Annotated in this window: 44 protein-coding genes and 1 pseudogene; 24 read left to right on the top strand and 21 right to left on the bottom strand. The window is 52.7% G+C overall.

Annotated features, from left to right (window positions below; all coding sequences use genetic code 11):
* From MV421_RS01660 to MV421_RS01640, 5 genes are all read left to right on the top strand, one after another.
* On the top strand, positions 1 to 185 hold a 185-nt coding region (locus tag MV421_RS01660; protein ID WP_297517735.1), incomplete at its 5' end, for an HAD hydrolase-like protein.
* Between the two features lie 101 nt (positions 186 to 286).
* Positions 287 to 1,276 carry a hypothetical protein gene (locus MV421_RS01655; protein ID WP_297503542.1) on the top strand — a complete coding sequence of 330 codons (990 nt, stop codon included), beginning with the start codon at positions 287 to 289 and terminating at the stop codon, positions 1,274 to 1,276.
* A gap of 5 nt (positions 1,277 to 1,281) precedes the next feature.
* Complete coding sequence (locus tag MV421_RS01650) at positions 1,282 to 2,178, top strand: hypothetical protein (RefSeq protein ID WP_297503527.1); 897 nt, start codon at positions 1,282 to 1,284, stop codon at positions 2,176 to 2,178.
* A gap of 16 nt (positions 2,179 to 2,194) precedes the next feature.
* Positions 2,195 to 2,689 (top strand): hypothetical protein, encoded by a 495-nt coding sequence (locus MV421_RS01645; RefSeq protein ID WP_297517732.1) that lies wholly within the window; start codon positions 2,195 to 2,197, stop codon positions 2,687 to 2,689.
* Between the two features lies 1 nt (position 2,690).
* A complete protein-coding gene (locus tag MV421_RS01640; RefSeq protein ID WP_297421868.1) occupies positions 2,691 to 3,698 on the top strand; it encodes an SPFH domain-containing protein in 1,008 nt (335 codons plus the stop codon).
* 198 nt (positions 3,699 to 3,896) lie between these two features.
* Here the strand turns inward: MV421_RS01640 and MV421_RS01635 are convergent, their stop codons facing one another.
* The 4 genes from MV421_RS01635 to MV421_RS01620 form a co-directional block, all read right to left on the bottom strand.
* Complete coding sequence (locus tag MV421_RS01635) at positions 3,897 to 4,430, bottom strand: hypothetical protein (protein WP_297421870.1); 534 nt, start codon at positions 4,428 to 4,430, stop codon at positions 3,897 to 3,899.
* 132 nt (positions 4,431 to 4,562) lie between these two features.
* The gene (locus MV421_RS01630) at positions 4,563 to 5,582 is read right to left on the bottom strand and encodes a M42 family metallopeptidase (protein ID WP_297421872.1); all 1,020 of its coding nucleotides are present in this window, start codon (positions 5,580 to 5,582) and stop codon (positions 4,563 to 4,565) included.
* Positions 5,583 to 5,621: 39 nt separating this feature from the next.
* Entirely contained in the window at positions 5,622 to 6,509 is an 888-nt protein-coding gene (locus MV421_RS01625; RefSeq protein WP_297421874.1) for a transporter, read from the bottom strand.
* A gap of 72 nt (positions 6,510 to 6,581) precedes the next feature.
* Positions 6,582 to 10,622 (bottom strand): MMPL family transporter, encoded by a 4,041-nt coding sequence (locus tag MV421_RS01620; RefSeq protein WP_297503529.1) that lies wholly within the window; start codon positions 10,620 to 10,622, stop codon positions 6,582 to 6,584.
* A 111-nt stretch (positions 10,623 to 10,733) separates the two neighbouring features.
* On the opposite strand from MV421_RS01620, the gene MV421_RS01615 reads away from it, so the two are divergent.
* From MV421_RS01615 to MV421_RS01590, 6 genes are all read left to right on the top strand, one after another.
* Positions 10,734 to 11,228, top strand: a complete 495-nt coding sequence (locus tag MV421_RS01615; protein ID WP_367184485.1) for a helix-turn-helix transcriptional regulator — start codon at positions 10,734 to 10,736, stop codon at positions 11,226 to 11,228.
* Positions 11,229 to 11,609: 381 nt separating this feature from the next.
* Positions 11,610 to 12,023: a helix-turn-helix transcriptional regulator gene (locus tag MV421_RS01610; RefSeq protein WP_297420893.1), complete on the top strand. Its 414-nt coding sequence runs from the start codon at positions 11,610 to 11,612 to the stop codon at positions 12,021 to 12,023.
* Positions 12,020 to 13,327, top strand: coding sequence for a hypothetical protein (locus MV421_RS01605; protein ID WP_297420895.1), 1,308 nt, complete (start codon positions 12,020 to 12,022; stop codon positions 13,325 to 13,327). The genes MV421_RS01610 and MV421_RS01605 overlap by 4 nt, the downstream gene beginning before the upstream one ends.
* Before the next feature lie 4 nt (positions 13,328 to 13,331).
* Entirely contained in the window at positions 13,332 to 13,988 is a 657-nt protein-coding gene (locus MV421_RS01600) for a DUF4097 family beta strand repeat-containing protein (protein ID WP_297420897.1), read from the top strand.
* Positions 13,989 to 14,054: 66 nt separating this feature from the next.
* A complete protein-coding gene (locus MV421_RS01595) occupies positions 14,055 to 15,302 on the top strand; it encodes an MFS transporter (protein ID WP_297420899.1) in 1,248 nt (415 codons plus the stop codon).
* The gene (locus MV421_RS01590; protein ID WP_297420901.1) at positions 15,299 to 16,540 is read left to right on the top strand and encodes an MFS transporter; all 1,242 of its coding nucleotides are present in this window, start codon (positions 15,299 to 15,301) and stop codon (positions 16,538 to 16,540) included. Before MV421_RS01595 ends, MV421_RS01590 begins: the two co-directional genes overlap by 4 nt.
* Before the next feature lie 13 nt (positions 16,541 to 16,553).
* Here MV421_RS01590 and MV421_RS01585 read toward each other — a convergent pair whose 3' ends face one another.
* From MV421_RS01585 to MV421_RS01570, 4 genes are all read right to left on the bottom strand, one after another.
* Entirely contained in the window at positions 16,554 to 17,069 is a 516-nt protein-coding gene (locus tag MV421_RS01585) for a cob(I)yrinic acid a,c-diamide adenosyltransferase (RefSeq protein ID WP_297420919.1), read from the bottom strand.
* 328 nt (positions 17,070 to 17,397) lie between these two features.
* Positions 17,398 to 18,225 carry a translation initiation factor IF-2B subunit alpha gene (locus MV421_RS01580; RefSeq protein ID WP_297420903.1) on the bottom strand — a complete coding sequence of 276 codons (828 nt, stop codon included), beginning with the start codon at positions 18,223 to 18,225 and terminating at the stop codon, positions 17,398 to 17,400.
* A 31-nt stretch (positions 18,226 to 18,256) separates the two neighbouring features.
* Positions 18,257 to 19,015, bottom strand: coding sequence for a molybdopterin-binding protein (locus MV421_RS01575; protein WP_297420921.1), 759 nt, complete (start codon positions 19,013 to 19,015; stop codon positions 18,257 to 18,259).
* 46 nt (positions 19,016 to 19,061) lie between these two features.
* Positions 19,062 to 19,214 carry a hypothetical protein gene (locus MV421_RS01570; protein ID WP_297420905.1) on the bottom strand — a complete coding sequence of 51 codons (153 nt, stop codon included), beginning with the start codon at positions 19,212 to 19,214 and terminating at the stop codon, positions 19,062 to 19,064.
* Positions 19,215 to 19,322: 108 nt separating this feature from the next.
* Between MV421_RS01570 and MV421_RS01565 the strand changes: the two genes are divergently transcribed.
* The gene (locus MV421_RS01565; protein ID WP_297420906.1) at positions 19,323 to 20,327 is read left to right on the top strand and encodes a phosphorylating glyceraldehyde-3-phosphate dehydrogenase; all 1,005 of its coding nucleotides are present in this window, start codon (positions 19,323 to 19,325) and stop codon (positions 20,325 to 20,327) included.
* A 39-nt stretch (positions 20,328 to 20,366) separates the two neighbouring features.
* Positions 20,367 to 21,197, top strand: a complete 831-nt coding sequence (locus MV421_RS01560) for a PhzF family phenazine biosynthesis protein (RefSeq protein ID WP_297420907.1) — start codon at positions 20,367 to 20,369, stop codon at positions 21,195 to 21,197.
* A gap of 157 nt (positions 21,198 to 21,354) precedes the next feature.
* On the opposite strand, the gene MV421_RS01555 is transcribed toward MV421_RS01560, so the two are convergent.
* The 4 genes from MV421_RS01555 to glyS all read right to left on the bottom strand — a co-directional run bounded on the left by MV421_RS01555 (position 21,355) and on the right by glyS (position 24,598).
* Positions 21,355 to 21,642, bottom strand: a complete 288-nt coding sequence (locus MV421_RS01555; RefSeq protein WP_297420910.1) for a DUF167 domain-containing protein — start codon at positions 21,640 to 21,642, stop codon at positions 21,355 to 21,357.
* Positions 21,643 to 21,652: 10 nt separating this feature from the next.
* Entirely contained in the window at positions 21,653 to 22,150 is a 498-nt protein-coding gene (locus MV421_RS01550; RefSeq protein ID WP_297420912.1) for a DUF402 domain-containing protein, read from the bottom strand.
* A 104-nt stretch (positions 22,151 to 22,254) separates the two neighbouring features.
* A complete protein-coding gene (locus tag MV421_RS01545) occupies positions 22,255 to 22,833 on the bottom strand; it encodes a hypothetical protein (protein ID WP_297420914.1) in 579 nt (192 codons plus the stop codon).
* A 52-nt stretch (positions 22,834 to 22,885) separates the two neighbouring features.
* Positions 22,886 to 24,598, bottom strand: coding sequence for a glycine--tRNA ligase (gene glyS / locus MV421_RS01540; RefSeq protein ID WP_297420916.1), 1,713 nt, complete (start codon positions 24,596 to 24,598; stop codon positions 22,886 to 22,888).
* A gap of 138 nt (positions 24,599 to 24,736) precedes the next feature.
* Between glyS and MV421_RS01535 the strand changes: the two genes are divergently transcribed.
* The 3 genes from MV421_RS01535 (at position 24,737) to MV421_RS01525 (ending at position 26,651) form a co-directional block, all read left to right on the top strand.
* The gene (locus MV421_RS01535) at positions 24,737 to 24,967 is read left to right on the top strand and encodes an LSm family protein (RefSeq protein ID WP_297503532.1); all 231 of its coding nucleotides are present in this window, start codon (positions 24,737 to 24,739) and stop codon (positions 24,965 to 24,967) included.
* 18 nt (positions 24,968 to 24,985) lie between these two features.
* A complete protein-coding gene (locus MV421_RS01530) occupies positions 24,986 to 25,177 on the top strand; it encodes a 50S ribosomal protein L37e (RefSeq protein WP_297503534.1) in 192 nt (63 codons plus the stop codon).
* 103 nt (positions 25,178 to 25,280) lie between these two features.
* Positions 25,281 to 26,651 (top strand): MATE family efflux transporter, encoded by a 1,371-nt coding sequence (locus MV421_RS01525; RefSeq protein WP_297503536.1) that lies wholly within the window; start codon positions 25,281 to 25,283, stop codon positions 26,649 to 26,651.
* Between the two features lie 118 nt (positions 26,652 to 26,769).
* Here MV421_RS01525 and MV421_RS01520 read toward each other — a convergent pair whose 3' ends face one another.
* Genes MV421_RS01520 through MV421_RS01510 form a run of 3 tightly spaced genes read right to left on the bottom strand, consistent with a single transcriptional unit; the run spans position 26,770 to position 28,879 of the window.
* Positions 26,770 to 27,906 carry a tRNA (guanine(10)-N(2))-dimethyltransferase gene (locus MV421_RS01520; protein WP_297421236.1) on the bottom strand — a complete coding sequence of 379 codons (1,137 nt, stop codon included), beginning with the start codon at positions 27,904 to 27,906 and terminating at the stop codon, positions 26,770 to 26,772.
* A 46-nt stretch (positions 27,907 to 27,952) separates the two neighbouring features.
* Entirely contained in the window at positions 27,953 to 28,213 is a 261-nt protein-coding gene (locus MV421_RS01515) for a 50S ribosomal protein L35ae (RefSeq protein ID WP_297421238.1), read from the bottom strand.
* Positions 28,214 to 28,216: 3 nt separating this feature from the next.
* A complete protein-coding gene (locus tag MV421_RS01510) occupies positions 28,217 to 28,879 on the bottom strand; it encodes a haloacid dehalogenase (protein WP_297421240.1) in 663 nt (220 codons plus the stop codon).
* Between the two features lie 79 nt (positions 28,880 to 28,958).
* Between MV421_RS01510 and pepQ the strand changes: the two genes are divergently transcribed.
* The 4 genes from pepQ to MV421_RS01490 all read left to right on the top strand — a co-directional run bounded on the left by pepQ (position 28,959) and on the right by MV421_RS01490 (position 31,852).
* Positions 28,959 to 30,011, top strand: a complete 1,053-nt coding sequence (gene pepQ, locus MV421_RS01505; RefSeq protein ID WP_297421299.1) for a Xaa-Pro dipeptidase PepQ — start codon at positions 28,959 to 28,961, stop codon at positions 30,009 to 30,011.
* 115 nt (positions 30,012 to 30,126) lie between these two features.
* Complete coding sequence (locus tag MV421_RS01500; protein ID WP_297421242.1) at positions 30,127 to 30,309, top strand: hypothetical protein; 183 nt, start codon at positions 30,127 to 30,129, stop codon at positions 30,307 to 30,309.
* Positions 30,310 to 30,321: 12 nt separating this feature from the next.
* Positions 30,322 to 30,729: a hypothetical protein gene (locus tag MV421_RS01495; protein ID WP_297421244.1), complete on the top strand. Its 408-nt coding sequence runs from the start codon at positions 30,322 to 30,324 to the stop codon at positions 30,727 to 30,729.
* A 49-nt stretch (positions 30,730 to 30,778) separates the two neighbouring features.
* Positions 30,779 to 31,852: an mRNA surveillance protein pelota gene (locus tag MV421_RS01490; RefSeq protein WP_297421246.1), complete on the top strand. Its 1,074-nt coding sequence runs from the start codon at positions 30,779 to 30,781 to the stop codon at positions 31,850 to 31,852.
* A gap of 38 nt (positions 31,853 to 31,890) precedes the next feature.
* On the opposite strand, the gene MV421_RS01485 is transcribed toward MV421_RS01490, so the two are convergent.
* The 4 genes from MV421_RS01485 to MV421_RS01470 are packed head-to-tail and all read right to left on the bottom strand — an operon-like array spanning position 31,891 to position 34,820.
* Positions 31,891 to 32,886 (bottom strand): AIR synthase family protein, encoded by a 996-nt coding sequence (locus MV421_RS01485; protein ID WP_297421248.1) that lies wholly within the window; start codon positions 32,884 to 32,886, stop codon positions 31,891 to 31,893.
* Position 32,887: 1 nt separating this feature from the next.
* Complete coding sequence (locus MV421_RS01480; RefSeq protein ID WP_297421250.1) at positions 32,888 to 33,619, bottom strand: protein phosphatase 2C domain-containing protein; 732 nt, start codon at positions 33,617 to 33,619, stop codon at positions 32,888 to 32,890.
* Positions 33,620 to 33,647: 28 nt separating this feature from the next.
* Positions 33,648 to 34,436 carry a 7-cyano-7-deazaguanine synthase gene (locus MV421_RS01475; RefSeq protein ID WP_297421252.1) on the bottom strand — a complete coding sequence of 263 codons (789 nt, stop codon included), beginning with the start codon at positions 34,434 to 34,436 and terminating at the stop codon, positions 33,648 to 33,650.
* Between the two features lie 36 nt (positions 34,437 to 34,472).
* Positions 34,473 to 34,820, bottom strand: a complete 348-nt coding sequence (locus MV421_RS01470) for a DUF4870 domain-containing protein (RefSeq protein ID WP_297421254.1) — start codon at positions 34,818 to 34,820, stop codon at positions 34,473 to 34,475.
* A 199-nt stretch (positions 34,821 to 35,019) separates the two neighbouring features.
* Between MV421_RS01470 and MV421_RS01465 the strand changes: the two genes are divergently transcribed.
* The 4 genes from MV421_RS01465 (at position 35,020) to MV421_RS01450 (ending at position 38,844) form a co-directional block, all read left to right on the top strand.
* Positions 35,020 to 35,253 (top strand): FeoA family protein, encoded by a 234-nt coding sequence (locus tag MV421_RS01465; RefSeq protein WP_366938890.1) that lies wholly within the window; start codon positions 35,020 to 35,022, stop codon positions 35,251 to 35,253.
* Between the two features lie 12 nt (positions 35,254 to 35,265).
* Entirely contained in the window at positions 35,266 to 37,242 is a 1,977-nt protein-coding gene (gene feoB, locus MV421_RS01460) for a ferrous iron transport protein B (protein ID WP_297421256.1), read from the top strand.
* Positions 37,239 to 37,508 carry a DNA-binding protein gene (locus MV421_RS01455; RefSeq protein WP_366938891.1) on the top strand — a complete coding sequence of 90 codons (270 nt, stop codon included), beginning with the start codon at positions 37,239 to 37,241 and terminating at the stop codon, positions 37,506 to 37,508. Before feoB ends, MV421_RS01455 begins: the two co-directional genes overlap by 4 nt.
* Positions 37,509 to 37,602: 94 nt before the next feature.
* Positions 37,603 to 38,844, top strand: coding sequence for an NDP-sugar synthase (locus tag MV421_RS01450; protein WP_297421258.1), 1,242 nt, complete (start codon positions 37,603 to 37,605; stop codon positions 38,842 to 38,844).
* A gap of 55 nt (positions 38,845 to 38,899) precedes the next feature.
* On the opposite strand, the gene MV421_RS01445 is transcribed toward MV421_RS01450, so the two are convergent.
* Positions 38,900 to 40,507 carry a carbamoyltransferase gene (locus tag MV421_RS01445; RefSeq protein ID WP_297421260.1) on the bottom strand — a complete coding sequence of 536 codons (1,608 nt, stop codon included), beginning with the start codon at positions 40,505 to 40,507 and terminating at the stop codon, positions 38,900 to 38,902.
* 88 nt (positions 40,508 to 40,595) lie between these two features.
* A pseudogene (locus tag MV421_RS01440) lies at positions 40,596 to 40,827 on the bottom strand (RNA-guided endonuclease TnpB family protein); the annotation flags it as partial.

Raw genomic sequence — 40,827 nt, 5'->3', positions numbered from 1 at the left:
TGAATCTGAAGCCAGATGAAGCCTGGATGGTTGGGGACAGCATTCACGACGTTCTCGCCGGAGAAAGAGCCGGCTTAAAGACCGTTAACGTGGTTCGCTTTGGGAAGGTAGAGGGGGCGGACTACTATGTAAGCGACCTCTGGGAGCTTCTGAGGCTCGTGAAGAACCTGCGGGAAGAGATTTAAAATGGCGGTGAAGTGATTAGATGCAGTTCTCTTCCCGCAAATTCCCCTCTAACAATACACCTTAAATAGATAAACACCGTTTATATCATAGAGTGGTCTCCATGGAGGAAGGTGGCTTTAAGTGTGAGCGGTGTGGTGCACCGCTTGAGGTTTCGCCGGAAACGATAGTCGCGGTATGTCCCTACTGCGGTTTTCCGAACCACATCAGCGGGAACCTGAAGACAGAGGGCATTCTCATCGTCCCATCCCTAGATAAAAACGCCATAGCCAAAGCCTTTTGGGACAGGGTCGAGCACGACTTCGATCTAAAGAGGATAAAGGAAGACCTCCAGGTCGTCGACATCGAGGGGCACTACGCTCCATACTGGAACGGAAAGGTCCACGTTTACGGTACGGTTCGCTACATGAAGCGGGAGGAGGAGTGTCATACTGATTCAAAGGGGAACACCCACTGTCACACCGTTGAAAGGCACTACACGGAGAAGGTGGACGAGGATATGCGGCTCCTCGGTTCGGCGAGGAGGCAGGTGAAGAGCTTCGGGGTTGATGACCTGGTAACCCACTTCTCCAAGACCCTGCCGGGGGGGAAGAGACTCCTCGATCTGGAGGAGGGTGAGTGGGGCAGGATAAAGCTCGAAATCCTGAACACGGAGATGGATGAAAAGCACGCCGTCCTCACGATGCGCGAGGATGCAATCGACATAATAAGGAACCGCTTCCTAGCAAAGTCGGACAGGATAGAGCGCTTCGATGTCCACGCCGACGAGCCGCAGGACGTTAAGCTGCTCCTCCTGCCGATGTGGACGGTCTACTACCGCTACGGCGATTCGATATTCCACGTCGTCTTCGCGGGCTGGGACGGAAAGGGCGTTGCGGCAACGGAGCCGATGAACATTTTCAGGAGGGCCCAGTACCTCACGGGTGCCGGGATCGGCATACTGGTCGCAGCCTTTGGAGCGGCGACCTTTGCCAGCTCCTCCATCTTCGCGGTTCTGGCCATGGGCGGTGGTGCGGCCCTCAGCTGGTTCACTGGAAGCAAGGCCCTCGAAGGCCAGCGCGTTGAGCGTGAGCGGAAGGGCGTTCTGGGGTGAGGGAGATGGAGGTAACGTGTCCCACATGCTCGGCAACGTTTAAGGTTCCCGACACGGTGAGCGTGGCGACCTGCCCTTACTGCGGAACCACTTTCCACATCCACACGGGCTCGGAAGTTCAGGAGGAGCACTTCTTCTTCCCACCCATAAAGAAGGATCCCGCCGGGCTGCTGCTCAAGTTCCTCTCGAGGCAGTACGGCGCCCCCGCGGACATAACCGGCGCGAAGGTTCTGAAGAAGGAGCTCTACTGGGTTCCGGTTTACTTCTTCTACCTTCACGGGAAGAGCAGGGTTAAGGAGAGCGTTGAGGAAGTGGAATTCCTCGGAATTCCGGTAGGATCGCCGTTCAAAACCCTGCTGATGAACTACCCGTTCCCGGTTAGGGGGAAGCACTTCTTCGACGAGGCCACCGTCAAAAAGGGGAAGTATCACGAGCCGGAGATGAAGAGGGAAGAGGCGGAGGGGATAGCGCACTCACGGCTTGAAAGCGCCCTCAGGAAAGAGGCCAGCGAGGAGGGCAGCAGCGCGGGGGAGCTTGACCTCACCGTCAAGTTCCAGGGTCTCGTCCACTACCCCCTCTGGGAAGTCCACTATGAGTACGGAGGGGAGACCTTCGTGAACTTCGTTGACGGCACCGACGGGAGGGTGATACGGGGCGAGTACCCGCTGATGTCTGGGGCAAGGAAGAAGGCCACGCTCCTTGGCGGCGGTGTCATCGGAGTCGGGGTTCTGCTGGGGCTCATCGCCTCCGCCGCCCTGAGCACCGCATGGGGAGTCATCGGCGGTCTCGTCGCAGGCGCGGCTGGAGGGGCCGGGATATTCGTGAGGGGCTCCGTGGGCAGGAGGACGGTGAGTCAGGTAATGAAGACGGACAGGGGCAACGTCTACTTCAGGGTCCTGTGATGGGGGAGGTGGTATCATGGGAAAGGAAACCTCGATAGTTGAAAAGCTTGAGCTCGTTATTCCGGGCTTTCACGGCTACAAGAAGAAGGAGCTTTTGAGGGAGGACGACAGGCTCGTCCGCGGCAAGGTTGCCGAGGTACTCGCACAGGCCCGGCGTGAGATGGAGCGCTCTCTGCAGAGGTGTGCGATGGTCAGCTGCCCCCAGCTGGTGGCGATAGACACCATGAGAAAGAAGCTTATGCCCCTTGAGAGCAGGGTCAGGCACGCTGAGGCCGGCTACGCGGGCTACTTCGACAGGATAAAGTTCAGGGAAGACGAGATAAAGAAGCTCATCGAGTACGACGCGAAGATGATAGAGCTGGCCGAGGGAATACGGGACGGTGTCGGGGCCATCAACGGGGGGATTGCCAACCCGCAGGCCCTTGGCATGGCCGTCCTCGACCTCGACGACAAGCTGAACTCCTTCGAGGAGGTCCTGGACAAGAGGATGAGTTTCGCGGCGGGTGAGTGAGATGGTGCAGGTAGTCGAATGGGTGAACCCCGGAGAAGACGAGATAATCTGGAGGTACCCAAACGAGGTCATAAAATGGGGCGCACAGCTTATAGTCCACGAGTACGAAGTGGCAGTCTTCATGCGCGACGGGAAAATCTACGACGTCCTTGGGCCGGGAAGACATACCCTGACGACCCAGAACCTCCCGCTCCTCTACAAGCTCGTCGGTGGGAGCAACAGCCCCTTCAAGGCGACGGTCATCTTTGTCAGCATGAAGCAGTTCCAGGGGAGATACGGTGGGGGGACGCAGACAAAGGAGCTTGCCCCGGTCAAGTACTACGGCGTCTACTGGTTCAAAGTGGCAGACCCTGTTCTCTTCATAACGGAAGTGGTTGGCGGCCAGGGTCTCTACGACACCGCCGACGTCACCAAGTTCATCAGGGCGTACTTCAACGAGGGCATGATGAAGCACCTCTCAAGCTATTCAATCGTTGACCTCTTCCAGAACCTCGACATGGTGAGCACGCAGGTCAAGGTCAAGCTCATCGAGGACTTCCGCAGGCTCGGCCTTGAACTCATCGATGTCAAAATCGAGGGAGTAAATACGACCGACGAGTGGCGCCAGAGGCTCTTCTGGATAATGCAGACGGGCAACGCCCAGAGCGTAATGCAGATGGACACTGCAAAGCAGGTCGCGGCAGAGCTCGGGAAGAGCGGGAGCGCGGCCGTCGGGACAGGCATGGTCCTGATACCCCAGCTCATGCAGCCCGCTCAACCGGCCCAGCCTGCACAGCAATATGCCGGCGGCGGAGTTCCTCCAGCGGCCCCGGCGCAATCAGCCCAGCCCGCCGCCCCGGCAGGGCCTGCGGCGCAGGGGCAGGAAATATGCCCCTACTGTGGGAAGCCGATTCCGAAGGGCGCCCGCTTCTGCCCCTACTGCGGTCACGAGATAAAGCGCTGCCCCAACGGTCACATAGTCCCGGAAGGAGCGAAGTTCTGCCCGGTGTGTGGAGCCAAGATAGAGTGAGGCCTAAGCTTTTTTCTTTACTTTCAGCTCCCCCTTGAGCCTGAGGTACTCCCCCTTTGTGAGTGGGAAGTTCCTCGCGGCTTTCAGAAAAGAGTCAACGAGCCTGACCTGCTGTTTGAGTACCTCGTCCGGGTTTCTCCTTCAGCCTCTTGACGTAGAGCCTTATGAAGGCCAGCCAGCCTCTCCTCCATGTTCCGGTTAGAATGGAACCTCAACTTTGAGCCTTTTTGCGTACCCATTGAGGAGCCTCCGATCGAGATTTTCCTTGAAAAGCTCGTAGAGGAAAAATGCATCCTCCACGTCTTTATCACTCCCCAGGTAGAGCTTGTACGCTATCTGGAGCTCGAGTGGTGAGACGTAGATTTCATCATTGTTGAGCACAGTGAGGATGTGTTTCTTTAAAGCCTCTTCATGGAAGGTATCCTTGGGAAACTTTATTTTTGCGTTGGGGATTATCTCACCCTTCCTAGCCATTCTAATGCCCATTTTTTCTTGGAGCATCTCATAGAGTCCACCGCAGTCTTCCGGGTTCAGGAATTCAAATCCGCTTCTCAGTGCTTCACTGCACAGCTGTTCAAACTCCTTCCTATGAAGGGGTTCAATCACAAAGTCAACGTCCTCGGTGCCCCTTGAGCGCCCAAGGAGTATGGTGACGTACCCACTGACTATGACGTATTTAGTGTACTTTTCAATCAGTTTAACAGCATCCAAAACGAAATGATCAAAGCCCAAATCCCCTGAGGCCTCCGTGGGCTTTGGGGGTCCCCCGCAGTGAGGGCTTCAAATTTTCTAGCCTTTTATTTTTGTGGAAATAATCCGCACGGGAATGTATTAAAGGCCTCGATAGGAAAGATAAACAGAGACTCAAAGCCCAAACTTTTCCTCGATGTAGGCTTTTATCAGCTCTTTGGTCGCTAAGAGGCCTTTAACGTGAGTCCTCTCCATGCCGTGGCTCGCGTGGACTCCCTGGCCGATGAGGGCAACGCGGAAGTCCCAGCCGGCCCTGAGGGCGGCGGAACCATCGGAGCCGTAGTAGGGGAAGACGTCGACGACGTGCGGGATGTCCCTCTTCTCGGCCAGCTCGATGAGCCTGCTCGTCATCTCGTAGTCGTAGGGGCCGCTGGAGTCCTTTGCGCCTATTGAAACAGCAGTCTCCTTACCGTAAACTCCGTCGCCGACAACGCCCATGTCAACCACGAGGAGCTCCTTCGTGCTCGGGGGATAGCCGGCAGAACCTCCGTGCCCCACCTCTTCGTAGGGCGAGAAGAAGAAAGCCACCGGGAGCCTCTCCAGTCTCTCCGCTCCAAGCTCAAGCATCAGGTCGATCATAACCGCTACGCTCGCCTTGTCGTCGAGGAAGTGGGCCTTAACGAAGCCGTTGGCGTACTCAAACTTCGGGTCAAAGGCTATGAAGTCACCTGGCCTTATCCCGATCTTCTCGGTGTCCTCCTTCTTTTCAACCTCGGCGTCAAGGCGGATGTACATGTTCTCCTCAGTGCGCTCCTTCTTCCCCGCATCTTTGTTCACGTGGACGCTCGGGTTCTTAAGGAGGAGCGTTCCTCTATAGCGCTTCCCGGAGCGGGTTATTATTGTGCAATACTCGCCCTCAAACGTTGGGAGGAGAAGCCCTCCGACGCGCGTGAAGCTCAGGTTTCCGTCCGGGAGAACCCCCTTGACCATAGCTCCAAGCGTGTCAACGTGACCCGCCACCACAAGCTCCGGCTCCGGGTGGTTTCCCGCTATCAGGGCACCCTTGTTTGTATAGTAGGTCTTTATCCCCGCTTCGTTGAGCTTCTTCTCAATGTGCTCCAGAACCTCCTTCGTGTAGCCCGTTGGCGAAGGTATCTCAAGTATTTCGCGCAGAATTTCGACGACCCTCTCCATGTTATCACCAAGGTTAAAACGATGGATGGAGTTAAAAGATTAACCTAAGCCAGTCATGAACCTTAGGGCAACGAAGAGTCCAATGACCAAGAGGGTTAGTACGAAGGTAACGCTTATCGCTTCATTGGCCTTGAGCCTGTACTGCGCCAGAATCGCGTTGGCCGCTATGGCCGGTGGCATGCTCGCCTCCACCAAAACGGAGTAGAGGACGCTTCTACTCGCCCAGTGAAGAGTAAGGAAAACAAAAATGAAAGGAACCACTATTCGAAAAGCCCCCACCTCGAGGAGCTTTCTCATCTCAAAGGCCCTCAACGTTATCCTCGAGCCGAAGTAGATGAGAAGGAGCGGGATACTGAGCCAGCCGATTGTCGTTAAAGGCCCAATGAACCAGTTGGGGAGACTGATCCCAGCGATGACGAGGCCAAGGGCTAGAAGATTCGCCAATGTTGGAGGGAACTTGAGGGCTTTCATGAGACTGTCCCCAACGTTCGCTCCCCCGCTCGAGTAATGGGCTGCTATAAATGTAACAATTGGAATCACTATCATCGAATTGGTAGTTGAGTATAGGATAGCCGGCGTTATATCCTTCAGAAAGAGGCTCGCTATTGGAAAGCCTAAAGCCGCGGTGTTAGGATAAACCGAGAGCACCATAAGAGCACCGGCCCAGGGGTTGTTTTTGAGTACAAATCTACCGTAGAGATAAGAGGTGGAGAAGCTTATGGCGATTATCAGGAAGACGTAAAGGAAAACGGTCTTTATGCTGAGGAGATAGGCCAAATCTTTGCTCGCAACGTTTCCGAAGACAAAGAAGGCCAGCAGGATATCATTGGTGATGAAGCGGAGCCAGTCGAAGGGTCTTTCCTTCCTAACCATGAGTTTCAGGAGGTATCCAAACCCGATTAGTGCGAGCATCTCGATGATGTTCATGGTTTAACCGAGGGTCTCAGCGTTTAAAAGGATGTCGAGTATTAATACAAAGAGAGAAAGGAAGTCGGGACATCATTCCTTCTTCTTGGTCCTGTGCAATGGCCACCAGGCCTTCTCGCCGAAGAGACCCATCATCGCCGGGCCGAGGAAATAAACGGCGAGGGTTGCCGTTATCAGCACTCCTGCGGCAAGTGCAAAGCCTATTTCCCTCGTCCCCCACGTCGAACTGGTCATCAATGCACCGTACGTGGTTCCTAACACCGTTGCTAGGCCGATGACAACGAGATCTATCGTTCCTGCCGCAACTACGAGGGCGTCTTTGGGGGAGCGGCGCTCAAACTCGTCCCTCGCTTTGACGAGGTAGAAGCTGTTGTAATCTATGCCCACTCCCATGAGCACGATGAACACCATCAGCGGCAGGAACCACATGATCTCCTGTCCAAAGAGCTTCTGGAAGAGCCATGTTGATATTGCTATGCTGAGGAGCACCCCAGTGCCGACTGTTGCCATCGTCGAAATAACAGCGGGAATGCCCTTGAGCGCTGGTATAAGCAGTAGGAACATCAGCACTAGCGCTACTGGCAGGATTCTGTGCCAGAATATATTGTTGATCAAGTTGCTGAGGTCGAGGTCTAAAGCTGCACCGCCGCCCACCATGCCCTTTGCTATCTTTCCGCTGGCTTCGTAGTTCTTCAATAGGGTCCTAATGCTCCTAACTATCCTGTGGGCTTGGGGGGTCGTTGACTGGTACCTGCTGACTACCTCGATGAGGATCATATTGCCCGTGCTCGAGAGGTATCTACCACCACCTATGGCCTTGAGCTGGCTCAGGTTAGTGTTTACGGGCTTTCCATAAGGCTGGGTCACGGTGTAGACGTGCTTAACGCCGTCTATCTTCTCGATGTTCCTCACTACTCCGTTGATTGTTGAAAGGTCGCTATTGGTGACGTTATGGTTAAACTTAATCAGGACGTAGGTGGCACCCATCACGTCGGCCCCGAGCTTGCTCTGACTTATTTCAAGGAAGTGGTAGGTTTCACTGTCCTTTGGCAGGAACAGCTTGATGTCGTGTGTCCCGTTGAAGTTGGTAAAAGTGTAAACTGCCGGAGCAAGCAGGAGGAGGAATATGAGTAACACTGCCTTGGCGTGTTTGACCGACCATCTAGCGATTCTGCTTTCCTTGTGGACGTCGCTCTCTTTAACGTGCCCTATGTGTCTCGGCCACCAGAAGGCTGATTTGTCTCCGATGAGGGCGGTTATAGCCGGTATGAGGGTCAGACTGGCGGCGAAGACGACCAACACCGCTATGGGTGCTATCATACCCATCTCTTTGAATATTGGGAACTCCCAGGCGAGCATGAAGCTTGCAAAGGCCACCGCATCAACGGAGGCACTTGCGAGTATGGCGTCCTTTGTTCTTTTCAATGCCTCACTCGCGGCCCTGTTGTGATCGTAGCCCTCTGCAAGATACTCCTTGAAGCGGTGAAGGTAATAAGTTGAGTAGTCTATACCGAGACCGAGTGCGGTCGTCACGGTGATCGTCTGCGCCCAGCTTCCAACGTTTATCACGTCGCCCTTCGCGAGCATGTAGAGGATCCCCAGAGCGGTGAGCGTTGCGGTAGCAACACCTGTGAAGGGTAGGAGCGTCGCTAGAAGCGCTGCCCCAAGGATTATAAAGAGCACTATCAAGGCCCCTATGAAGCTGAACTTTGTGGTCCTGCTGTCGTCTTCCTTGCCGTAGTGTATCATTTCATAGGTCTGAACCGGCGTTCCACTGATGTATGCTTCGGCCTTCGGGAAGTGCTTCCTCATCTCCTTCAATAGAACCTCTTTAGCCTTGAGTGTGTTTTCGTAGGGAATCCTGCTCTGCTCCTTGGCGTTTGTTACGCTGGTGTCCTTTGGAACCATCGATACCAGCATTGTGGTGTTGTTGGGACTCTTGAGCATGCTTATATAGTCCTTCGCAAGGCCATAAACGGACGGGTAAACCTGCTCCTCTACAGGTTTAACATCTTCCCTCGTTATTTTCCCCGGGTCATCCCTAAACCTGAAGGCTACCTCAACGAGCTGGGTTGTGTTCACGTGGAGCGGGACGCCGAGGTTGATCTTCCCAACGAGTTTTCCAACCAGTCCCGCGGTTCTCTCCTTAACTAGAGCCTGAATCTGAGAGTCGCTCATAGGATAGTTCCCGGCGACGGCCAGCATTATTCCCTTCAGGGTCTTCTTGACGTCTTCTGGGGCGGTAACGTTGGCAAGTTTCTCGTTGACACCTTTCTCGAACAGGCCGTATGCTATTTCCTTGGTGCTTTCACCGGCATAAAGCTCGTCCACAACCTTCCCAATGTCTACCGGTGCGTTTCCGGCGAGGCTTGTTATTATCTCTTTGACGGCTTCCTTTACTCCGGTTCCCTTGACCAGCTCCCATGGGTTCTTGAGGACCTCGTTGACTATGATCTCGGCCGCCTTCTCGCTTCCCACTCTCTCGGAAGTCTTCTGAATCAGGAGTTCCTTCGCTATCGCTGTGACGTTTCCGTTGGAGTCGTAGACCTCACCTATAACACTCCCCGGAAGCTCAACACCCTTCTCTTTGAGTATCTTGGTGAGAAGTGAAACCGTGGCCGCTTTCAGAGTCTCTGGCTTTCTCGTTAGAACGCCCGTGGCGTTTGGATCAAAACCAACGACGGTTTTGGCTATCTGGTCAGGTAGCTCCCCTGAGAGCTTCTTCCTGAGTGCACTGGCGAGCAGGTTGGTTTCAAGCCCCCGTGTAGGGCCATAAACGAGAAGTGTTCTGAGTATCCTCCCGGCGTTCGGCATCTCCAAGAGGGGACTGCCCTTCATCAGGACTTTGGCCACTCCAATAGTCGCGTTCTCCACATTAGGAGGCGATGGGTTTCTTCCCAGACCTACGGAAACGTTGGTAATGTATGCTAGAGTTTGTGCTGGAACCTCCCCGAATCCTGGAACCTCAAAGCTTCCTCCAGCTTCTTCAATGACGAACGGGAGGTTCTCAAGGGACTTATTCGCTATCTCGCTGACGGGTTTAGCTGCGTCCTTCCCGAGATGGGTAAGGGTGTAGTTGCCCCCCATCTCTTTATCAAAGGTTGTGACACCATGATAAAAGGCAACTGAGTACGCTTCGGCCAGGTTCTTCTGCATTGGTTCGTTTATGCGACTGAGGATTATCCCCTTCGTGACGTTGGCCAGGAAGCCGTCGGTTATGGCAGTTGCCCCATAGATCGAGTAGGCAGGATACGTCGCATTGTAAACCACATAGACAAACTCGACCGGAACGCCCAGCTGGATGGCAATTCCCTGAGCCGTTGCGTTGTTGAGTCCCATCTCATAGGCTCCGGATTGAACGAGTGCGTCGTAGGTTCCAATCGTGCCAAGGTACGTTTTGGCATAGCTGTCGCTCAGGTTGTAGAGACCGACGTTCAGTCCCGCTATCGTGGAGTTCAAACTCCTCAACTGCTCGCTTGCCTTGGTCAGGTTCTGATGGAGTTCCACGTATGCTGTATCGGTCTGATTGAGGGCCATTTTAAGGGCAAGACTTTGGTTGTAGAGCACAGTTAGGTTATTCTCGAGCGAAAGGTATACCCTGGCAAGTTCGGGGACGGTCTCGTTCAGGATTTTAACCTGGTTGCTGAGGTTCTCGATCTGAGTGAGCGTTATCCCATAGGCATCGCTCGCGTTTATCGCAGAGTTGTAAAGCACCCCTGTCAGGTTGGCCGTGGTTTTCGTGAGGTTGAGGGCAATCTCGTAAGACTCATTGTGGAGCATATCAATGGCATCATAGTAAGAGGTGAAGTTGCTCCCGTAGGGGCTCGCTTCGACCTTAAACCGTTCGTATGCTTCCTTTGCCTCAGGACTGCTTACATTGATGTTGGTAATGATTATGTAAGTCATATTATTGTTCTGAGCAAAGCTGGGAAAGTACTTCGTCATATTATCCTGAACTTCGACCGACTCAACGTGCTTTGGAAGGAACTGGCTCATACTGTAATTGGTGACGTTGCTAAGCTTCATCGCCAGCGGTGTGGCGAGAATTATGGTAACAACCCAGAGGGCGATGATGAGCTTCGAGTGCTTTACAATCCAGTCATTCCACGCCATCGTCATCACCTATGTTAATCTTCAATACTGCAATCTCAAACATGTCTAAGTTCGACATGTCGTTAACAGATGCATTTATAAGGGTTTTGGTGTAACTATTAGACATGAGTGATGATCATGGAGGAAGATGTTGAAAGGAGAATCATCAAAGGGCTCTTCACAGTTCCACTAAAGGATATAATACTCGTTATAGTTGGCCTGAAGGGTGAGACACACGGCTACGAGATACTGAAGGAGCTTGAGAAGCTCGCAGTTGGCCTCTGGAAGCCAAGCCACAGCAACCTTTATACTATACTAAACAAGATGGTTGAGGATGGTCTCCTAGAGCCAAGGGAAGAGTACCGTGGCAGGGTTCGAAGGGTAAAGTACAGCCTGACACCAAAGGGCATAGAATACCTCAAGACCTCGAATGATTTGGCCCTCCGCGTTCTCTACATGGCGGCAAACTACCACGAAGCCCTCAAGAAGAAGCTGGAAACCATGGGGGAAGAAAGGAAGATGAACAGGGAAACCATTGGGGAGTACCTTGAGCTTCTGAAGAAGATACGCGATATACTCGATGGGGAGATAAGGGCAATCGAGACGGAGCTTTTGAAGAAAGAATGATAACCTGCTCCCTTTTGGATTTCTCAATTTTTAAGTCTGTGGTTATTGGATTCTCTCCTTCTGTTATCCGCTACGATTATTTCAAAAGTAGCGGATAATCTTCCAGCCTCGTCTTCACTGGCTAGCTTTCTGAGAGAAAGGGAACTCCCCACATCTTTGAGTCTCTCAAACGAACATTCCAAGAGCCGATAACGTCCTATCGGTTTCAGCACCACAATTCTCATACTTCACGATCCTATAATCGTTCGGGCTTAACGTACCCTACATGCTGAGCATAGGGAGGAATGGGCACCCTTAGTCTAAACCGATAAACTTTTATATACCAATCATCCCAATTAAATACAGAAAAATGTACTACAGAAATATGTACCCGGTGGTAGCATGGAGAACAACCTGAAGGCCCAGCTCGAGGAGCTGAAGAAGAGGCTGGAGGTGCTAGAGGAGAATATCAATCCCGTGGACGAGGTCATGCTCTCCATAAAGGCCCGTCTGAGGAGAAAGCTTGAGGGCGGAAAGCTTCCGGAACTCGACGAGGAGAAAGCGGCTAAGACCCTCAAGGCCCTCGCAAACCCGGACAGGATAAGGATACTCAAGATGCTCTCGGAGAGGCCGATGGGCTTCAAGGAGATAAAGGAGGCCCTTAGGGTTGAGAGCCCTACCGTCTCGCACCATTTGAAGCTCCTCACGAAGACGGGGATGGTGAGAAAAGGGGACGGATACAAGATTTCACCCAACGGACGTTTGTTTCTGCGCTTGCTTGAGATAATCACTGCCCTTGAGGAGGTGGAAGAATGAGTTTTCGATGGGAATGGAAATATGGGGCCATACGGAACGATGGGCCGCGCTTTAAGCTCGCGGAGTATCTGGAGGCGCTCACCGCACTCCTGCTCCTGCTGTGGCTATTCAAAGGCCCGTTGAGGATCGAGGCCTACAACGATCAGATGGTCTACGCGATAATAGCGCTCATCTTCGCCTTTGAACTGCTGAGCGTCGGCAAATGGCTCGGGGTGACGGTCAGCGGGGTTGTCTTCGCCCTCGCCAAGGCCTTCCTGTGGACGAGCGTTTTCCTATTCTTCGGCCAGTGGCTGGGGATGAGTGATAGGTTAAGCTCCTACGATGGGACGGCCTTCGCCTACGCCGTCGTCCTTGCCCTAGCGGGTCTACTCCTGTCGAAATTCGACGAGAGGAGGCTCGAGTGGAAGGTTGAAAGGAAAGCCTATGAGTTCGCCGGAGCCGACTTTGGAGACGTGAAGCTGAAGGGAAGCGGGAAGGCCTACCCCGTTAGGTTCGGGAGGAAGCACGTTGGCTGGGTTCTCGATGGGGAGCTTGAGGTCGATGCCGGGACACCCCTCGGGAGGGTGCGGAAGAGACTCCTCGCACCGGTCGCGGTCTGGATCGGGGAAAACATAGCGGGCGGAAAAACCACCCCAGACCCGGCGTTTGTCTCGACGGTGGAGCCGCTGCTGAACCCGGACAGACTCTACCGGGATGAGAACAAGGCCAGCGTCGTCGACCTCGGCCTCGTAAAGGTCTACGAAGGAGAAGATTTTGAGTACGTGAAGGTGCCCTTCGTGGAAGTCATAAGCACCCCGACAGGGGAGGAGGTAAAGATAGGACCGATACACATCCACGAGGGGAACCCCGAGAAACCGCCCGGTGAGATGCTCACCATCAGAGAACTCACCAACGGCTTCCAGCTTACGAAGGTCGGGAACAGGCTGAGAATACAGACCGACGAGTACACCATCGAGGTCGAGGGCGAGAGGGTTACCTACAGGAGCGGGAACGAGGTTCTGAGCCTTGGGGAAGCTGTGTCCCTTCGTTCTAGGGATGTCTCGGTGACCGTTGGTAGAGGACGCGCAAGGGTAAAGATAGAGGACGTCGTCATCTCTGCCAGGGACGGCACCGTCAGGATACGAGTCGGGGGTAAGAGTCACACAATCGAGAGCAGTGAGGCGTACAAACTGGTCGTCAGAAAAGCGAAGGAGATAGTCGAGGAGCAGAGCGCCGAGCTGATAGAAGGCCTCGGAATAGACAGAACCCTGCTAAACAAGAGGGTGAAGGAGCTTCTTGACGAGCTGATGGAATACGTGAGGTGAGAGAATGAAGTTTGAAAACGTGAAGGAAGTCAAGATAAAGGCCGTGGCAGGTAAGGTCGAGATTGAAGGGTGGGATAAGGAGTACGTCGAGCTGGAGTACAGGCTCCACGGGGACGATGTTAGGGTGGAAACGGATCTGAAGAACGGAACCCTTACAGTGGTGGAAAAACCGAGGAGGAAGTTCTTCAACCACCTTGGAAAGGACAGCTGGGCCGAGATATTGCTGAAGATACCAAGGAACGCAGTAGTTGACCTCAACAACGTTACTGGAACCGTCAGGGGAAAGGACGTGCGCTTCAAAGAGGTTGTCACGGTAAATGGAGGAATAACACTGGAAAGTTGTGAGACAGAATTCCTAAAATCAGTGAACGGAGGAATAACGGCCCACTTGTCGATCGCGGGCCCCCTAAAGGCATCCACAGTGAACGGGAGTCTTACGGTTATCATCGATGAGCTTGAGGACGACGTTGAGCTGAGCTGCGTTAACGGTGGCATTACTCTCCGCCTCACGGACTTCTGCGATGCAAGGATACTTGCGAAGAGGGTTAACGGGGATGTTAGGTTCATTAACATCGACCCCGAGAACCCCGTTATAGGAACCGGTGACTATGAGGTGAGGGTGAGTACGGTCAACGGAGACGTGAGGGTGGAACTGCTCTAAGTTTTTATTTAATCCATTAATCACATAAATACTTAATTATGGTAAAACTGAGGGGGGTTAGTATGGATGCTCAACGGTCTAAAGGCCCTCGGACGGAACTTCTGGCTCTACACTGTGGGAAGGTGGATATCACAGGCTGGATGGGTGATTCAGGATGTGGCCGTTCCTCTTTATGTCCTCGACAAAACAGGCAGCGGAGCGGTGATGAGCGCATTCGTGATGGCCGAGCTAATCCCGAGGCTGCTAATCAATCCGATAGCCGGTGTCATAGGCGACCGCTACAACAGGAAGAGGCTCATGTACGGCCTCGATATAGCTCGAGGGATTCTGCTCTTCGGCGTTCTGGCCTTCAGCCTGCTCGGAATCCGGGAACTCCTCGCCGTTCAGGTTCTTATGAGCATCCTTGGAGCCTTCTTCTCGGCCGGGATAAGCGGCATGTTCCCCGACCTCGTGAGGAAAGAACAGCTCGCACAGGCAAACTCCATCCTGAGATCTGGAGGGCAGGTTCTCAGGATAGTCGGCCCGGTTCTCGGCGGGCTGATATATGCACTTGGAGGGATAAAGCTCGCCATCCTCATAAACGCGATGAGCTTCTTCGGTTCTGGCCTCTTTGAGATGCTGATAGAGTACCGCTGGGAAACGAGGAAAATTTCAAGCCCCAGAGAGGTCTGGGAGGACATGATTGAGGGCTTCAGGTTCATAAGAAATTCCGAGGGGCTGCTAATCCTCGTCAGCCTCGCGGTAATTCTTAACACCTTACTGAATCCAATCTTTGCCGTCATCCTGCCCTATCTGACAAGGAGCATTCTAGGTCTCTCAGCCGTCCAGTTCGGGAGTATAGAGACCGCTGCAACCCTTGGAGCCCTGGCCGGGAACCTTCTCATAGCAGGAAAGTTGAAGAAACGCTCCGAAGGGGTTTTCTTCAAGGCGGCTTTTCTCCAGTTCTCAGTGATGTTCCTCCTCGTCCTGGCGGCGTATCCAGCTTTCAGGAGCATAGCATACCCAATTCTTATAGTCACGTTCGTTCTCTTCGGTCTCTTCAACACTCTCGTGAACGTCCCGCTCTTCACGAAGCTCCAGAAGGCGGTTCCGAACGAGGTGCGTTCAAGGTTCTTCTCAGCATTTGAGACTGCCGTTATGGCGACGACTCCGGTTGGAATGGCCCTTATTGGCCCACTCCTCAACGTGATCCCTGTTTACGAGCTGGTTGGGATTCTCTCGACCGTTAGCTTTGTCATAGCGGTCTTCTATTACCTGGGCTTCGGCGAAACCATTATGAGGGTGGGTGAGAAGATAGGGAAGGTGATGACTTGAGCCTCAGCAGGGACTTCTGGCTCTTTGCCGTAGGGAGGTTCGTTTCGCAAGTGGGATGGGCGGTTCAGGACGTCGCGTTGCCACTCTACGTTCTTGACCGGACACATAGTGGCGGAATGATGACCGCCTTCATCCTTGCCGAGATGATACCGGCTATGCTCGTCATGCCTTTCGCGGGCGTAATCGGCGATCGCTATAACCGGAAACATCTCATGGTGAGCTTCGACCTTGCGCGCGGGGTTTTACTCTTCGGCGTTTTAGCCTTCAACTTCATCGGTATTTACCAGCTTCTTATTGTCCAGGTTATAATGGCCACGATGGGCGCCTTCTTCGGTGCGTCAACGGGTGCGATGTTTCCGGATCTGGTCGAGCCAAATGAGCTTGAGCGGGCCAATTCCATAACAAGTTCCTTTAACATCTTCGCTCGTCTTGTGGGGCCAGCTTTGGGGGGCTTTATCTATGCGATAGGCGGTATTCCCATTGCTCTCCTCGTGAACGCGGTGAGTTTCTTCGGTTCCGGCCTCTTTGAGATCCTCATAAGGTACGAGTGGAAGGCGAGAGAGCTTGAGAGCCTCGGTCAAGTCGTTTCCGACATAAAGGAGGGCATAGCATTCCTCCGCTCGAACCGCTACCTCTGGACGCTCATGGGCTTTGCAATATTCATGATAACCTTTGCCGAGCCATTTGGGGCCGTTCTAATGCCCTACGCGATGAGGGAGATACTGAGGTTCTCAAGTTACCAGTTCGGCCTCCAGGAGAGCGCTTTCATGGTTGGAGCTTTAATAGGGAACGCGCTCATAGCGGCGAAGTTCGGCAGAAAAGCCGGAAGGTATCTCTTCCACGCCCTGCTCTTCGACGGCATCATGATACTGATCTTCACGTGGCTCATAAGTCCCTCCTCGAACCTCACCACGGACACGGCGTTCCTTCTCCTCGCCGGGGTGAACGTCCTCTGGGGGGCGATTGAGGCCTTCGAAAGTGTGCCGATAAACGCCAAGATACAGCGCGCGATTCCAACGGAAGTCAGGGGGCGTGTCATGTCGGCGATGATGGTTTTGATGCACGCTGCCGGCCCCCTAGGCCTCCTAGCCGTCGGCCCGCTCCTCGACCGCTATCCCGCCTGGTTGGTCTCCGTTGTGCTGTGGGTAGGGATGGGGGCGGTGGTGCTCTACTACTGGGTTAAATATCGGAAAATCCTCACTGGAGAAGAGGAAATCGGGGCAAAAGAGAAGGGGTAAGATGGAACGAGACTCACTTAACTTCCTTGATTTTTCCTTCCCTCTTCTCAATGATCCTGGCCATTATGAAGAGCAGATCGCTCAGTCTGTTGAGGTAAACTAATGCATTTTTGCCGAAACCGTAATCGAGGACGAGCTTGGCAACCTTCCTCTCTGCCCTTCTGGCAATCGTTCTACAGATGTCCAGTTTGGCGCTCGCTATTGTGGAACCGGGCAGGACAAAGGCCTTCATCTGGAACTCTTCCTCGTACTTTGTTATGAGTCCCTCCATCCATTTAACCTCTTCTTCACCAACTTTAACGTACTTCCCCTTGCTGGCGAGTTCACCCATGATGCCGTAGAGCTGAACCTGGATCTTCTCCAGTGTCTCCGCCATCTCCTCGGGGACGTAGTGCTTCGCCTCGCCGAGAAAGCTGTCAAGCTCGTCTATCGTCCCGTTGGCTTCCATTACGGGGGAATACTTGGCAATGCGCTCACCGGTAAAGAGGCCGGTTAAACCCTTATCTCCGGTTTTGGTTGTAATGGACATTTTGACCACCTTTGGGGTTTAGTGGCCGCAGCTTTTAGGCTTTGCGGATGCCGAAGAGCACTCCTGGAGATGGTTATCCCATTGATGCAGATGGAAGCCCTTCTGCACAACAGGGAGCAAGCCCATCACTACGGCGACCGGGAGCGGAAGGATGGCCGTTTGCTCCAGCAGGGGATTGGACGACATCTACCACCACAAGTACATTAAGAGTAACCGGCCCTCCATCAGGGGAGCGCTCCTCTGGCTTGTCCACGGGGAGTGAACTTTCCCTCTTCTTTGATTTCTGTTTCCTGTTCCTGCTTTGGAATGCGGCACATCGCTTTTGCCGTTATATCTCCTTTGGGGGTACCAGAATACCAAGCTCCGTTATCACGCCCCGAACGTAACGCCACGGGGTCACGTCAAAGAGGAAGTTCCTGACGCGATAGCCCTGCCTCGCGTAGGGCCTCTCGACGATCTCCACATCCCCCGAGGTAAGCTTTGGATGGAGTTTGAAGCTCTCAGCCGCGGCGTAGAAGGGAATGCCATTGTCGTGGCACGCTAGTGCAAGGGGATACGTGCCCGCTTTGTTGATCACTGCACCGTCGCTTGTGATGTTGTCCGCTCCAACTAGAGCGAGCGTCGCCTTTTCCGCGAAGAGGCCGAGCTGGGCGTCGGTTATCACTTCAAAGGGAACCCCGAGTTCCTCCAGCTTTCCAGCTAAAGCTATCCCCTCATAGTCTGGCGCGCTCTCGGTGAGGATTACCTTAAAGTGCTTTCCTTTCTTTTTTGCCACCCTAAAAATCTCCAGAACGGCCGAGGAGAAAGAGTGCGTGATAACAACCTCGTTTTCATCGATAAGTTCGCTTCCGATGTTCCCAATCTCGCTCTTGGCCTCCTCTGCGAGGCGGAGAAATTCCTCCGCTTTGGCCCTCACGACTTCGGGATTTCCGGTCACGGGGATGAATCGGGAGAGGTTGTAGAGTGAGGCTATGGTTCTGTTAATCGCCGGGACCTCGGTTTTCATCTCCTTCAACGCGTTCTCCAGCTCTTCTCCCTCAAGGATGTCTGCGAGGGCGATGTAAGCTTCCGCCCCCTTCATAGCCAGCCAGCTCGCACCCTTTATCCTCTCGGACCGCATCTCTTCAAGTATAGAGCGAACTTCCTGTGGGAGCATAACAATCACCGTTTAGTAAAGGCCTGAACTTTCACCAGCCCTCTTCGAAGCGGATCCCTTTGTCCTCCATGAAGGCCTTCGCGCGTTCTATCTCTTCCTTGCTCTCGCCGAAGAGGATTATCCCGATGTACTTTCCGAATCCCTTTGGTGAGGAGTGAATTCTGACGTTGAAGTGTTTCAGGGTTTCATTGAGAATCGGTGCCAGTTTGCTCTCGTCAGTTACCTCCGCTAAAAGCTTTCTCTGGATGAACTTTCTCCTGCCAAGTCTCGGGAGAACTCCCCTTTCAAACATCGTCTTCATCTCGCGGGGCATTCCAGGTAGAACAAAGATTCTAACGCCCTCCTGCTCTATATAAGCCCCGGGAGCGGCTCCTTCACTGTTATCCAATGCTTCAGCTCCCTCCGGTAGGTAGGCCATCTTTTTGCGAGCTTCGTTGAGTTCGGGATCATCTATGTAGCCCTCTCCGTACAGGTGCTCGTAGAACCCTTTAATTTTCTCAAGACACTCTTCGCAGAGGGTAAGTTTTCTATCGAGTGCCTTAGCAACGGCCAGCATCGTTACGTCGTCGTGGGTCGGACCGAGGCCGCCGCTTATGACCAGGACTTCCGGTTTTCTGTTGAGGATCTCGCGTATAACGGCACTTATCTCATCAACGTCGTCGCCAACGGTGGTCTTTCTCCTCACCCAATACCCCCTCTCCGTGAGCCCCTTTGCTATAAACGTGGAGTTGCTGTCCGTTGTGTTTCCTGTCAAAAGCTCATCCCCAATCGTCAGAACCTCAGCTAGCATGGCCACCACCGAAGAACCTTCGGAGAGAACGCTTTAAACCTTCCCCTCAGACGGAGGGCGAAGAGAGTTTGCGCTTCTTCCGCGAGAACCTCAAAAGCCCGTTCCACTCGAAGAACTGTCTGTTGAATGTGTCAGGCTGGGAGATGGCCTCACCGAGTAACAGGAGGGGCCTTTCAAAGGGTCTTTTCCCCTTTCTCATGGGGATCACCCATTTAGTTATACGGCAAACTCCGTAAAAACATTCCCTCTCACCGCCGGTGAAAACAAGGCTTAAGTATTTTACCGTCGTAAAATTCCCGGTGGTTCCATGAAGGTCAAGGTTGGTGTCAACGGTTACGGAACGATAGGGAAGCGCGTCGCCTACGCAGTTTCAAGGCAGGATGATATGAAGCTCATCGGCGTCACGAAGACGAAGCCAGACTTCGAGGCCTACCGCTCGAGGGAGCTTGGCATCCCGATATACGCCGCGAGCGTGGAGTTCCTCCCGCGCTTCGAGAAGGTAGGCTTTGAGGCCTCTGGAACGCTGGAAGACCTCCTAAACAAGGTCGATGTCATCGTCGATGCAACTCCCGGTGGAATGGGGGTGAAGAACAAGGTACTCTACGAGAAGGCCGGTGTGAAGGCGGTTTTCGAGGGCGGCGAAAAGGCCTCAACTGCGGAGGTCTCCTTCGTTGCCCAAGCCAACTACGAGAAGGCCATAGGGAAAGACTACGTCCGCGTCGTTTCCTGCAACACGACCGGTTTGACCAGAACGCTCTCAGCCCTGCAGGAGTACATAGACTACGCCTACGCCGTGATGATACGCCGCGCCGCAGACCCTAACGATTCCAAGCGCGGCCCGATAAATGCCATAACGCCAAGCGTTATAGTTCCATCGCACCACGGGCCGGACGTCCAGACGGTTCTTCCGATAAACATTGAGACCTCCGCGTTCATCGTGCCGACAACATTAATGCACGTCCATAGCATAATGATTGAACTGAAGAAGCCGCTGACTGAGAAAGACGTCATTGATATCTTCGAAAACACTACGCGCGTTCTGCTCTTCGAGAAGGAGAAGGGCTTCGACAGCACGGCACAGATTATAGAGTTTGCCCGCGACCTGCACCGTGAATGGAACAACCTCTACGAGATAGCGGTCTGGAAGGAGAGCATAAACATTCGCGGAAACAGGCTCTTTTACATCCAGGCGGTGCACCAGGAGAGCGATGTGGTTCCTGAGAACGTTGACGCAATAAGGGCGATGTTTGAGCTGGCGGATAAATGGGGGAGTATAAGGAAGACGAACATGAGTTTGGGGATTCTGAAGTGAGACCACAACCCTTTTTTGCTCCCGTCCTAATTTTTCCTGGTGAACGCTGTGGAATGTGGGGCCTTTAAGGTGGACGCCTTCACGGACAGGCCGTTCAAAGGGAACCCAGCCGCCGTTGTTCTCGACTGTCCAGAGCTCGACAGGGAGACTATGCTGGCCATCGCGGGCGAGCTCAACCTCTCGGAGACTGCTTTTGTATGGTTTGAGGAACACGGGTTCAGGGTAAGGTTTTTCACCCCAGGGGACGAGATTCCCCTCTGCGGCCACGCGACGGTTGCTACCTTCTACCTGCTCTGGTGCCTCGGCATGGCGCCCGAGGGCGTCAACCGGATGTTCTCCAGGGCTGGTGAGATCGACGTCCTCATCAAAGACGGGAAGGTGTGGCTCAAGCAGCTGAAGCCCGAAGTCCTCGGCGAGTTGAACTTGGAAGCACTGAAAGAAATCTTGGGATCAGATAACCTTGCGGGGCCAGCGTTTGCGATGACGACGGGGACACCCGAGGGCATCGTTGGCATCCCGACGTTCAAGGAGCTGATGGATCTCCGGCCGGATATGGAGAGGCTCGCCGAGTTCTCAAGGGAAAACGGGATAATCGGGGTCTACGTTTATACCCTTGACTCCCAGTTTGATGCCGCAGGAAGATTCTTCGCTCCTGCCATTGGAGTTCCGGAAGATCCGGTAACTGGAACCGCCAGCGGGATTCTCGCCGGCTATCTAAGGCTCACGGGGAAGCTGGTAAAAGACAGGTACGTCTTTGAGCAGGGGCACGCTCTAAGGAGGGAGGGCAGGGTTCACGTTGAATTCGAAGGGGACCAGCCGTGGATCGGCGGGAAGGCCGTGATAACCTTTGAAGGGAGACTAGAACTTTAACCCTCCTTTTTCTTTCCAGAGGGCATGTTGCTTGTTCACGGGGAATTGCACCCTGACAGTGTGGCAAAAGAGAAAAATCTCCCTCTACTGCTTTGGTCTCGAGGCCCTCCTGGCGGGGGGCGGTTTTCTACATGCTCTTCATGAAGTACCGCTGAGCTCAGAGGTCGAGCTTCTTCCTCACCTCTTCCGGGCTCATCCCCTTAATCAATAAATCCTTCTCCCTGCTCGTTTCCCCATTCACTATCTCGACCTCCACTCCGAGCAGCTTCGAGAAGAACTTCACCACTTCCTTGTTCGCCTTCCCCTCAACGGGTGGGGCCTTGATTTTAACCTTCAAGCGGCCGCGCCATTCATCGACGCCTTCAACCGTGTCCTTCTTCGCATTTGGCTGGACATAGACGAGTAAAAGAGTCCCCTCCTTCGTCTCCTTAAGGACCTCTTCCATCTCAACCCCCTCACCCGTACTCCCACACGATTTGAGGCGGAAACTCACCGCGCTTGAGCTTTTCGAGCAGTTCGTCAGCCACTGAATAGGCGAAGTTAAAGGTTTCCCTGTCAATCAGCCCGTAGTTCAGGGCCATTTCAAGCTCATCCTCGTCGAGGAGGAAGGCTTCTCCATTTGGGAAGATGAAGATATCCAGGAATAGATCGAGCATCTCCAGAGTGTCCCCATCGCGTCTGGTGTATGCTAGAACATCGACATAGAGACCTTTAAAGTTCTCTTCTTCATCATAGACCTTGAGGATGTCATAGTTCTTTCCGACGAAGGCGAAATACACCATTCCATAGCCGTTGTCTATCACTTTCACACCGTTCACCCTGAGTGGGGTGAGCATACCGGAGAAGCTGGATCTGGCAATGATTATGTTGTCCAAATCTGCAACCACTTCGTCGTCTCGTTCCAGCACGCGGTTGGGAATGCGCTTGTAGATGAGGTGGATTCTCCGCGACATGAATCCCATCTCCAGCCCAGACCTTTTATACTTTTGCAGTCAACTGAGAAAAGATGAGCGGGGAAGAATTGTGAGAACAACTTGGGGGCGGACTTGGCTTAGGTCTAAACGCGGCCTCTGCTTGTTTTTGACTGGTATCTCTGAGTATAACTCTGGGTTTTTTCCAAATACTTGATTATGTCAATCTTGATGCACAGTATACCTGACTGCTTTGTTTCTTCTTTAAGTTTTGACAGTGTAATTTTTCTAGGGGATGTTATATATTTGCCTATTCTTTCAAAAGTGATTATTTTAACTTGATTGGCGCCCTTTCTCTCAAAGAAATCTTCAAAGTTTACCCATATTAAATAATCCGCTTTAATGTCCTTCTCTCCCAAATATTGAAATTTGCTTTTTCCAGTAGCTTTAACTTCGACGTGTATCATATCGTCCCCGTTTTCAAAGAGGATATCCCCTTCTTTAGTTCTAAATTTGAATGTACTCACGTCCTCTATCGGGAGCGGCAATATATGATCCCGCACCAAATGGAAAACCAATGACTCACTTAATATGGAGGGCACCTTCGGATACTGTATCCATCTAGCCAAATCATTCTTACTTTTTAATTCAGATATACACCCAAAAGCTTCCCGTACAAGTTTAATGAGATTTAGAAGTTCTTTTTTTGTGAGAGGATTTGGCATTGGGTTCTCATCCTTAGGGAATTCATGAATAATCAATAGGGGTAAATGTAGATTAACCCCTGAAAATCAGCTCCCTCAGCTTTTCAGGAAGCTCCGCTATGCTAACCCTCACCTGCTCCCTCGTGTCGCGGTCGCGAATGGTAACCGTGTTATCTTCTGGCGTCTGGTTGTCAACAGTTACGCAATACGGCGTGCCTATCTCGTCGTAGCGCATGTAGCGCCTCCCAACGGTGTCCTTCTCGTCGTAAACCGCTATGAAGCCCGCCTTCTGAAGGGTTCTGGAGAGCTCGTAGGCGATGCCCTTGAGCGGCTCCTTAGCAACGAGGGGCAGAACAGCCACTTCTATCGGCGCCATGTCCTTCTTGAGCCTGAGGTAAGTTCTATCCTCCTCAATAACCAGCGAGTTCTCGAGGAGCAGGTAGAAGGGCCTGTCGATGCCAAAACTCGGCTCAAGAACGTGGGGCACTATCTTCTCGCCGGTGACCTTCTCTTTGATCTCCTTGATTATGAAGTCATCCTTTTCAAGATCGTAGCCCTCTATCTCAACCTTGCCATCCTTCTTGAGTAGCTCAACCAGCTCGCGCTTCTTCTCCTCACCCCAGCCCTGGATGAGGTCGTTTATCCTCTTGGCATCTTTCTTGAGCTTCGGACCGACGCGCTTCATGTTGAGGTTCACTTTAAGGTGCTTGATTATCTTCGGCTCATCGTAGTGGATGAGGACGGTAAGGTCGGTCCCGCTCTCACGCAGGTGTCTGCTCAGGTCGTAGTCGCCACGATTGGCTATCCCAACACACTCCACCCAGCCGAAGCGCTCGCTGTAGATTTCAGCGTCCCAGGTATCCCTCGAATAGTGTGCCCTCTCCTCCGGGAGCTGTTGTCTAAAGCGTATCTTGTCCTCGGGGATGCCGATGTCGAGGAGCGTCCTCTTAACCATGACCATGTAGTAGGCGAAGAAGGTGTTCATGACGTAGCCATTCTTCACGGCCTTTTCGGCCGTCATCTTCACCATTCCAAGGTTCTTGAGCTGGTTTTCAATCGGGTAGAGGAGGAGAACCTCATCCTTAACCTCGTCGAAGTGGGGATGAGCGGTCTCCTTTGGGTTGAAAAATATCTCCGCTTCTGCCTGTGTGAACTCCCTGAGGCGGAGCATCCCCTTCCTCGGTGAAATCTCGTTGCGGTAGGCCTTTCCAACCTGGAAGACGCCGAAGGGGAGCCTGTTTCTCGCGAAGGCGTTAAGGCGCTTAAAGTTGACGAAGATACCCTGGGCGGTCTCGGGCCTTAGGTAGCCCTTCTGATCTCCATAGGGGCCTATCTTGGTCTCGAACATGAGGTTGAAGTACCAGACCTCACCAAGCTCGCCGCCGCACTCGGGACAGCGTATGTTGTGCTCCTTAATGAGTTCCGTAAGGTGCTCAGCGCTCATTCCCTCGGTGTCTATTCCGAGGGCTTCTTCAACGAGATGATCTGCTCTAAAGCGGGCGCCGCATTTCCGGCACTCGACTATCGGATCGACGAACTTCTCGATGTGGCCGCTCGCTATGAAGACCTTTTCCGGTGTTATGTCCGGTGTCTCAAGCTCGAAGAAGCCCTCCCTCTGGAAGGCTTTCCTTATCTTCCGCTCGATTTTACGCTTTATAGCCGCCCCGAGCGGACCGTAATCATAGAATCCGCGTGAACCGCCGTAGATTTCAAAGCTGCCCCAGGCAAAGCCCCGCCTCCTCATCAAATCCTGCAAGATTTCATACTTATCGGGCTTTTTTTCCATCGCTCACCACCTGAGACTTGAGTAAGGGGGGGTTCATAAAAAGGTTTTGGAGAATGCCTCAATCCCGCGGACGGAAAGAGTTATAAACCGTTTTCCCAGTTATCGCTATGAGCTTTGATTGTTTGGAGGTGCGTGAAAATGGCGGAAAGACCACTTGACGTTATACACAAGTCCCTTGACAAGGATGTCCTCGTGCTCCTGAAGAGGGGTTCCGAGTTCAGGGGCAAGCTCATCGGTTACGACATCCACCTGAACGTCGTCCTCGCCGATGCATCGCTCATAAGCGACGGTGAGGAGGTTAAGAGGTACGGTAAAATCGTCATCAGGGGAGACAACGTCTTGGCTATCTCCCCGGTTGAGCTTGAGTGAGATTAGCGGGGTGATACGATGGGAGCCGGAACGGAGCCGAAGGGCAAGAGGAACCATACTCCAACTCACATTAGGTGCAGGCGTTGCGGAAGGCGCGCCTTCAACGTCCAGAAGGGCTACTGCGCCGCCTGCGGCTTCGGTAGAAGCAAGCGCATGAGGAAGTACAGCTGGTCCCACAAGTGGAAGAAGAAGAGGAACCTCAAGTACTGACCCCTTTCCTTTTCTTCGCTGGTTCTCTGGGTCTTTTCTAACCGACCGTACCACAACCCTTATTAACATAGACTCCTCTCTAACCGTTTAGAGGGGCGTTTTAATGGTTCACCTCAACGAGAACCAGCGAAGGCTCTGGGCTTTAGCGTGGCCCGCCATAACTGGCAACATATCCCAAACGCTGCTCAATTTAGTGGACATGATAATGGTCGGCCACCTCGGTGCCCTCGCCATCGCCGCGGTCGGACTCGGGGGCCAGGTCAGCTGGTTTATGATGCCGATAATGGCGGCAGTTGCCACCGGAACGCTTGCCTTAGTTGCCCGCTTCATCGGCTCAAAAGACGATGCCAATGCCATTCTCGCCTTGGAGCAGAGCCTTTACCTGGCCTTCCTCCTTGGAATCCCGGTCATGCTCTTCGGTTGGTTCTTCGGGGCTGACATCCTGCGGATAATGGGTGCCAAACAGGGTGTCGTTGAACTTGGTTACGCCTACATCAAGGTCGTTTTTGCCTTCTATCCGGTGAGATTTGTCGGCTTCACCGCCTACTCCGCCCTAAGGGGGGCGGGGGATACTAGAACCCCGATGAAGCTCGGCATTCTCATGAACATCATCAACGCCGTCTTTGACTACCTTCTGATCTACGGAAAGCTGGGCTTCCCGCGGCTTGGGGCGGTTGGAGCCGCTTGGGCATCTGGAATAGGGATAACAACATCAATGTTGATAGTCCTCTACCTCCTCTGGCGCGGAAGGCTTGTTCTCACGTTTAGACCAAGCTGGAGCTTCCATCCTGAGATGGCGAAGAGAATCCTGCGCATAGGCCTCCCGACGATGGTTGAGAGGAGTCTCTTCAGCTTTTACAGCTTCCTCTACATGAGCATCGTCACCCGCTTCGGAACGGTGGCCTTGGCCGCTCATCAGGTCGGCCTGCGCGTTGAGAGCATAGCCTACATGCCCGCCTTCGGCTTCAACGTTGCCGCCTCCGCTCTAGTAGGTCAGAGCCTCGGCGAAGGAAAGCCGGAGAAGGCGGAGCGCTTCGTCTACGAGGCCCTCAAGATGGTTGGCCTGTTCATGGGTGTGATGGCCGCCATCATCGTCTTCTTCCCGCGTTATCTTGTGATGCCCTTCATTGACCCAGCGGATCCGCACTATGCGGAGATTCTTCACCTGGCCAGTATTTACCTCATAATCGTCGGGACAAGTGAGGTTCCGCTCGGCTGGCTCTTCGTTCTCAGCGGTGCCCTTAGGGGAGCTGGAGATACGAAGACGCCGATGTACATAACAGCCATCAACAAGCTCCTCTTTAGAATAGTGCCGGCTTACCTCCTTGGTTTCGGCTTCACAGTGGGGCCGATTCACTTTGAGGGGCTTGGCGTCATAGCGGCATGGATAGCGATGAGCTTCGAGACCTTTATCACCGCAGGGTTCTTCTGGTGGGCCTTCAGAAGGGGGAAGTGGAAGCACGTAAAGGTGTGAGCTTCTTTTGGTTAGTATTGTCGTGTGATTGATGTTCCCCAAGTACCCCCTCCTAAAATAGCCACTGAAAACAGCCTTGCACTTACTTCTTGGCCTCTGACTCCAATGACTCTCCCTTTTACTGGAGCCTCCTTAAGGCACCAAGAACCTCCTCGAAGGGCGCGTCCGTCTTGAGCGCCTTCGGTGAGAAGTGCGTCCTCGTTGCCCTGTAACCCTCTTCCAAGAGGATTTCAATCATTGCCGCGAGCTTTCTTGCCTGCAGGCCATTTCTCCTCGCTAGGGCGTGGGTGTCATAGAGGAACGGGACGTCCAGTTCTTCGGTTAGGAGTCCAAGGAACTGGAGGGTCTTTTTGTGGGCTAGGGGATGGTTTTTGGCTTCTTTGTGTAGCCTATCAACGAATTCTTTCTCCTTCAGTGAACCAAGCCAGAGGGGACCGTGTGCCTTTGGTCTCTCCGGTAAAACCCCCTCTGAGTACTCAAACTCTCCGTTCTCCCCCTGCCACAGATAGCCGAGCTGGGAAAGGCTTTTATCGGCTTTCCTCGCGCCGCTCTTCAGTCTGAGGAAGGCCCGGAAGTAGTGGTCACGGTGGTAAGCTAATAGAACATCAATGCCGAGGTCGTACTTGACCGCGTACCTAACAACGGTTCCGATTAGAATTCTAAGCCCTGCCTCGTGGCATAGTTCTCCCCTTATCGGCTCCGCTAGGTATTTGCGCAGGCAAGCATGTCTGTAGGCTCCGCAGAGGACACCGGTATCTGTGGCGGTAATGGCCAGAACACCCTTCCGCTTCACGCTCCTCAAAGCTGTGTCAAGAAACTCGATCGGCGAGCCGAAGGGGTCTAAGTCAAGGAAGTCAAAGTAGCGGAAGTTCTCGGCCATCAGCCTGTTGGCGTCGCCTTGGTTTACCACGAGGGCTTTCTCACCTTTAAAGGCCACTCGTTTTTCGCCAAGCTGTTTGCCATCAACGCCGAGATTCAGTTCTACATTCTTCAGTATGAGCTTGAAGGCATCCTCGCTGATGTCGTTGAGCCAGGCCTCCTCCACAGGAGTTTCAAGGGCGTAGCGGATACCCCGGATTCCGGTTGCTGAGAGTGCGTCGAGAACCCTCCTAGAGTGGAGGAGCTTGACTGCTAAGACGCTTATGTCCCTGTTGAGAGACATCACAGGGTTATAGAAGACGGGAGCGTCGTATATTCTCTCCGCCCTTGGAACTAGTATCCTCGCTAGACCTTCTCTCACCTCAACGAACTCCATCCTCTCACCTGGAAAAGAAAAGGTGGGGTGTTTAAAGGGTTTTGGATTAGAGAATCTCAACGTAGTCCCCAAGGGCCTGACTAGGAAGGCCCGGCCTGAAGTAGGCCTTGACCTCGCCGCGATTGCCGTGGGGCTTGAGAACCTTTCCGAACATCTTCCTGCCGGTCAGCCTCGACGCCTCGTTCCCGTCGTCTATCCTGAGAGGCTTCATAATCATGTGATTGTTGTCCTGATGCTCTTTTGTCTTGGCGTAGGAAGGATGAGCACCTTTCTCCTGAGTCCTGCCGTTTTGATGGTTCCTTCTCAATTTTTAAGTTTTGTTCTCGAAGTCCATCAGTCCCTCATCTATCTCAAGAACCTCACGGAGGGGTTTGATTTTTATAAAGTTCTGCCTGTCGAAGAGGAGCGCGACATCGCTCTTGTGGGGGGAGGCTTTCTGGATGAGGAGGGTGTTCTCGTCGAGGATGTAGGTAAACCTGCTCGGGCTGTCATCCACCCAGACAAAGGGTTCATCGGGATAAAGCTCCCTAAGGGTCTGGAACTTCGTTAGCATGTCCTTCGTGCCCCTGAAGGTTATAACCTCGTCGAACTCGTCGTACCAGTTCGTTTTCTTCATGAATATGACCTTGCCGCCGGGATAAGTGTGTTCTCCCGAGAAGCTGATGACGTAGCGACCGCGCTTTCTAAGCGTCTTCACAAGCTGTCTCGCGAACGGGAAATCCCTGATGTACCTAGGCATCAGCTTGTAATACTCGTGTATCGTGCCTTGGGCTACGAGCTCGTGTATGACACCTAGGTACTGATAGGTCAGCTTGCCCTTGATGAATAGGAAGAGAGCCTTGTAGTACTCGTCGTAGAGGTCGCTCTCAATCACGGCAGGGATGGTTTTCTCAATGGCCAGTCTGAGGGCCTTTTCCACCGCTCCGGTGCTGTCGACAAGTGTTCCATCGAAGTCGAAGAGATAAACTGCCATGTTTAAGGATAAGGCCGTCCGAAGTTATAATGCTTCCGCCCGAAAGGGTTTTATCCCCAGTTGCCAACTATGAGCGGTGGTGTGGATGAGGATTGAAAAGCTCAGAGATTTTATAGCGGAAAAGGAACTCAACGGTGTTCTCATGATGTCCCATGAGAACCTCTTCTACTTTACAGGTTCCTCCCCCGTCTTGGGGGGCTACCTCGTCGTTACTCTGGACGACGCGGTCTTCATTGTTCCGGAGCTTGAATACGAGGAAGCTATGAGGACATCGAAGGTACCAGTTGAGAAGTTTAAGACTGGAAAAGAGCTTTACGAGAGACTTTCTTCATTTAAACTCAGGAAACTTGGTATAGAGGGAAAAACGAGCTTTTCAACGCTTCAGACCCTCAAAGAGAATGCTGGCGTCGAGGACTTCATAGCCGTGGACGAGGTTATCAAGGAGCTTCGCATAATCAAGACACCCGAGGAAATAAAGATGATTGAGGCCGCCTGTGGGATAGCAGACCAGGCCATGATGGCCGCTCTGGAGGAGATAAGCGAGGGCAAGCGCGAGAGGGAGATAGCGGCAAAGATGGAGTACGTCATGAAGATGAACGGTGCCGAGAAGCCGGCCTTTGACACAATAATCGCAAGCGGATGGCGTTCCGCTTTACCCCACGGAATAGCAAGCGACAAGAGGATAGATAAGGGCGACCTCGTCGTTATCGATGAGGGGGCACTTTACAGGCACTACCACTCGGATATGACGCGCACAATCGTCGTCGGTTCGCCAAATGAAAAGCAGAGGGAAATCTATGAGATCGTCCTCGAGGCCCAGAAAAAGGGCGTCGAAGCGGCAAGACCGGGAATAACAGCAAAGGAGATTGACACCATCGCCAGGAACGTCATAGCGGAGTACGGCTACGGCGATTACTTTATTCACTCAACGGGGCACGGCGTTGGGCTGGAGATACACGAGTGGCCGAGGGTGAGCCAGTTTGACGAGACGCTTCTCAAACCCGGAATGGTGGTAACCGTCGAGCCGGGCATCTACCTGCCGAAGTTTGGTGGAGTTCGCATAGAGGACACTATAGTCATCACGGAGAACGGTGCGAGAAGGCTGACCAAGACGGAAAGGGAACTTATCTGACCCTTTTTCTAACCTCTTCTCAATAAATTTTAAAAACACTCTGTCGCAAGTTTACCTAAGAGAACGTTAGAAAAAAGGGGGTGGTACCGTGTCGGTTAGCGGTATTGGAGAGGGAATGGAAAAGATGAACGAATCTGGAATCAATTTTTCTTCTATGTCCAGTATCTCAAAGTCTGGGCTGGGGCTTGTGGAAGTTATATTGCAGGTTCTGAGCGAAAACGAGGTAAGGATGAGCTTCAGAGATTTCAAAATGGACGGTGAAGTAAGGTTCAGGGTCGAGCCTCTCAAAAAGGGATGAAGCGGTGGTTCCATGGACATTCATTCCCTTTTTAGAATCTTACTAAACTTCCAGAATGCTATCCACAGCGGTTCGGTTACGATATCAGTTGGAGAGGACTCTTTTACGTTAACTAGAGAGGATGTCATAATGGACATCCACGACCCGGAAAAGATGAGGAAGTTGATGGCCGTGATTTCACCCCTCATGGGATCGGAAGAGGATGACACGGAAGAGAAAAAGAAGATGATAAACAGTATGAAGCTCTACGCTGAGGATCTTGCATCCCAGGGCAAGACGGTGATAATAAAGTACCGGGGAGACGAAATAATGCGCATGGGAGCCAAGGCAAACTCCCTTCTTATGCGCACTCTTGGAATGAGGCACATTGAGATCAAATACAAGCTTAACACGTTCAGAATGATGAAGGGCTTTATGTAACTATCATCTTTTTAAACGCCTTCTCCATTCTTTCTAGGGGGGTAAGAGGGTGCAGATAATCCACCAGGACGTCAGGGAGGGCAAGATGAAGGTTAAGGCCGAGACTTTGGATGATCTCTGGCACCTTTATCATATAATTGACCCCGGTGACGTTGTTTATGCCAAAACTCTCCGCAAGCAGAGCCAGAGGAGCGACTCACTCCGTGCTGAAAAGGTCGAGGTCATCCCGGTCTTCCTCGGCGTTAAAGCCGAGAAGATAAACTTCCATAAGTTTGCCAACCAGGTTAGGGTTACGGGGCCAATAATTTACGCTAGCAGGGAGGATGTTCCCCTCGGCAAGTATCACACGATAGCGATTGAAGAGGGAACGGTCGTAACGATAGAGAAGCCCCACTGGAAGGAGCACCACATAGAAAGGTTAAATGAGGCCGTTGAGGCTTCCAAAAGGGCGAGGGTGATGATAGTCGTCATCGACGACGGTGAGGCAGATATGGCGATCGTGAGAGAGTACGGGGTTGAACTCCTCAACAGCATACACCACAACCTCGGTGGGAAGCGCTACAACACCGACCGTGAGAGCGAGGAGAAAAGGTTCTTCCACGACGTTGCAAAAACTATGGGAGAGATAATGAACCGCGAGAACGTCGAAAAGGCCATTGTTGCCGGCCCCGGCTTTGTCAAGGAGGACTTCCACAAGTTCCTGCGCGAGAGCTACCCTGAGCTGGCAAAGAAGGTCGTCATCGAAGACACTAGTGTGACCGGAAGAACGGGCATCTACGAGGTCATAAAACGCGGGACTGTTGAGAAGGTCTACCACGAGAACCGCGTTGCGAGGGAGATACAGCTCGTCGAGAGGGTTCTCGAGAACATCGCGAGGAACAATGGCCTGTCAGCGTACGGCCTTAAAGAGGTTGAGGAGGCGACAAACTACGGGGCGGTTGAGACACTTTTGGTGCTTGATGAACTCCTTAAAGGAGAGCACAGGGGTAAGATAGAAGGACTAATGGATGCCGTCCGTTACTCGCGCGGCGAGGTTGTGGTTATCAGCTCGGAGCACGAGGGAGGGGAGAAGCTCAAGGCTCTGGGCGGTTTAGCGGCTCTGCTGAGATTCAGGGTGAAGTGAGATTTTCTACTGCTTGGGGTCAAATATCTGAGTTGTACCTATACCCCATAAAACCCTATATAGGGATCCTCTTTGAACTCCGGAAACGGTCTCTCCTCTCCATTTTTAACTAAAACCCTCTCCTTGTCCTTCGTGAACTCTCCTATCTCAAACGCTAAGATTCCATTTCTGTTTAACTCTGTAATTAGCTCATTAGATTTTTCTGGAGGGGTTATTGCTATCAGCGTCCCAGTCGAGGATACGCTCCAAGGCTCCAGCCCGTAGAAGTCCAAAACCTTCTTAACGAGAGGGTCAATGACTAAATTCTCGGCATAAACCCTAAAGCCAACGCCCGAGTTGTCCGCTATCTCGTGAAGGGCCGTTAAGCCGCCTTCAGTTGCGTCGTGCATCCCCCTGACGAGGGGTGTTGCAACCAGTGCATCTAAAACGGCGGTCTCAAAGTAAAAGGAACGCTTAAGGCGCATGAGTTCCTTCTTGGATATGACTCTCGAAAGTTCCTCCTCCTTAAAATATGCCGCCGAGACCGCGAACTCAAGGCCAACTTTGGTCGTCACGACTATCCTGTCGCCAGGTTTTGCGAGCGGGAGCTTAAGCCCATCCCTTTTAACAAGGCCCATCACCGTGGTGGTAGCTGTGGGTTCTGAAACTCTCGGGTAAACGCCGGTATGGCCGCCGATTATTGTGCTTCCGTAATACCTGCACTCTTCGTTCAGGGCCTTCATCGCATCCTCTAAGAACCTCTTGGAGGTTCCGGGAGGAGAGAGAAGGTCAACGACGAGCCACCTCGGTCTGGCTCCAAAAACCGCCACATCGCTCGCGGCAAAGTGGTAGATGAAGAAACCGAAGGCCTCCCTTGGAACGCCTAGTGTTGGGTCGGTGGCAATCACAAGGTAGTGTTCCTCATCGTATTCTAAAACGGCCGAATCAAAGCCCTCCCTTGGCCCGTAGACCACTCTGGCATCCTCAACGCCGAGGTTTGGGAAGATTACCTCTTTTAAAACCTCGTTCCTTAGCTTTCCCGGTGGGAGTTTCATCCTACCACTTCCAGACGGCTATTGTGACGTTGTCCCTAGTCACACCGAGGGCCCTTTTGAGAAGGGTAAAGGCTATCTGCCGGGCGCTTCCTCCCTTTGAGAGCGCTTCTACCTCATTCCAGCGGACGTAGTCGTGCAGCCCATCGGTGCTCATGAGGAGCACGTCCCCTGGCTTCGCCAGCCAGTGGTAGAGGTCAACTCGGAGCGGCTTTCCCCCGCCTATCGCGCTGGTGATATAGTTCGATGCGGGATGTCCAAAGGCTTCCTCCTCGGTTATCTGGCCCTCTTCAATGAGCCTCTGGACGAAGGAATGATCGATTGTTCTGGCGACGGTTTTGCCCCTTCTTATCAGGGCCGCCCTGCTGTCTCCCGTGTTGGTCACGAAGACCTCATTGCCCCTTATGATGGTGGAGATCAGAGTTGTCCCCATTCCCATCCTTTCGCCAACGGCATTCTCGATTATCCGGGAGTGGGCAAGCTCGTGGGAGAGCCTTAGAAGGAACTTTAGGTGGGGCCAGTCCATTTCAGTCCTGTAGTTCTCCCGGATAAAACCTGTGACGGTTTCAACGGCCATTTGGGAGGCAACCTCACCCGCGGCGTGTCCGCCCATACCGTCTGCGACCGCTATGTAGTAGGCATCACTGAGCTTAACAGCGGCATAGTTATCCTCGTTGTTCTCCCTCGCCCCGATGTGTGTTAATGAGCACAGGTTGGGTGTGCACGTAACCTTCATATCATCACCATTCAAAAATTTGAGACCATCATTTAAACCTTTCAATGACAGACTTAACCTCATGGAGCGTTTCCTCGTCGCAGCCCCAGCACATCACCTCAAAGCTAGGAACGCGGACGCTGACGCGAACCTTTTTCCTTCTGGCTATCCTACTTACCTTGTAGTTCACCCCATAAACCAGATCCATCAACTTCTCCGTTACAATCTCCTCACGGTCTATGTACTGAAGGGGGCAGCCCTCGCGCCACTGCCGTCTCCTTGCGTGCTCGTACATGCGGTATGGTCTTATGCCAGCTTCTTCAGTGAGGCCTTTTACCTCCTCGGCTGTGTATTTTATCAGGGGCCTCAGTATGGGCATTCCAATCTTTGGGATGTTGCAGAGCCTTATATCTCCTTTGCACTGGTTCAGTAGGGCACCTATGATTTTGTCGTTGGCGTTGTCGCCCTTGACAAGGATGTCGAAGCCGTTGTTTATCGCGAACCACTTGGCGTTCCAGAGCATGGCTTTCTTACAGTTAATGCAGACCGGTCCCTTCCTTCCCATTGCCTCCCTAAGGAGGCCCTCCGTTATGTCGACCAGAAAGTGCTCGACACCGAGCTTTCTGGTGAATCTCATTGCCCAGTTCAGTGGTTCCCCCCAGCTCCAGCGGTGGAAGAAGGTCAATGCCGAGACGTTTAAACCGGCCTCTTTGAGCAAGTAGAGTGCTAGTGAGCTGTCCTTTCCGCCTGAGAACATGATGAGGATTTGCCTTTTATCTATCCCTGACTCACGCGAGAACCTCTGAAGTTCTCTTACAGCATCTTCAACCGAAGGCATGTAGAAAAAAGGAAACAGGCCTTTAAAAAGTTGGGCTCAGATTTTGTCCATCCACCCCTCAGCGAGGTCTCCAATGTATGGAAACTTGTAGCGTTCACCCTGGTAGGCTTTTACCATGCCAAAAGCCCACACGGCGAATTCGATGAACACCACAAGGGTTCCAAGCGGCCAGAATATTGCCCCAAGGATAACCTGGAGAATCCAGAGCCCTATGAACAATATCGTTGACTGCATTGCGTGGAAACGGACGAAATCGCTGTCCTTCTCAAGCACTAGGAAGATTACCCCAGTCAGGGCACCAAGGAGATATGCCAGCAATCCCTCAACGTTCTCATCCATCCCTAAGGATGTTTTCTTAGGTTCTTTAGGTGGGATCTCTACCATAAACAACACACCTCCAGTTAGATTATTAGATAATCTCCAAATCCTTAAATACTTTTTCAGAACTTTCAAAGCGCACCAACTGGAATACCTTAGAACCTCTAGATTTTGAATTCCGAACCGGAGAGATTCCTTAGGCTCACCAAAGCTTTTTAAGGTCCTCTAAATAACTCAGAATTAGGATTAGGAAAGCCTAACGGTGATGAACATGGTTGTGCCATTAATTGAACTGAGACCTGGGGAAAGAGGAGTCGTGGTTAACATAGCTGGTGGTTCAGGACTGAGGAGCAGGCTCTACGCCATGGGTATTGCTCCAGGGGTTATCATAAGGATCCTTGAGAAGCATCAGTTTGGCCCTGTCGTTGTGGAGGCAGGTAACACAAGGCTGGCGGTTGGCAAGGGAATGACTGCCAAGATACTCGTTAGGAAAGTTTAAGGTGGTGATAACATGGCCATGAAGGTTATTGCCCTGGCGGGAAATCCCAACGTCGGCAAAACAACGATATTCAATGCCCTAACCGGGATGCACCAGCACGTCGGTAACTGGCCTGGCGTCACCGTTGAGAAGAAGGAGGGAGCCTTTGACTACAAGGGTGAGCGCTTTCTCGTCGTTGACCTTCCCGGAACCTACTCCCTAACCGCCCACTCAGTTGACGAACTCGTCGCTAGAAACTTCCTCCTCAATGGAAACCCCGACGTCGTTGTGAACGTCGTGGACTCTACTTCCATCCTGAGGAACCTCTACTTCACAATGGAACTATTTGAGATGGGACTCAGGAACATGGTCATCGCCCTCAACAAGATCGACCTGGCGGAGAAGAAGGGCATCGTGATCGACATCGAGAAGATGTCCAAGATTCTGGGCGTTCCGGTCGTTCCACTAGATGCCAAAGACGGTATGGGACTGGATGAACTCAAGAAAATAGCGCAGAAAGTGGCCCATGGTGAAATCAAGGAAACTCCAATAATCCCTCACTACGACCCTGAAGTGGAGAGGGAGATAGAGCACATCTCCCGGGTTCTGGAGGGGACAAAGCTGGCCGCAAAGTACCCCCTTAGATGGCTGGCGATAAAGCTCCTCCAGCGCGATGATGAGGTTATAAAGCTTGTCGAACGTTACCTCGGGGAGGAAGGGCTTGAGAGCGTCATGACGCACATAAACGAGGTGGAAGAGCGCTACGGAAAGGCGATGGACCTCATCATAGCCGGCCAGAAATACGAGTTCATCGACGGCTTAACCCACGAGTTCATGCGCTATGGCCAGGCCTCCAGGGATAACTTTACCGACCGTCTTGATAGGCTCCTCGTCCACCCCGTTTACGGTTTCATAGCCCTAGCCCTGGTGTTCTACGGTGTCTTCAAGTTCACCTTCGCCGTCGGTTTGCCAATCCAGAACTGGCTGGCTAATGCGTTCACCCTCTTTGGCAACTGGCTGGCACCGCATATAGCCAACGGAGCCCTTAGGGGTCTTATAGTGGACGGAGTCATAGGCGGCGTTGGAATGGTGCTCAGCTTCTTCCCGCTCGTCTTCCTCCTCTTCTTCGTCCTTACTTTCCTTGAGGACCTTGGGTACATGGCGAGGGTGGCCGTTTTGATGGAAGGGATACTCAGGAGATTCGGCCTCCCGGGGAAGGCGGTAATCCCCCTCATACTCGGTCTCGGGTGCAACGTTCCGGCGGTAATGTCAGCAAGGAACTTGGACGATGAGAGGAGCAGGTTAGTAACCATGTTCGTTAACCCCTTCGTCCCCTGCTCCGCGAGGCTGAGCGTTATAAGCTTCATATCCGCCATATTCTTTGGTAAGGAAAAGGCCCTCGTCGCGGTGAGCATCTACATGTTGGCCTTCGCGGTTGCCCTCGCTTCAGCATGGCTCGTGAGCCGCTTCGTCTCAGGGGAGAGCAGTCCCTTCGTCATCGAGCTTCCTGAATACCTTATACCCAGCTGGAGGAGCCTGCTCATCCACTCATGGGAGAGGAGCAAGGAGTTCGTCCGGAAAGCTGGAACGGTTATCCTGCTCGGGGCAATATTCATCTGGTACCTCAGCAACTACCCAGCCCCCGTTGGAACCGGGAGGAGCTACGCCGAGCAGATAGGGCACTTCTTCGAGCCGTTTATGCGGTTAATGGGTCTCGACTGGAAGGCCGCAGTGAGCCTGCTCTTTGGAATCATAGCTAAGGAGAACGTCATATCAACCTATGGAGTACTCTACGGCAGTGAATCGGCCATAAGGAACGCGATGACTCCCCTACAGGCTTACGTGCTCCTAGCAGTGACGACGCTCTACATTCCGTGCATAGCCACCATCGGTGCCATAAAGGGAGAGAGCAACTGGAAGTGGGCGACACTGGCAACGGCCTACATGATAACCGTGGCCTCGGTGGTGGGAATCCTGCTATGGCATATAGGAATTGCACTGGGGTGGTGAAGTTGAACACACTAGAAAAGGTGCTGAATCTCATAAAGGAAGGCAAGAAGACACCGGATGAGATAGCACGTGAACTGAACATGAAAAAAGAGGATGTTGAGGCCGCGATAGAGATACTAAAGAGCCTTGGCTACATTGAGGAGGTTCAGAAGGGCTCCTCCCCCGCCTGTGAAACCTGCCCAATGAAGAAAATCTGCGGAGGCAAGTGCTTTGTCCCACGGAAGTCTGGGAACTTAAAGATAATTGAATTCAAGGTTAAGGATTAAATTTCACCGCCGGTTAGATTTGTAACCGGCCGGTTATATATTTTATAGCCGTAAAATATATAAAACCCCCGGTCGAAATAGAGATGGTGATATCATGAAGGCAGTTATTCTTGCAGGTGGATTCGGCACCCGCTTAAGGCCCCTCTCATCAACACGACCAAAGCCGATGATCCCGGTTCTCGGAAAGCCTAACCTTCAGTACCTCCTCGAGAGTCTCGAGAAGATTCAGGAGATAGACGAAGTCATACTCTCGGTTCATTACATGCGCGGTGAGATAAGGGAATTCATAGATGAGAAGATGGCAGACTATCCAAAGGATATACACTTCGTCAATGATCCAATGCCGCTCGAAACTGGAGGTGCGCTTAAGAACGTTGAGGACTACGTGGGTGATGACTTCCTAGTTATCTACGGCGATGTCTTCACCAGCTTCAACTTCAAGGAGCTTATAGACGCCCACAAAAAGAACGACGGGCTTGTGACGGTGGCCGTTACCAAAGTCTATGATCCGGAGCGCTACGGTGTAGTTGAGACTGATGATGAAGGAAAGGTGACCCACTTCGAGGAGAAGCCACACAGACCAAAGACAAACCTCGTGGATGCAGGACTCTACGTCGTGAACAAGAAAATCCTTGAGGAGATTCCGAAGGGTAAGGAGGTCTACTTTGAGAGGGACGTCCTTCCGAAACTCGTTGGTGCGGGTCGGGTTTATGCTTACAAGATGCCGCGCGAGTACTACTGGGTCGATTTGGGCACTCCAACAGACCTATTCTACGCCCACCAGATTGCGATGGACGAGATAGCAAAGGACAATGGTTACATGGTAATAAAGGAAACGGCAGAGGTTCCAGAGGACGTGAAAATCCAGGGGCCGGTTTACATCGATGAAGGAGCCAAGATAGGCCACGGTGTTAAGATCAAATCTTACACCTACATCGGCCCCAATACGATCGTTGAGGATAGGGCATACTTTAAGCACTCAATACTCATTGGGAATGACATTATCAAAGAGCGCTCCGAGCTGAAGGACACTATCCTCGGAGAGGGCGTGGTAGTAGGGGAGAACGTTATCCTCAAGGAAAACGCGGTTGTCGGCGACTACGCGAAGATATTTGACGACCTAGTAATTTACGGCGCCAAAGTTCTTCCCTGGAAGAAGGTCGAGGAGTACGAAGCTTTCATCAAGATAAAGCTCGACCCGACCAAGGTGAGGCCGGGTGTTACCCCTGACCGTTGCCCCCTCGGCCTGCCGGAGTGCATCTACAAGAAGTTCAAGGCTATAGCCGGTGAGAAGCCACCGTGCGACGAGTGCATTGAGAACCAGTGGCTCTTCTGAGGGGGATGGAACGTCCCCCACACCCCCTCAAAATCTGCCTGATTCTCTTAGAGTTCTACTGGAACACGGCATATCCCTCAATCACCAGAACGTCCAGCTCGGCTTTCATGAAAGTTTTCAGCGCATCCTCCGGCGAGCAAACTATCGGCTCACCGTGTATGTTGAAGCTGGTGTTTAACACCGCACCGAGGCCAGTTTTTTTATTGAATTCTTTAATTATTGAATAATACATAGGGTTTGTTTTTCTCCTAACCGCTTGGGGCCTTGTTGTATTATCGATGTGGATGACTGCCGGTGCTTCCTGTTTAAACTTCCTGCTCGCGGTGTAGCCCATCGTCATGAACTCGTTTGGATTGCCGTTTAGGTCTTTGAGGTATTCCCCAGCTTTCTCCCAGAGTATTGAGGGAGCGAAGGGCTGGAAAACGTCCCTCCTCAACGCGACATTGAGCCTCTCTCTTATGTTGCTATCGCGCGGGTCTGCCAGAATCGAACGGTTGCCCAGTGCCCTTGGGCCGAACTCCATCGCCCCCCGGAAGAAACCGACGAGTTTTCCCTCTGTGAGGGCGTCCGCAATGAAGGAAGGAACATCAACCTCCTCATACTCAAGCCCTTTTCTTCTCAGAAACTCTTCCACTTCATCCTTCCCATAGGCAGGTCCTAGATAAACGTGCTCCAGCTTGAATGGCTCCCACTTTCCATCCAGCCTCTTCATCTGTGCCCAAACGAAAACCGCCGCACCGAAGGCCAGTCCACCGTCATCCATGGCTGGAAAGACCCAGAGGTTCTCGTCCCCAAGGAGGTGCCTTAGGGTTGCGTTGGCCTTGACGTTCTGGGCCACTCCACCGGCATATGCCACTGGAAGACCATGGTCCTTCAGTTCGAGGCCCAGCTCCTTAATGAGCTTTTCAAGGTGGGCCTGTGCACTGGCGGCTATCTCGATGGCTTTCTTTTGAAGTTCGCCGTTGAAGCCTCCCCTTTTCATCTGGTTTGCTATCTCTTTAGTCCTAGGAAGAGGATATCCAAAGAACTCCGCTAACTTTCTCGTGGCCTCAACGCCAATAACCCCGAGATGGTTGTCGAAGGTCAACCCGTTCAACTCGAGTATACCGCTCAAATCGTAGCTTGGCCTCCCGTATGCGGCTAAACTCATCACCTTGCCCTCGTGGTGCATCGGCTTGAATCCGAGGAGTTCTGTTATAGAAGCGTAGAAGTCGCCAAGGGAGTCGATGTAAGTGCTCTGTGCTATTCTAACCATTTCGCCGTCTCTTGCCACGTAGATCGATGAACTCAGCCCGTCACCTGCTGCGTCTATGCTCACCGCGAGGGCATTTCGCCAGCCCGAGGTGTAATAAGCGGAAGCGGAGTGAGCTAGGTGGTGCTCGACAAAGAGAACCTTCCTCTTGAAGTCATCTCCAAAAACTGCTCTCAGGTTAGCCTCGAGCTCTTTAAGACGGGAGAGCTTTCTAAAGACGCCAGCGATGGCGATGATTTCAACATCCTCTGGTGAGGCATTTGCCATTTCCATTACCTTTTTCATACTCAGCCCAGGGAAGCCGCGGTACTTCTTCACCCTGTTTAAGCGCTCCTCGTTCACAGCGAAAATTTTGCCGCCGTCTATGAGAACCGCTCCTGCGTCGTGGCCGTCGTGGATTCCGAGTATCATGGAAGATCCTCCCGAGCTTAGTTTACTTCTGAGCAAATTATTTAGGACTGACCTCTTCCCTGCATTGAAAGGTGAGGGTTCCAACGGTTTAACCCCTCGCCAAACTCGGGAAGGTTTGAGGGGCTTCATTAAAACCCAAACTAAAACGGGTTTTTAACCCCTCTGGCCCGGTCTTAGGCCAGTTACCCCTCCTCTGAGCGTAAAGACCGCCCAAGTTCGGGGTTATGGTTTTTGCCACCTTCTTTAAGATATTAAACGCTCCAACTAAGTCCGCGTTAAAGATAAGCCCCGTTACGGGACACTCAAACAATCCCCGAACA

This window comes from Thermococcus sp., assembly GCF_027023865.1.
Lineage (GTDB): Archaea > Methanobacteriota_B > Thermococci > Thermococcales > Thermococcaceae > Thermococcus.
The sequence above is the reverse complement of the archived record's forward strand: the minus strand, read 5'-3'. Positions and strand labels throughout refer to the sequence as shown.

Bases quoted from the DNA above. Each gene is read 5' to 3' on its own strand.
- MV421_RS01655 (WP_297503542.1), top strand. From the start codon at position 287: ATGGAGGAAGGTGGCTTTAAGTGTGAGCGGTGTGGTGCACCGCTTGAG.
- MV421_RS01650 (WP_297503527.1), top strand. From the start codon at position 1,282: ATGGAGGTAACGTGTCCCACATGCTCGGCAACGTTTAAGGTTCCCGAC.
- MV421_RS01645 (WP_297517732.1), top strand. From the start codon at position 2,195: ATGGGAAAGGAAACCTCGATAGTTGAAAAGCTTGAGCTCGTTATTCCG.
- MV421_RS01640 (WP_297421868.1), top strand. From the start codon at position 2,691: ATGGTGCAGGTAGTCGAATGGGTGAACCCCGGAGAAGACGAGATAATC.
- MV421_RS01630 (WP_297421872.1), bottom strand. From the start codon at position 5,582: ATGGAGAGGGTCGTCGAAATTCTGCGCGAAATACTTGAGATACCTTCG.
- MV421_RS01625 (WP_297421874.1), bottom strand. From the start codon at position 6,509: ATGAACATCATCGAGATGCTCGCACTAATCGGGTTTGGATACCTCCTG.
- MV421_RS01620 (WP_297503529.1), bottom strand. From the start codon at position 10,622: ATGGCGTGGAATGACTGGATTGTAAAGCACTCGAAGCTCATCATCGCC.
- MV421_RS01615 (WP_367184485.1), top strand. From the start codon at position 10,734: ATGATCATGGAGGAAGATGTTGAAAGGAGAATCATCAAAGGGCTCTTC.
- MV421_RS01610 (WP_297420893.1), top strand. From the start codon at position 11,610: ATGGAGAACAACCTGAAGGCCCAGCTCGAGGAGCTGAAGAAGAGGCTG.
- MV421_RS01605 (WP_297420895.1), top strand. From the start codon at position 12,020: ATGAGTTTTCGATGGGAATGGAAATATGGGGCCATACGGAACGATGGG.
- MV421_RS01600 (WP_297420897.1), top strand. From the start codon at position 13,332: ATGAAGTTTGAAAACGTGAAGGAAGTCAAGATAAAGGCCGTGGCAGGT.
- MV421_RS01595 (WP_297420899.1), top strand. From the start codon at position 14,055: ATGCTCAACGGTCTAAAGGCCCTCGGACGGAACTTCTGGCTCTACACT.
- MV421_RS01585 (WP_297420919.1), bottom strand. From the start codon at position 17,069: ATGTCCATTACAACCAAAACCGGAGATAAGGGTTTAACCGGCCTCTTT.
- MV421_RS01580 (WP_297420903.1), bottom strand. From the start codon at position 18,225: ATGCTCCCACAGGAAGTTCGCTCTATACTTGAAGAGATGCGGTCCGAG.
- MV421_RS01575 (WP_297420921.1), bottom strand. From the start codon at position 19,015: ATGCTAGCTGAGGTTCTGACGATTGGGGATGAGCTTTTGACAGGAAAC.
- MV421_RS01570 (WP_297420905.1), bottom strand. From the start codon at position 19,214: ATGAGAAAGGGGAAAAGACCCTTTGAAAGGCCCCTCCTGTTACTCGGT.
- MV421_RS01565 (WP_297420906.1), top strand. From the start codon at position 19,323: ATGAAGGTCAAGGTTGGTGTCAACGGTTACGGAACGATAGGGAAGCGC.
- MV421_RS01555 (WP_297420910.1), bottom strand. From the start codon at position 21,642: ATGGAAGAGGTCCTTAAGGAGACGAAGGAGGGGACTCTTTTACTCGTC.
- MV421_RS01550 (WP_297420912.1), bottom strand. From the start codon at position 22,150: ATGTCGCGGAGAATCCACCTCATCTACAAGCGCATTCCCAACCGCGTG.
- MV421_RS01545 (WP_297420914.1), bottom strand. From the start codon at position 22,833: ATGCCAAATCCTCTCACAAAAAAAGAACTTCTAAATCTCATTAAACTT.
- glyS (WP_297420916.1), bottom strand. From the start codon at position 24,598: ATGGAAAAAAAGCCCGATAAGTATGAAATCTTGCAGGATTTGATGAGG.
- MV421_RS01535 (WP_297503532.1), top strand. From the start codon at position 24,737: ATGGCGGAAAGACCACTTGACGTTATACACAAGTCCCTTGACAAGGAT.
- MV421_RS01530 (WP_297503534.1), top strand. From the start codon at position 24,986: ATGGGAGCCGGAACGGAGCCGAAGGGCAAGAGGAACCATACTCCAACT.
- MV421_RS01525 (WP_297503536.1), top strand. From the start codon at position 25,281: ATGGTTCACCTCAACGAGAACCAGCGAAGGCTCTGGGCTTTAGCGTGG.
- MV421_RS01520 (WP_297421236.1), bottom strand. From the start codon at position 27,906: ATGGAGTTCGTTGAGGTGAGAGAAGGTCTAGCGAGGATACTAGTTCCA.
- MV421_RS01510 (WP_297421240.1), bottom strand. From the start codon at position 28,879: ATGGCAGTTTATCTCTTCGACTTCGATGGAACACTTGTCGACAGCACC.
- MV421_RS01500 (WP_297421242.1), top strand. From the start codon at position 30,127: ATGGAAAAGATGAACGAATCTGGAATCAATTTTTCTTCTATGTCCAGT.
- MV421_RS01495 (WP_297421244.1), top strand. From the start codon at position 30,322: ATGGACATTCATTCCCTTTTTAGAATCTTACTAAACTTCCAGAATGCT.
- MV421_RS01485 (WP_297421248.1), bottom strand. From the start codon at position 32,886: ATGAAACTCCCACCGGGAAAGCTAAGGAACGAGGTTTTAAAAGAGGTA.
- MV421_RS01480 (WP_297421250.1), bottom strand. From the start codon at position 33,619: ATGAAGGTTACGTGCACACCCAACCTGTGCTCATTAACACACATCGGG.
- MV421_RS01475 (WP_297421252.1), bottom strand. From the start codon at position 34,436: ATGCCTTCGGTTGAAGATGCTGTAAGAGAACTTCAGAGGTTCTCGCGT.
- MV421_RS01470 (WP_297421254.1), bottom strand. From the start codon at position 34,820: ATGGTAGAGATCCCACCTAAAGAACCTAAGAAAACATCCTTAGGGATG.
- MV421_RS01465 (WP_366938890.1), top strand. From the start codon at position 35,020: ATGAACATGGTTGTGCCATTAATTGAACTGAGACCTGGGGAAAGAGGA.
- feoB (WP_297421256.1), top strand. From the start codon at position 35,266: ATGGCCATGAAGGTTATTGCCCTGGCGGGAAATCCCAACGTCGGCAAA.
- MV421_RS01450 (WP_297421258.1), top strand. From the start codon at position 37,603: ATGAAGGCAGTTATTCTTGCAGGTGGATTCGGCACCCGCTTAAGGCCC.
- MV421_RS01445 (WP_297421260.1), bottom strand. From the start codon at position 40,507: ATGATACTCGGAATCCACGACGGCCACGACGCAGGAGCGGTTCTCATA.